This window comes from Candidatus Symbiopectobacterium sp. NZEC135, from assembly GCF_025962695.1.
This window is the reverse complement of sequence record NZ_JAGFPF010000028.1, coordinates 1-53,320: the sequence shown is the minus strand read 5'-3', so window position 1 is coordinate 53,320 and position 53,320 is coordinate 1. Positions and strand designations below refer to the sequence as shown.

Here is a 53,320-nt window from a genome sequence, read left to right as displayed (position 1 = left end):
GTCAACGAACTGCTGCCTTGGAGAGTAACGCTACCTGCGGAGTAATCCTGTCAACACGGTTCTCGCTGCACGCTTACGAGCCTCCTTATAATAACCTGACAGTTCATGCCCGCAGCGCTATCCAGAACGGCCCATCATTCGACAAAGATGTTTTGGCAACGTCCATTCTTGGCACAAAACCAACATTGTACTCCAATAAATGATTTACCGTCTGAAACGTTCAAAAAGTAGATTACCTGGCCTCAGGAAATATCCGCTGTCAATGTCCCCTTGCCAATTCATGGCATAAGATACCGAGTTGTTCCACAGCATTCAAAAGCTGGCTTGTGGGTTCATTCGCACCGTTCAACCGCAGATAGTTTTGCAGTTCTGCCGCCCCCGGAGAAAACAGAGGTCCCGGACTGACACCAATACCAAGGGCAAGTGCGCGACGATGGATCTCCAGCGCATCAATCCCGAGCGGGAGTTTTACCCAGATCAGAAAACCGGCTTCTGGCGCGGCTACGCACGTGCCCTGTGGGAAACTGGTTTCAATCTTTGCGATGATAGCCCGGATACCTTCCGCAATCCGAAGCTTCAGGTACCGCAAATGCCTGTCATAATCACCGCTTGCCAGGATCTCGTTCGCTGCGGCTTCAATCAGCGGCGCGCCTGCCCACTCCCCAGCCATACGGGCCTGCAATACCGTTGAGTGATAGCGTCCGGCAGCAATCCAGCCTATTCTCCAGCCCGGTGCCAGAGTTTTAGACAGTGAGCTGCAATAAATAACATTTCCGCACCTGTCGAAAGCTTTACACGCTGGCGGACGCTGCACGCCACCGGCCAGGTCGCCATATACATCGTCCTCAATTAACGGAATGTTCTTACTGGCAAGCAGGGTCACCAGATCCCGCTTACGCCCAACGGGCATGCTGGCACCCAACGGATTTTGCACCGTAGGTGAGGCCAGAACGGCGGCAGGACGGTGGCGCAAAATGGCATCTTCAAGCGGTGCCAGCAGTAAGCCTTCAACAGGATCCGTGGGGATCTGTAATGCCTTCAGACCCAGGTCCTCTAACAGCAGGAGCGTGCCGAAGTAGGCGGGCTGTTCAATCGCCACGGCATCGCCAGGCTGGCATACGGCGCGGAGCGCCAGACGTAGCGCCTGAGTTGCACCTGCGGTAATGATAAGGTCATCCGCACCAAAAAGAGCCCCCCACTGTGCAGCGCGTGCGGCAATCTTTCTGCGTAGGTCTGCTCTCCCCGGGGGCAGGCTGTAGCTCTGCCCGTGTGCATCAAGCCGACGACCTGCCGTCTGCAACGCCCGCTGTAGTAAATCTACGGGAAGCCAGGTGGGATCGGGTAGTGCAGCACCAAGCGGGACCAGACGTGCTTCCGCGCTACCGAACAGCGATCGGGCTATGGCGGACATGGTCACCGGCACGGGCCCAGATGAAGAAGCAGTGCTTTGTGCCTCCCCACTGGGGGGGATCTGGTGGACAAAGTAGCCTGAACGCGGTCGCGCGATAATCAGGCCCTCCGTCTCAAGATAACGCAGGGCTTCCAGCGCCGTAGGGAGACTGACCTGCTCGCGCTCGGCCAGTTTACGCGCGGAGATCATACGATCTCCTGTTCGTAAAGCGCCTGAAGCAAGTGTAAGCCGCAGCATCTCGGCGATTCGGCGGTAGTGGGGAGTCGACGGGAATGGGTCGGACATCGGAATCTGTACAGTCTGATTTTTGATAAATCTGACTATACAGGCGATGCGGGGCGCCATCTATAGTGTGTTCAACACAAACCAGCCTAGGAAGTCACATGCACAGCGACAATTTTGATCTTTCCCTCTACTTACGGCGCATCGGTTATAGCGGACATGCGGCTGCTGATACCGCTACACTCCACGCGCTCATGCGTCACCAGCTCTTTTCGATCCCCTTTGAAAATCTGGATGTACAGGCAGGTAACATCGTTTCGATGGTACCTGATGATATTGCCGATAAGCTATTACAGCAGGGACGGGGCGGCTACTGCTATGAACTCAACGGGCTGTTTACGATGGCGCTGGAAGCGCTGGGTATTACCTACCGTTTTGTTGCGGCACGGCCCATGTTTTACCCTGCACGCCGGCCTAAAACGCATATGGCGGTCATCGCCGAAGTCGATGGTCGTCAGTGGCTTTGCGACCTTGGGTTTGGAAGCTACGGTATCCGCGCGCCGCTGGCCTTAGACCAACTGGATACGGACATCACCCAGGATTTCGATACGTTCCGGCTTAGTCGTGATGCGAGCGGATACTATCTGCTACAGGCAAAGGTTGAAGGACGTTGGTCCGATCAATACGCTTTTGACCTGTCACCTCAGGAATGGATTGACTTTGTTCCGGCCAATTACCTTAACTCCACGCACCCCGATGCCGTCTTTGTACAAAAGCTGCTTGTTATACAGCACGGACCTGAGGGACGCGTTATCCTGCTTGGCAATACGCTTAAGACGATTACCGCAGACAGGATAGAGACACAATTGCTGGCAGAAGACGAAATTGTGGATGTACTTGAGAACCGCTTTGCATTGTCTGCACGGTAAAAAAGCCAAAGGCCAATGAGTCCACCGTTAAACGGACACGTTTAGAAAACGGCCCCATCGCGGAGGCCGTGGCTCGCAAGAGGCCTTAGCGCATTATGTCGGCGATGAGGTTGGGGCTGGGTTCGAATCCTGACACCTGATTTCAGGATCGGGTGTATTCAGTTTCAACCGTTTTGATTCTCCTCCGCCATTTCCCGTGTGCTGAATGAGAACAGCGCCTGCAACAATCAGTATCACCCCAGCGATTCGGGCAAGCGTGACGGGGCGCTGGGCGAGCCCCATCAAACCAAACTGATCAACAAGTATCGCCGTGATCATCTGACCAGCCACGACCAGAACAATGAAACTGGCGGCCCCGAGCCTGGGTGTTAAGGCGGTTGAACTGACAACATAAAGTGCACCAAATACTCCCCCAATCCATAGCCACCAAGGCCCCTCCAGGGCATTGCTCAGACGAGGGCTAGGCGCTTTGAAAAACCACAACAGGGGTAACAACACAAGCAAACTGACAATGAGAGAGACAAGCGCCCCCCAAAGCGGGTGTCCCAGCGCCTTACCTACCGCAGCATTACTCGATACCTGAAACGGCAACAACGCACCAGCAACCAGAGCGATTGCTGCCGGGAAAAGTGATAAGACGATGCCTTTAATAAACATGTAATACCTCCAGAGGGAGAATTATGCGATAGAGGTATCTTTCACTATCCTTTATATTTATTGAAATTCTTAATTTGCATACAGGATATGCATGAAATGGATACTTTAAGGAAAATCGATCTTAACCTGCTCCTGACTTTACACGCCCTGCTTGCTGAGAAACACGTTACGCGTGCGGCACTCAGGCTCCATCGCAGCCAGCCGGCGGTAAGTCACTCGCTGGCCCAACTGAGAGCTCACTTCCAGGATCCATTACTGGTGCGTAAGAACGGAAAAATGACGCTTTCGGCCAAAGCTCACGCACTTCTTCCTCCGCTTGAAACCTTGCTTCAGGGGTTGGATAGACTGTTAGCCCCGTCAGTATTTGATCCCTATACGGCAAAACGACGCTTCAGGATAGCCATGTCCGATTACGCAGCAAGGATAGTATTACCCTCCTTGATGATTCATCTGCGACAAAATGCACCGGGAATGGATCTGGCGATTATACAAGCCAGTAGAGAAATGATGCTGGCGCAACTTGAGGATGGTGAAGTGGACCTTGCGCTTGGCGTTTTCCCGAATGTTGTGGAAAGTGTTGAGAAGGAGACGCTGTTCACTGAAGCGTTTATTTGTCTTGCCGACAGACGTTTTCTACCTGCTAACCGTCATCTGACGCTTGAAGAGTGGTTGGCTAAGCCACACGTACAACTTGCGACGCTGCCGGATACGGTTGATGAAATTGAAAAAGCACTGATGTCCAAGGGACTAAAGCGACACATTTGTGTGGCACTTCCTCACTGGAGTGCCGCAGTAGACCTGCTTCCCGGAACCGACCTTGTATTAACCATCGCTAGCCGTACGGTGATACCAGGAGATTGTCATGATGCTATTTGTCGGTTTACACCACCCCTTGAACTTAATGGTTTCAAGTTTGAACAAGCCTGGCATTTCAGGAAAAATGCCGATCCGGCCCATCATTGGTTACGTTGCGCGATCATGGCGAGTTGTAAACGGTTCAGGTAGATTGTTTTTAGCGGTATTTACGGTCACCAGGCTCATCAATCTGCCGGAACAGTGCGTCTAATCGCCCTTTTTTCTCAGATCAAAGGCCGCACGAGCATGCCGAATCGTTGCAAGGTTTTCTTCAGCCCACACCCACACACCACAAAATGCAGCCCCCAGGCTCAGCCCTAAATCGGTCAGTTGGTATTCCACTTTTGGCGGCACGACAGGATAAACCGTACGAATAACCAGCCCTTCCCGTTCCATATCTCTTAGCGTCTGTGTGAGCATTTTCTGGCTGATGCCGGTCACGTGTCTCGCCAGTTGTGTAAAACGCAATTTGCCCTGTTCAGCCAAAGCCTCGAGTATCAGCATTGTCCACTTGTCTGCAACTCTGGCGATGACGTCATTAACCAGTGCTTCAACGTGAGGATCAGGTTTCTTAGCGTGCGATAGCTTTTCCTGCACGTCCTCGTGACTCAGTGCGTTGTCGTTCAAAGTCATACTCTCTTTTAGAATGTTATCGCCCATTTGGGCAGTCTATTTCAGAAAGTATGCTGGAGATCGAAATTTCTTACCAGAATGAAACGACTCACCGCCTCGCTATGCCTAAATCTTACCGCAAGGTAAGTAGGGTACTTTTCAGTGCCTACTTCCTAAAAGGCGTAAATACTCCTACTGTCTTAAGCACACGCGTTACTACTCCAACTTAAAAGGCAGGCTTCAGCATGAAAACAGCAGATAACACCATACTTATCACCGGGGGCGGCTCTGGCATTGGCCGGGAACTGGCCTTGCGCTTCCACGAATTGGGCAATACCGTTATTGTCAGCGGCAGACGCTTACAGTCCCTCAAGGAAACGATTGCAGGAAGAGCGAATATGCATGCAATTGAGCTTGATATCGATGACCCCGCGGCCATTAATGCGTTTGCACAACGGGTCGTGGATGACTATCCCGCCCTTAACGTCCTGATCAACAATGCAGGCATTATGCGCTACGACGATCTCAGTACAAGAGGCGATTTACTTGATGCTGAGGCGCATATTACCACCAATTTACTCGGACCTGTCCGTCTGACTAACGCCCTGCTTGACCATCTTAAAAGCCAGTCTGACGCTGTTATTGTCAATGTCTCTTCCGGTCTGGCATTTGTACCGCGTACTGACGCAGCAATTTATAGCGCAACCAAAGCGGCTATCCATTCCATGACCCAATCTTTACGCCATCGACTTTCCGGGCAGATAGAAGTCATCGAACTGGTTCCACCCGCGATCCAGACCGAACTGACGCCAGGCCAGGCCAACCGGGAAGGATACCTACCGCTCGAGGCATTTATCGATGAGGTGATGGCGCTGTTTTGTGAAACACCAACACCTGAAGAAATCATTGTTGAACGTGCCCGGTTGCAGCGACTGGCCGAACGAGAAGGACGTTTTGATCAGGTATTTGAACGGATCAACTCAGTAAATCCTACTACATTCAATCGGATAGAATGAGGTATATTTGCATTACAGTGTAAAAATTGAAGGATCAAACATGAACAATGATGAAATGGAAGCAACGCTGCTGGAAAATGGCTTCACGCCTAAAGACATTGCTCATATGCAAAAGCTCATCAGACGTGGGGTAGAAAAAGGTAATACTGAGACAACCTTACTTTCGTTCGTACCTCTTTTAAAGCATCGTTTTTATAACGTATTTTCGATATTTTTGCTGATAATTGCCGTGTTTTTTCTAAACATTTATTTTAAATATCCCATGAGCACGGCGTCTTTTATCAGCAATATTATTGTGACCCTCGTGGGTCTGTGCTGTACCTATCATATTGGCGCTTTACCCCTGAGTTACAAATCTTATCGCTATTGTCAGAAAAAACGGAGCTAACACGCCCGGTAACTTATCGATGTAGTTGTCTGATGATGTTTTTGAGGCGCTCCAGTGGCTTCCGTCTTCGTCTGCAGCCCCTCCAGCGCTTAATCACCATAAGCAACAACACCTGTTTTGCACATAGGTGCAAGACACTCGACAAACTGTAACATTGCCTCGCTATATTCCTGCCTGTCGTCAACAGTCAGGGATAAATCCGTGTCTTACCAAGCCGAGATTCGCCACCGAAAAACCACGTGGTCAATGCTGCGCCACACGCTGTCTATCGCCAGCCACGAACCCGCCAATTGGCTTGGCGCACTGCTGCTGATGCTGTTTAGCGGGATCATTCTGGCACCGGTGCTTTCCGTTTTACTGAATGCGGGACTGGTGCAAAGCGGCGATGAAGGTCGCACCGATGCCGCTGAGGGCGCATTGACTGCCTATTATCTGCTGCGCACGTTAGCCTCAAGAATGTCCGATCTGCTGCTGTGGACACCGTTACTGAACACCTTGGCGGTGGCAGTGAGTACCGTCGTCGGCGCACTGGTGGTGGGCATCACGCTTGCCTGGCTTATTCACCGCACCGATATTGCCGGGCGTAAGGGTTTCGCCACCCTGCTCATTGTGCCGTTTATGCTCCCTTCCTGGACCTTCGCGCTGGCCTGGACCACCCTGTTCAAGAACCATGCAATTGGCGGCCAACCTGGTTGGCTGGAAGCCATGGGGATCCAGACACCCAATTGGATGGCCTACGGCTATTTTCCCATTGTGGTCATCATGGCCTTGCACTACACGCCATTGGTTATCCTGATCGTCGGGAATGCTCTGAGGCGTATCGACAGTCAGATGGAAGAGTGCGCCCGTGTACTGGGTGCCTCACGCAATGTCATTGCGTTCAAAATCATTATCCCACTGGTGCGTCCCGCGTTGCTATCGGCATCGTTGCTGATTTTTGCCGACTGCATCGGCGAGTTTGCCCTGCCCTATATTCTCGGTCTGCCGGTCCATTTTGATACGTTATCGACCAGCCTATACCGGGCCATCAGCACCCGCCAATCCGGTGTGGCTGCGGTTATTGCCACCGTGATTATGCTGATGGGCATGATCACCTTGCTGCTGGACATGAAAATGCTGCGCGAGGCGAAACGCTTTGTCACGGTAGGCGGCAAAGGGGTCATGGAGCGTCGCCGCTCACTCGGGCGTTGGCGTATTTTGGCCGCCGCCGTGCCGCTTACTTTTATTGTGCTAGGGGTCGCCATCCCTCTGCTGACGCTGTTTCTTTCTACGGTGATGCTGCTGCCCGGTCGCTTCACGGCGGATAATTTCACCCTGGCCTACTGGGTTGGTCACAACCTCGATACGGTAGCGCTGCATAACGGCATACTGCTGACGCCCGAATTTTGGCGCACGGTGGGAAATACCTTGCTTATCGTCGGCTCCGCGTCTGTCACCTGTGGCGTACTCGGTCTGCTGGTGGGCTATGCCGTGATGCGCTGCCATTTCCGTTGGATTGCCAACTGCCTGCGTCAATTGACGTTTCTGCCCTATCTGGTGCCTGGCATTGCCTTTGCCACAGCGTTTCTCTCTCTCTTTGCAGTAGCAAGAGGCCCCATTCCTGCTCTCTATGGCACGCCGCTGATCTTAATTCTGGCGCTGATTGCAGAAAAAATGCCTTATGCCAGCCGTTCTGGTATTGCCGCCATGACCCAGCTAGGCAAAGAAGCTGAAGAAGCCGCGCAGATTGCCGGTGCCGGTTGGTTGGCGCGCTTGCGCCGCATCGTGATTCCGATTCAAGCTGGTCCGCTGGCGACCGGCATCCTGCTGCCATTTATCTCGGGCATCAAGGGAGTGAGTCTGTTTGTCATTCTCGCCACCCCCGCAACCGATGTGCTGACAACCTATTCCCTGCGTTTGATTGACTACAACTACCAGCAGGCGGCCAACGCCGTGGTACTGATGATTGCGCTGATTTCATGGGCAGGTACGGTGATGATCCAGAAGATCACCGGTACTGGCCTGGCTGACGCGCTGGAGAACTAACATGCCTTCCATCCAGTTGTCCCATCTCACCAAAACATACGCCGGCAGTGATAGCCCGGCAGTAAACAACATCAGTCTGACCGTCAACGACGGTGAATTCATGTGCTTGCTCGGGCCGTCTGGCTGCGGAAAAACCACCATTTTGCGCATGATTGCCGGGATTGAGCACGCCAGCGACGGGGAGATTGTCATCGGTGACAAGGTGGTCGACTCCGTTACGCAGGGTATTTATGTTCCGCCCGAGAAACGCGGCATCGGTCTGGTGTTTCAAAGCTATGCGCTCTGGCCCCATATGACGGTCGAACAGAATGTCGATTTTGGTCTGCGTCTACAAAAAGTCCCGACGCCGGCGCGTATCGCACGCACACAGGACGTGATGGAAAAATTGCGCATTGCGGATTATGCCAAACGTTATCCGGCGCAACTCTCCGGTGGACAGCAGCAACGCGTCGCGCTGGCGCGCATGCTGGCGGTGAATCCCGGCGTGCTGTTGCTTGATGAGCCACTCTCAAATCTGGACGCCACATTGCGTCTGGAAATGCGGGCTGAGTTACGCCGCCTGCACGAAACCTTCGGTACCACCATCGTGTTTGTCAGTCACGATCAGTGGGAGGCGATGACTCTGGCGACCACCATCGCGGTGATGAGCGCCGGGCAGATGCAACAGGTCGGCACGCCGGATCAAATCTATGCCGCACCCGCCAACCGCTTTGTCGCCGAATTTATTGGCACGCCCAAGCTCAATATGATCCCGCTGCACCCGCCATTGAGCCATTTGGCGCAACATCTGCACCAGCGTTTTTCCCTGCACAGCAGCGAATACACCGAGCTGTGCGGTATCCGACCCGAAGAGATTGTTCTCAGCGCTGACGCAGGCAACAACGGCGTTGCCATGACCATCGATAACATTATGCCTACCGGCGGCAGTTGGATCATTGAACTGGTCGCCGGCAACGATCGGCTGTTCCATTCAACGCAACTGCGACCGCGCTGGCAGCCCCATCAGCAAGTGTTCTGCCAGCTGCCGACCCACTCGCTGCACTTTTTCAATCGCCATGGGCTACGCCACGAAATAGCCGCCCAGTAATCCCCTTACTTATTATCAGGAGTCACGATGAAGCGCACATTCACCGCACTGTTGGTCACCAGTACTTTGCTAATCAGCCCGTTAACCCATGCTGAAACCGCCGAACTGCAAGCCCTGATCGCCGCCGCACAGCAAGAAAACCCGTTAACCGTTTATGCGTCAACCGGTAAAATCGTGCAGCAGGCCAAAGCCTTTAGCGAAAAGTACGGGCTTAAGGCCACTGGCGTAAAAGCCGATGCGCCGCAGATCATCGAAATTATCAGCCGTGAAGCGCAAGCCAAAAACGTCAGGGCCGATGTCGCTATCGTGGAAGATACCCCGGCGGCAATCACGCAGTTGCTCAGTAAGGGCTACGTGCAAAGCTGGGTTCCGGATGACCTGAAAGGCCACATCGCCGCCCGTTATCAAAACCCGTTAACCGTGGTGCTGGCACCCAACGTGTTTGCCTACAATACCACACGTCACACCACCTGCCCCGTCACCAATATCTGGCAGCTCACCCAACCCGAATGGCGTGGCAAGGTGGCGATGCAGGACCCGACCGGCAAACCCGCCTACACGGATTGGTTCAGCCAGATGGAAACTCACTACGACCAGCAAATCCGCGACGCGTACCAACAACAATTCGGTAAGCCGCTGCAAACCAACGAGAAATCAGCCACAGCGGCGTTTGTCAAAGCGCTGGCAGGCAACGGTGTGTTGCTCACCCACTCCGATAATGACGCGGCCTCTGCCATTGGCGCACCGGACGGCAACGCCGATTTTGTCGGTCTGGTATCAACCGCAAAATTCCGTGATAACCAACAAGGGATGAAGCTGGGGTTGTGTAACGGGCTCAAACCGTTTATCGGCTGGAATTATCCCAGTCTGGGGGTTATCGCCACTGGCAGCCACAGCCCTAACGCCGCCAAGCTGTTTATCCACTATTTGCTGAGCGCAGAAGGGATTGAGCCGCAGAGCGTCGATGGCAAAATGTCCACCAACCAGACAGTCTCACTGCCCGCCAACGAAGCGTCCGGGATTGAAAAATACCGCGCAGAATTGATGGAATATCTGACGGACACGGCTAAAGAAGATTGGAAAAGTCGGCAGGACTGGCAAGATATCTGGAGCCTGAGCTACAAGAAATAACCGGTCATTCAGACCATGACATCCCCCCTCTTCATTTTAAAACAGGCAGATTACGTTGACGAACATCGATATTGAGCAGCGCGAAGCGGCATTAAAACGCATCATTCTGGACGCTGGCGATACCGCCCTGCGCTATTTTCATTCGCGCAAAGCGGGGGAATATGAACTCAAGGGCCATCAGGATATCCTGACCGAAGCAGACACGTTGGTTGAAGCCCTGATTTTACGGGAACTTGGCGACGCCTTTCCCGACGATCTGATTCTGGGTGAAGAGTCCGCGCGGCAACCCGCCAACACAGCAAGTTTATGGGTTGTCGATCCGATCGATGGGACCGCCAACTTTGCGCGCGGAATCGCCCATTTCTGCGTGTGTATCGCCTGGGTTCATCAAGGGACGACGGAACTGGGTGCCATCTATAACCCGGTCAGTCAGGAGCTCTATCTGGCACGCCGTGGACACTATGCGCTGAAAAATGGTCAAACGCTGCGCTGCACCACTATCGCGGACACGCAGTTGGCCTCTTTTGAACTGGGGTGGTCGGCGCGCCATAGCCAGCGACGCTATCTGGATGTGATGGCAGCCCTGCTCAATCTGGGAGCCAGCATCCGCCGTGGCGGTTCAGGGGCGCTGGCGCTGGCGTGGGTTGCGGAAGGTCGCACTGATGGCTATGTGGAAATCCACATGAACGCCTGGGACTGTCTGGCTGGATTACTGCTGGTACGCGAAGCGGGAGGGCAAACCGGGATCGTTCCTCAGGATGCCGCAGGCCTGTATAACGGCCTGCCAGTGCTGGCGGCGGCACCGGGTGTCGCCACAGCGTTAGCGCGCGCCGCCAGCATTCCGCTGGCAAGCGAGGCGGTAGCGCCGGTGCCCGTTTCTCCTTCCACGCCGGTATACCCGCGCCCCCCCATCAGCCTGATTAGCGAAAACTTTCCCGGCTGGGGCATGGATATCTATATCGGCGGTGCCAGCGGCGTATGCGACGCCGCGCTGCTGGCCGAACACGATATCGGCATCGTGATTAATTGCGCGGTGAATCTCGATATCGATTGGGTGACCACCCAAGAAGCAACACCGGATACCCATCTGCTTTCCCACGGGGCCGGCCCGGTGCGCTATTACAAACTCGGGCTGATTGATGGCGAAGGCAATGCGCCGGAGATGCTGCACGCAGGCTATCACTTGATGCGCAGCGCGTTGTTACAGCAAATTCCCGATAAACCCTCTTACCGCAACCACAGGCGAGGCAATATTCTGGTCAACTGTCGCGGCGGGCGTAGCCGTTCTGTGGCGCTGGTCGCCCTGTTTATGCACCTCGAATGCCCGGAACGTTATCCGACGCTTGACGCTGCCATCGCGCTGATTCGAGAGAAGCGCCAGCTACACCCGGAGGAATGGTTTGAAACGCCGAAGCCGTCGCTGACGCGTCTGGCTGAACATGCCATCCTGCGTGAAAAGGCATTGATTGCAACGGAATCGCGCGATGAGTGAGAGCAGTTACAGCAAAAATAGCGGGTTTGCCAGCGCCGCCGAAGTTGCACAATTGGCGGGCGTATCGCGTTCTGCGGTATCGCGCACCTTCACACCGGGCAGCAGCGTCTCCGCGGAGACGCGGCGCAAAGTGCTTGCCGCCGCACAAACGCTCAACTACCACGTCAATCACCTGGCACGCGGCCTCTCCAAAGAGGCTTGTCGCCCAGTGTGTATTCTGGGCGGTAATCTGGCGGCACCTTATCAGGCCAGCCTGCTGGAGCACCTCACCCGCCGTCTGAACCATGCTGGACGCGCGGTAATGGTGATCAATACCGACGACGGTGAGGAGAATGTCAGGGAGGCTCTACAACAAACCCTGAATTACCGTTCGACAGCGACGATTGTGTTGTCAGGCAAACCACCGGGTGCGCTGATTGAAACCTGCCTGCAAAGCGGACAACAGGTAATTTTGATTAACCGTATGGGACAGTTTGAAGGAGCGGACAATATCGAGATTGACTACCGTTCGACAATGACCGATGCGTTAGCCTTGTTGCTCGGTGCCGGCTGTCAGCAGATTGCGTTGGTGTCGTCATCGGCGCGTTCTCCCAGCATGGTGCTGCGCGAGACACGCTTTCTCGATGCGGCGGCCGAACGGGGGGTTAACGTCACGCTGACCCAACCGGGCAGCGCCAGTTACCTGACGGGCGTTACCGCCGCGCGCGCGTTGTTAAGCGCAGAAACGCGCCCGGACGGGGTGTTTTGCGTCACCGATCTGATTGCCTGCGGTTTTATCGACGCCGCTCGGCACGAGTTCGGCCTGCGCATTCCAGAAGATATCAGTATCATCGGCTTCGATGATATCGAGCAGGCCAGTTGGCTGGGCTATGACCTGACCACCTTCGCTCAGCCGTTGGCTGAGATGGCGGAAGCCGCATGCCAGCTGGTGATCGCGCCGACCACCGGAACACCATCCCGACGCGTGTTCAACGCCCTTCCCGTGCGACGCAGCACCTTGGGCTAGATTTTCCCGGTTAAGGGGCCTACTCGTTTTCCAGCAGTCGCATCAGGGTGGAAAGCGCCTCGTTCAACTGCTGGCGCTGCGCCGCAGACAGCCCAGACAGCAGTTGTCGCTCGTTTTCAATATGGGTTTCGACGGCGCAGTCGATAACCTCGCGTCCTTGCGGCGTCAGCGCCACCAACATGCTGCGTGCATCCTCCGGGTTAGGCAAGCGCGAAATAAACGCGCGTTTTTCCAACGCTTTCAGCCGGTGCGTGATGGTGCCAGAGGTGATCATCAGGGTAGAAAACAGCTGTGTGGGAGAGAGAACAAACGGCGCGCCAGCACGCCGCAGCGTGGCAAGCATATCAAATTCCCAACGTACCAGCCCGTGCTCTACGAAGGCCTCGTCAACACGCGGCTCCAGCAGCAATGCACAGCGTTTCAGTCGTCCGATCGGTCCCATCGGACTGCAATCCAGATCCGGGCGCTCACGTTTCCACTGTTCTAAAATTCGATCGACGGCATCCGCCTGCGTTTTTTTTGTCATCACTCGCTCATTTATCTTGATATCAAGATAATTATCATTGCATACTTTGCTTACTAATTTAGCTTGAAGCAAAGATAAAATCATGGCCTTTTTGTCACGTTATCCCCTTTTCGATCTGTTGCTTACCGCGCTGGCACCCACGATTTGGGGCACAACCTATATCGTTACCACGCAGTTTCTGCCGCCTGACCGCCCCTTTATCGCAGCGCTGCTGCGTGTCCTGCCTGCGGGATGTGCGCTGCTGTTATGGTGTCGTCATTTCCCGTTACGCAATGAGTGGTGGAAACTCATCGTCACCGGCATCCTCAATATCGGCGCGTTTCAGGCGCTGTTATTTATCGCCGCCTACCGTTTACCCGGCGGTTTGGCCGCCGTTATCGGTGCGATACAACCGCTGCTGGTCATGCTGTTGGCCTGGGGAATTGATCGACAGCGCTCCCCCCTCACCGCCGTTCTGTCTGCCTTTATCGGCGTTATCGGCATGGGGATGTTGCTGCTTTCACCACAGACCGTCGTCGACACCATCGGGATTGGCGCGGCGTTTCTGGGTGCTGTCTGCATGGCATTGGGCACCTGGCTGTCGCGGCGTTGGTCGCTCTCGATGCCAGTGATGGCGTTGACCGGATGGCAGTTACTGCTCGGCGGGATGTTTTTATTGCCGGTAGCACTGCTGGTCGATCCGCCGCTACCCACGCTAACAGCCACGCAAGTTGCCGGTTATCTGTGGCTGTGCGTGGCAGGTGCGATGCTGGCCTACGCACTGTGGTTTCGCGGCATTCGCCGTCTTTCACCGGTCGCAGTGTCGGCAATGAGCCTGCTGAGCCCGGTCACGGCCGTGGTGCTGGGGTGGGTATTTCTCGGGCAGCGCATTCAGGGAATGGCATTGCCCGGGCTGATTATCGTGATGCTGAGCGTATTGTCGATCCAATGGGCGCTAATCAAAAAACCAAAGATCTGACGCTCTGACGTTATAAACCGCGCGTTTGCAGATACAACACGGTCGCTGCCACGCGCGAACTCACGTTCAACTTGCGCAAGATATTGCGGATATGCACTTTCACCGTCTCTTCCGAAATGAACAGCGCAGAAGCAATCTGCTTATTGGACAGCCCCGATGCCACTTCCTGAAGCACGTCCAGTTCACGCTCGGTGAGTACGGTAAACGGTGAGGGGATCTCTTGCAGCGCCATGCGGTTTTGTAAAACCGCTTTCACCTGCTCGCTGAAGGCATCGCCGTTACGGATCGCTGCCAACAGGTTCTCCGGCGCGCTGTCTTTCAGCAGATACCCATCGGCTCCCGCATCCACCAGCGCGTAAATATCCCCCGGTGAATCCGACACGGTCAGCACGATAATGCGCGCACTGATGCCATCACGCCGCAGCGCGTGCAGCGTATCCAATCCGCTCAACCCTTTCATATTCAGGTCGAGCAAAATAATATCGGGTGAATCACGATTGGCGAGGCTGAGCGCCTCCATACCATTGCTGGCTTCCCCAATGACCTCAAAAATCGCATCGGTTTCCAATAATTGGCGGATACCCCGGCGCATAAGCGGATGATCGTCGACAATCAACACGCGGTGGCTCAATGTTTCTGACATTACTCACTCCCAAAGGACAGATCTTATTCTTCTTTATCATTGATATTGTTATTACTGCTGTGCCCGGTCGCAGGCGCTGAAAAACACACGCTGACCCGCGTTCCCCCCTCAGGATGGGAACCGATAGAGAGCGTGCCGCCCAAGCGCTCGGCGCGTTCGTGCATAATATTCAGGCCGTAGTGCCCCACGGGCTCCTCCTGACTGCCAATACCGCGTCCATCATCACGGATATCAACACAGTGACCGCCATCGGGTTGCGTACGGCAACTGATCTCAATGGTCGTCGCCTGCGCATGCTTGATGGCGTTCAACACCGCTTCACGGATGATTTGCAGCAAATGCACTTGCTGCGCCGCATCCAGCGCCTGAGTCGGAATGCGGCAATCGATCTGGATGTTGGCGCTGGTTTGCGCACGCAGCGGTTCAATCATCTCTTGTAATGCAGCCGGTAAATCCGCTTGCTGCAACGTCAAACGAAACGTCACCAACAGCTCGCGCAGTTGACGATAAGCATCACTCAGCGCCTGCTCAAAATCTGTGATGATGTGCCTGGCCTGCACATTTTCTTCCGCTACCGCGCGCTTGAGCAGCGTCAGTTGGATATTCAAGTAGGCAAGCACCTGCGCCAACGAGTCATGCAACTCTCGGGCAATCGTGGCGCGCTCTTCCATCAGCAACAGCTGTTGGTAGTGCTTCTGCGCCTGATTAAAATAGAGGCCGCGCCCCAGCATGTTGGCGACGCTCTCCATCAGTTGCGTCGATGGCTGTTGCGTGGAGGCCTGCCAGCGCAGTTGCCCAAATTCGACGTCTTGCAAACGGATGGGCAATGCCTGCCACGCCGCCCCCACATTTTCCTTCCCTTCGCTCAGCCGCCAGTTCTCACCGACACACATTTCCAGACAGCCAACCGTTTCATAGCGGTGAACTATCTGCAAGATGCGCTGGAAACAGTGCCGGTCGATCGTGCTGACATTCAGCGCCTGCGAACAGTTATACAGCACCTTCAACATGCGGTTCGCTTCTTGCAGGCGTAGCGTTTTTTGCCGAACCTTCTCCTCGAGCGAGCGGTAGAGTTTGTGCAGCTCATCCGTCATGCGGGTGAAGGTTTGCGCCAGCAACCCCAGTTCGTTTGGCAGCGACGTGTCCAGCCGAGTATGGGTGAAGTAGCCTTTTTCTACCGCCGCACAGGCCGCCATCAGCTTGCTGAGCGGCACCACCACCTGACGGCGAATGCGACGCAGCGTGAAAAAGATCAGTATATAAATGGTGACAGCCCCAATCATTGATGTCGCCACCACTATCTTCATTTTGCGCTCGGAATAGTGCTGCAATGCCAGTACAAAATGGTCAATCTGGGTGACATAGCGGGCAATATTCTGTTGATACCACTCGAGATCGCCCGCGCCCAGCCGCTCGTCCATCACCGTCCAGTTCATCAATAGCGTAGTATATTGCTCGTGCACCTCACGCGGCACGTACCAGCGCGCCAGCAGATGAAACACCGGCGAATCCAGCGTTTGCGCATAAAACTGGCGGTGCTGGGTTAATTCGGTGCGATCGCCCTGCAAGTCATAGCCCATGCGATAGCTCTGCATACGCATGGAGCCTGCGATGTTGATCGCTTCGGCATCGCGCAGGCCGCTCGCCAGGGTCAACAACGCGATACCGGTTGTCAGGAACGACAGCAAGGCGATGTAAAAGAAAGCACGAGCAAGGCTGGTAGAGACAGGACGTTTGACCATCACGACGATTAATCCCCTTTCACATCACATAAATCACCCAGAGCGCATCAAAAATGCGGCTGGCACCATTATCCCTTTCTGTCATCAATCAGGCGAGCAGGCCGCGTGGTAATCCGGCATAAGCTTGATCCTGCATCCGTATTTACCTCTAAAGGGTGATTATCCACTAAACGGTAAGAGGAATAGTGTAACCCCTACAAAAACAGTGTTTTTTCTGGGGGCATTTTCCCCTGCCGGAGCAACGTATTGCCATGACCGATCTCTCCCGTCGTTTCCTGTTTAGCGGTGGCCGCCAGCGTGCAGACAGCACGCTGCGTCCCCCGTGGATCGGGGAGGAAGCGGTTTTTATCGATGGCTGCAGGCGTTGCAACGCCTGCGTTGCCGCCTGCCACACCGGCATTGTGCAACGCGGGCCGGGGGGATTTCCGGTAATCGATTTCCTGCGTGGTGAATGCACGTTTTGCTATGCCTGTGCCAGCGCCTGCCCACAAGCGCTGTTTGCCGAGCAACACACCACACCCTGGGAATACGGCCTGTCAATCGGCGAACGCTGTCTGGCACAACAGCAGGTGGAATGTCGCAGTTGTCAGGACAGTTGCGAAGCGCAAGCCATCCTGTTTCGCCCAACGCTTGGCCGCGTTGCCACACCACGGCTTGATGAGGCGAATTGTACTGCCTGTGGTGCCTGTATCGCCGGGTGCCCCGCCCACGCGATATCAATAATAAAAACGGTGGTTACACCCACCCCCGCAGAGCGTCTCACGGCGCAACAGGAAAACCGATGAACACAGTCTGGCACGTTTGCAGTTTAGTGGTTCACGCCCACACGCAAAATACCGCGAGCGTGGCGGCGACATTGGGCGCACTCCCTAACGTGGAGGTTGCCGCCTGCGACAACAAGAGTGGGAAAATGGCCGTAGTGCTGGAGTCAGATTCAGAAGACACGCTGCTAAAACACATAGCGTCAATACGTGAAGTTGCAGGCGTACTGGCGGTTTCGCTGGTTTACCACCAGCTTGATGAACAACCTCAGGGTGAGGAAACACCATGAAACTCAGTCGACGACACTTTATGAAGGCTAACGCTGTCGCAGCGGCGGCAACGGTAGCAGGCATCAGTATACCGACGGCTGTCCGCGCCGTGACCGAGCAGCAGGACAGCATCCACTGGGATAAAGCGCCCTGTCGCTTTTGCGGCGTGGGATGTGGCGTGCTGGTCGGAACGCAAAATGGCCGTATCGTTGCCAGCCAGGGCGATCCTGATGCACCGGTCAACCGCGGCCTGAACTGTATCAAAGGCTATTTCCTGCCAAAAATCATGTACGGACAGGACCGCGTGACCCAACCGCTGCTGCGTATGCGCGATGGCGCGTTCGACAAAGACGGGGAATTTACCCCCATCTCTTGGGATCAGGCATTTGACATCATGGCGGAGAAATTCAAAACCGCACTGAAAGAGAAAGGCCCGAACGGTATCGGCATGTTCGGTTCCGGCCAGTGGACCATCTGGGAAGGCTACGCCGCCGCCAAATTGTTCAAGGCCGGGTTCCGCTCCAACAATATCGACCCGAATGCGCGTCACTGCATGGCCTCTGCCGTCGTCGGCTTCATGCGCACCTTCGGCATGGATGAACCCATGGGCTGCTACGATGACATCGAGCAAACCGATGCGTTCGTACTCTGGGGCTCCAACATGGCCGAGATGCACCCGATCCTGTGGTCACGCATCACCGATCGCCGCCTGTCCAACCCCAACGTCAACGTCGCGGTGCTCTCCACCTACCAACACCGCAGCTTCGAACTGGCGGATAACGGCATGGTGTTTACGCCGCAAACCGATCTCGCCATTCTCAACTACATCGCCAACTACATCATTCAGAACAATGCGGTTAACGAGAAATTCCTTAATCAGCATGTGAATATTCGCAAAGGCGCGACGGACATCGGCTATGGCCTGCGCCCGACGCATCCATTGGAAAAAGCAGCGAAAAATCCCGGTTCTGACGCCTCTGAGCCGATGACGTTTGAGGCGTATAAAGCCTTTGTCGCGGAATACACGTTGGAGAAAACCGCTGCGCTCAGCGGTGTTCCCGCCGATCAGTTGGAAGCGCTGGCAAAACTCTACGCCGATCCCAACAAGAAAGTGATCTCTTACTGGACCATGGGCTTTAACCAGCACACGCGCGGCGTATGGGCCAACAATCTGGTCTATAACATCCACCTGTTGACTGGCAAGATCTCCCAACCGGGCTGTGGTCCGTTCTCGTTAACGGGACAGCCTTCCGCCTGCGGCACCGCACGTGAAGTCGGCACCTTCGCCCATCGCCTGCCGGCAGACATGGTGGTCACCAACGAAAAACACCGTGACATCACGGAGAAACAGTGGCAACTGCCGTCTGGCACCATCCCCGATAAGATTGGTTTGCACGCTGTTGCCCAAGACCGTGCGCTGAAAGACGGCACGCTCAATGCCTATTGGGTGATGTGCAATAACAACATGCAGGGCGGCCCCAATATTAATGAGGAGCGTATGCCCGGCTGGCGCGATCCGCGCAACTTTATTGTGGTGTCCGACCCCTATCCCACCATCAGCGCACTAGCCGCTGACCTGATTTTACCTACCGCCATGTGGGTAGAAAAAGAGGGTGCCTACGGCAACGCCGAGCGCCGCACCCAGTTCTGGCGCCAGCAGGTTAAAGCGCCCGGTGAAGCCAAATCCGATCTGTGGCAGGTCGTCAGCTTTGCCAAGCGCTTCAAGGTAGAAGAAGTGTGGCCGGAAACGCTGCTGGCGCAAAAACCGAATTATCGCGGCAAAACGCTCTATGACGTACTGTTCGCCAACGATGCGGTTAAACGCTTCCCGCTCAGTGAACTGGCAGAAAACCAGCTCAACGATGAGTCGCGCGAGCTGGGTTTCTACTTGCAGAAAGGACTGTTTGAAGAATACGCCGCCTTTGGTCGGGGCCACGGCCACGATTTAGCGCCGTTTGACACCTATCATCAGGTGCGCGGCATGCGCTGGCCGGTAGTTGACGGCAAAGAAACCCAGTGGCGTTACAGCGAAGGGCACGATCCTTACGTCAAAGCGGGCGAGGCATATCGCTTCTACGGCAAACCGGATGGCAAAGCGGTGATCTTCGCCCTGCCCTATGAACCGGCGGCGGAAGCCCCTGACAGCGAATACGATCTCTGGCTCTCCACTGGTCGCGTTCTGGAACACTGGCACACCGGCAGCATGACGCGCCGCGTACCAGAGCTGCACCGCGCCTTTCCCGAGGCGGTGCTGTTTATCCACCCGCTGGATGCCAAAGAGCGCAATCTGCGCCGCGGTGAAAAAGTGAAGATCATCTCGCGCCGGGGAGAAATCGTCTCCGTGGTCGAGACGCGAGGCCGTAACAAACCGCCGCGCGGTCTGGTGTATATGCCGTTCTTCGATGCCGCTCAGTTGGTTAACGTCCTGACGCTGGACGCCACCGACCCGTTGTCAAAAGAGGCGGATTTCAAGAAGTGCGCCGTCAAGCTGGCTAAGGTGTAACGCAGATGGCTCGCCCGGAAAATTCATCGCCTGCCCGCCGTCGCTTTCTACGCGACGCGGCACGAACCGTTGCCGGATTATCGGCGGCGGTGGCGGTGCTCGGTATTCAGCAGCGGCGCAGCCAGGCCGATGTGCTGCGGCTGCGCCCGCCGGGTGCCGTGCCTGAAGCGGCATTCTCCGGTGCATGCATTCGCTGCGGTCAGTGTGTGCAGGCGTGCCCGTACCAGACGTTGAAACTGGCAACGCTGGTTTCTGGTCCGGCGGCGGGTACTCCCTATTTTACCGCGCGTGATATTCCCTGCGAAATGTGTGAAGACATCCCCTGTGTCGCGGCCTGCCCCAGTAGCGCCTTGCAACCGCTGGACGCCATTGATGATGCCCGCATGGGGTTAGCGGTGCTGTTGGACCAGGAAAACTGCCTGAATTATCAAGGGTTACGTTGCGATGTCTGTTATCGCGTCTGCCCCTTGATTGACAGTGCGATCACGCTGGAACCGGAACGCAACCCGCGTACCGGCAAACACGCCCGCTTCCTGCCGACGGTACACAGCAATACCTGTACCGGTTGCGGTAAATGCGAGAAAGCCTGCGTACTGGAACAACCAGCGATCAAGGTGTTGCCGCGTTCGCTGGCAAAAGGGGAACTTGGACATCACTACCGCTTTAGCTGGCTGGAGGCGCGCGATGGCAAATCGTAAGCAAGACGCCGGACGCGAGGCACAAATCCGGAAAGGGTGGTGGCGAAGTCACCGCTGGCTGGTGCTGCGGCGGCTGACACAATCGCTGGTGCTGCTGATGTTTCTCAGCGGCCCGCTGTTCGGTGTCTGGATCCTGCACGGTAACTACAGCGCCAGCCGGTTACTTGATACCGTGCCGTTCAGCGATCCGCTGATGGTGCTGCAAAGCCTCGCCAGCGGTCACCTGCCCGCCATGCTCGCGCTGGTCGGCGCGCTGGTTATCGCTATCGGCTATGCGCTGGCAGGCAAACGCCTGTTTTGTAGCTGGGTGTGCCCGGTCAATCCGCTGACCGATCTGGCAGCCTGGCTGCGGCGACGTCTCGGTATCACCGCATCCGCCACGCTATCCCGCAGCCTGCGCTACTGGCTGCTGGGGCTGATCCTGCTCGGCAGCGCCGTGACCGGCGGATTGCTGTGGGAGTGGGTCAACCCAGTGTCATTAACCGGCCGTGGATTGATTTTCGGCTTTGGCGCAGGCATCTGGCTGCTTATCGCCCTGTTCCTGTTTGATTTACTGGTGGTCGAACACGGCTGGTGTGGACACCTTTGCCCAACGGGTGCGCTGTATGGCGCGCTGGGTAGCAAAGGCGCACTGGCGGTGGAAGCCACCGAGCGCGCGCGCTGTACCCGCTGCATGGACTGCTTTCACGTCTGTCCAGAACCGCAGGTGCTGCGCGCGCCCTTACTCGATAAACACAGCCCGGTGCAGGTCACCGACCGGGACTGCATAACCTGCGGACGCTGTATTGATGTCTGCGCAGAAGACGTTTTTAAAATAACCCTTAGATGGAAATCGGGAGCAAAATCATGAAAAGCCAGAGCTTAAGAACGGGATGGTGTCGCTGGATACCCGCCCTGGCAATGATTGTCAGTACCTTCGCAACGGCGCAGGCCGATCTGTTAAGTCAGTCACCGGAAATTTCTACGGCCCAACCGGGCAACACGCGCATGCCCAAACAGCAAGAAAAAATGGCGCTCAACTACGTCAACCAACCTCCGATGATCCCGCACAGCGTCGATGGCTATCAGGTAACGCCAACATTTAACCGCTGTTTGCAATGCCACAGCGTAGAAAACTACCGCACCACCAATGCACCGCGCGTCAGCCCGACCCACTTTGTGGATCGTGACGGCAAGACGCTGGGCAATGTCGCACCTGCGCGTTACTTCTGTCTGCAATGCCACGTGCCGCAGACGGATGCCACCCCGATTACCGGCAACACCTTCACCCCTTCTAAAGGTTTTGGACAGTGAGGTTTTCAATGAAACAACCTGAAAAAGCGGGATGGCTACGCCGCGTGTGGCAGTGGTGGCGTCGACCGAGTCGCCTGGCATTAGGGACGCTGTTGATTGCCGGTTTTGCTGGCGGTATTTTCTTTCTGGCGACCTTTCAGAAAAGCATGGAAAACAGCAACAGCGAGGCGTTTTGTATCAGTTGCCATGAGATGAACAATACCGTTTATCAGGAATACATGACCACCGCCCACTACAACAACCGCAGTGGGGTGCGCGCCACCTGCCCGGACTGCCACGTTCCCCATGAGTTTGTGCCTAAGATGGTGCGTAAAATTCAGGCCAGCAAAGAGCTTTACGGTAAGATCATGGGCACCATTGATACGCCGCAAAAGTTTGAAGCACACCGGCTGACGATGGCGCAAAACGAGTGGCGACGGATGAAAAACAACAACTCGCAGGAGTGCCGCAACTGCCACAATTTTGACTATATGGACTACTCAGGGCAAAAAACGGTGGCGATGGAGAAACATACCGAAGCGATTAAAACCGGCCAAACCTGCATTGATTGCCATAAAGGCATCGCGCATCAGCTACCGGATATGCACGGTATCAAAAACGAGTTCTGACCCCTTCTAAGCCTGGTGGGACGGCTAAAACCGTCCCAATTCCCGATTCCCATCGCAATGCCAGATAATCCCCCAACAGCACATCAGAACTATTTGGTTTTAATGTTTTGATTTTTTGTATCGCATAAAGAATAGCGCTGAGGTGAGCGTGCTCGCCGGATGAGCGGCATGGATGCCGCGAAAGTCTGCGCCGTGCAGGGAGCACGTCGCAGACGGTCCGAATCGCGGGCACGAACGCCGAAGGCACCGCGTAGCTGCGCGATTCCCAGCGAACAGCCAGGGGCCACGGGGTGATGGCATTTGAACACCCCGTGTCGGGCGCGTGCGACACGCGTTGCAAATAAGGATAGGGGTTAACGCGCACGAAACCCTAACGGTAGAGACAAAAATACACGGTACCAACAACAACCGGCGTTACGGACGCTACGGAGCCGCCGCTAACGCGGCTTCCGCCTGCTGAATGCTACGCTCAATCACCCCACGACGCGTATCGTTTGGCGGCAACACGCGCAACATCCCTTTCCAGGCATCGATGGCTTCCTGATAACGCTGCCCCTCATAGGCATTGAACGCCAACAGGCTCAAGGCGCGCACATTGGCGGAACCCGCTTGCAGCAATTCACGGAGCATTTCACCGCCACGCTCGCTGTCGCGCGGATTGGTAGAGCGCGACAGGATATCCGCATAATCCAACGCCAACTCGCTATTGTGAGGATCGCGTCGATAGGCGTTGGCATAGGCCTGCACGGACATATCGTAGTTGTTGAGCAGACCGGCAATCCGCCCCAGTAACCACCAGTCCTGTGCATTATCCGGCTGTGCTTCCAACTGGCTGCGCAGCCCCAGGCCGAGGCGGGCGACCTCTTCAATGGTCAGCGGCTCCGCCTGCGGGTCGAGCGCGCGTTTTAACAGGTCGGGGGTCAATGCCACCACCTGCTGCCACTCCTGTACCCGGTTGATCGCAGCAGTGTGCCAAAACACACTCAGGCTCACCGCCGCCAACAGCACGATGCCGGGCAGCAATACCCAGCGGTTCAGCGGACGCTGCGACACGCCAGCGCTACCGGGAATGTCCTGCAACAGCGTATGTTGCAGGTCTTCTACCAATTGCGTGCGCTGGCCTTCATTGGCAATGTCCGCGTCAATTTCACGCAGTCGGTCGTGATACAGTGCCTGATTTATCGCGTCACGTGAGTAGTCGCTTTTCGAAGACCACGGCGCGAACAGCAATGCCACCAGCCCGGCCAAGGATACAATAATCACGGTTGTCAGTAACATCATGGTCGTTTCTCCGTGCGTCCTAACAACGCTTGCAGCCGTTTTTTCTCTTGTTCACTCATCGGCGGATCGGTGCGCGTGGTGCGACGCGCGCGCCGCACAATCATCCAGATGCCCGCAACCAGAAAGAGCGCAGGCAGCAGCCACAGTAAAACCGTGAATGGCGTTAACGGCGGTTCATACGTCACAAAATAGCCATAGCGGTTCACCATGTAGTCAACCACCTGCTGTTTGCTCTGCCCCTGCTGCATCAGCTCATACACTTTTTGCCGCATATCCGAGGCAATCATCGAATTCGAGTCGGCAATGCTGTTGTTTTGGCATTTGGGGCAGCGCAATTGCGTGGTTAATTCACGAAACTGTTGTTCTTGCGCCTCGTTGTCAAAATGCCATGCGTCAGCCGAGGAGGCCAGTACGCCAAACGACAGCAGCAGAGCGCCTAACATAGCGATCAGTCTCATGCGCCCCCCTCACGACTGTATTTTTCCCACAGCGGCTTGAGCGTCTCCTGCCACACCTGCATGTTAAGGTCGCCGGCATGACGGTAGCGAATAATGCCACGGCCATCGATCAGAAAGGTTTCCGGCGCACCGTACACGCCAAGATCCAGCCCCAACATGCCGTTGCCATCAAACAGGCTCATGGCATACGGGTTGCCCAGCTCTTTGAGCCAGTCAACCGCTTTGGCGCGATCGTCCTTGTAGTTCATCCCCACAATGCGCACGCCCTGCGCCGCCAGCATATTCAGGAAGCGGTGCTCCGCCCGGCAGGTTGGGCACCATGTCGCCCAGACGTTGAGCAGCAGCGGCTTTCCATCTTGCAGTTCAGATTGCTGGTAGACTTTTCCCGGCACATCCAGAGATTCAAGACGGAATGCCGGGATGGGTTTGCCGATCAGTGCAGATTCAAGCCGCATCGGATCGTCACCGTCGCTGTTGCGCACCAGTTGCCACAGCAGCGCCACGGCCAGCAGTAAAAACAGCGCCAACGGAATAAACAACACTCTACGGCTCATGATTGACTCTCCCGAACGGCGCGGCGCAGGCGATAACGCGGATCGAACATGCACAGGATACCGCCCAACGCCATCAACCCACCGCCGTACCAGATCCAGCGCATAAAGGGTTTGTAATAGAGCCGTACCGCCCAACTGCCGTCATCCAGCTCTTCCCCCAGCGCGGCGTAGAGATCGCGGGTGATGCCCGCGTCAATCGCCGCTTCCGTCATGATCATGCCGCTGGTGGTGTAGAAGCGCTTTTCCGCTTTCAGCGTCGCTTCATGTTTGTCATTGCGGGTGATAACAATGGTTCCTTTGGCGCTGTGCCAGTTGGGGCCAGCCACATCGCGCACACCTTCAAAGGTAAAGCGGTAATCATGGATAAGCGCACTGTCACCCGCCTTCATGCGTACATCCCGCTCAACGCTGTAATTTTGGCTGAATGCGATGCCCACCACAGTGACCGCAACGCCAAGATGAGCGAGGGTCATTCCCCATTGGCTACGGGACAGCGAGGTTAATCCACGCAGCAGACCGTGACGCCGGGTTGCATTGCTGTGCAGTTCGTAAAACGTCAGGAAGAACACCCAGAGCGCCATCGACAACCCAACTACCGTCATGGCAATAAGGGTGTCTTGCAATAGCCAGGGCAGCAGCAGTGACAGCAGTGCCGTCACCCCCATGGCAATCAGCAGCAGTTTGCGCAATTTTTGTGGCTCATCGCGCCGCCAACGTACCAGCGGCCCTACCCCCAACAACAGGGCAAACGGGGCCATCAGCACGGTAAACATGATGTTGAAGAACGGCGCACCAATCGAAATACTGCCGAGCCCGAGCTGCTTGTGCACCAACGGTAACAGCGTACCCAATAGCACCACCAACGTTGCCGCGACCAGAATCAGGTTATTACCCAGCAGGAAGGTTTCACGCGACCACAGTGAGTGGGTGACCCGAGAACGCACCCGGTTACCTTTGATAGCAAACAGCAGCAGCGAACCACCAATCACCATCACCAGAAATCCCAGGATAAACATCCCGCGCGAGGGGTCAGACGCAAACGCGTGCACCGAGACCAACACGCCCGACCGTACCAGGAAAGTGCCGAGCAGGCAGAGCGAGAACGCGCCGATGGCTAACAGCACCGTCCAGGCTTTAAAGCTGCCGCGTTTTTCGGTGACTGACAGTGAGTGCATCAGCGCCGTCCCCACCAGCCACGGCATCAGCGACGCATTCTCTACCGGATCCCAAAACCACCAGCCGCCCCAGCCTAACTCATAGTAGGCCCAACCAGAACCCAGCACGATCCCCAACGTCAAGAATGACCAGGCTGCCTGCGTCCACGGGCGTGACCAGCGCGCCCAGGCGCTGTCCAAACGTCCCGCCAGCAGCGACGCCACCGCAAAGGCAAACGCCACCGAAAACCCGACATACCCCATGTAAAGCAGCGGCGGATGGAAGATTAAACCAATGTCCTGTAGCAACGGATTCAAGTCGCGCCCTTCAATCGGGTAATCTGGCAGTGTGCGGGTAAACGGGTTCGACGTCAGTACGATGAACAGTAAAAAGCCGGCGTTAATCATCCCCATCACCGCCAGCACGCGCGCCACGGCATCGCTCGACATACTGCGGCTCAGCACGGCAACGGCGAACGTCCAGCCACTCATCAGGAGCACCCAGAGCAGGAGCGAGCCTTCATGCGCTCCCCAGGCCGCGGCGACCCGATACCACACGGGCAATGCGCGGTTCGAGTTGTTCACGACGTACAGCACGGTGAAATCGTTAATGACCAGCGCGTAGACCAGCAGCAGGAACGATGCCAACACCAAGGCAAATAGCGCACAGGCCAGCGGACGAGCCAGCGCCATCAAGCGTGCATCCTGACGCGTGGCCCCCCACAGCGGATAAATACTGAGCAATAACGCCACGCCCAGCGCCAGACAGAGCAGATAATTCCCGACCTCCGGCATCATAAGCGGGCACCCTCTTTAGCCGCAGGCGCTGGCTGGTGTTGATGTTGTCCGTCCATGGCCGCTTTCACTTCCGGCGGCGTGTATTTTTCATCATGCCGCGCCAGCACTTCTTTTGCCGCAATGCGATTTTCAGATTCCAACACCCCTTGCGCCACCACACCTTGCCCTTCGCGGAACAGGTCCGGCAAGATGCCTTGATAGGTCACTTCTACCGAGCCCTGTGCGTCATACACGGTAAAATGCACGTTCAGGTTTTGGCTATCACGCCGCACGCTGCCCGGCATCACCATGCCGCCCACGCGTAAACGTTGCCCGATAACCGGTATTTCCTGCGTCTCATTTTTTCCGTACAGGATTTCGCTGGGGGTATAGAAGAGATCGATATTCGAGCGTAACGCATAAAGCGTCAGACCAATCGTCAGCGCCAGCCCGCAAACAACGGCCGCTATGGCATAAAGTCGGGTTTTGCGCGCTACACTCACGGCATCACCTCCCCGGTATTCTGGCGTGCCTGATGCTTACGCTGTTCACGCGCCTGCTGACGCCCAATATCCCGCAACAATACGCGACGGCACCACAGGGTGTGCCCTAGCAGGGCACAAAGCGGCAGCAGCGTTAGCGCTGCGGCTAACCAGACATAAAAGGCGTAACCGCCCATTGCAAAGAACGCTTGCCAACTGGTAAAGGCGATATTCATCGTGCGGCTCCTTTTGGGTTAACCAGCGCAGCCACCCAGGAAGAACGGCGCTGTTGCATCAGGATCAGGTTACGTAAGCGCATCAATGACAACGTCACAAACAGGCTCATAAACCCTAACATCATCAGTCGCAGTGGAAGACGCATCGCAGGGTCGATGGTTTTTTGCATTTTCGTTGACCCCTGATGCAGGGTGTTCCACCACTCCACGGAAAAATGGATGATTGGCAGGTTCACCACGCCAACCAGCACCATGATAGCCATGGCACGCCCGGCCAGCCGACGATCGTCAAACGCGTTATAGAGCGCAATCACGCCAATATAGATAAACAGCAACACCAACTCAGACGTCAGACGCGCATCCCAGACCCACCAGGTGCCCCACATCGGTTTCCCCCAGGTAGAGCCGGTGGTCAGCGCAATAAAGGTGAACACCGCGCCGACGGGTGCCATCGCCGCGATCGCCAGCTCCGCCGTTTGCGAGCGTTTACTCAACGCCCACACGGCAAAAATGGCCATGGTGGCATACACCCCCATGGACCAGACGGCAGCAGGCACATGCAGGTACATGATACGGTAGCCTTGCCCCTGCTGGTAATCTGCGGGTGCAAATCCAAATCCCCACACCAAACCGCCGATCAGTATCACCCCACTGATCAGCGCAAAGAGGGGAACAAGCGCGCCACAGCGGTGATAAAGCCGCTCTGGCGGGGTATGCTGATGGTTTTTTTTCAACATAATCGTGTGCTCACTTTGCGTAAACCGCATCCCTGCGGGACGATAAAATCCGAAAATCGATAATCAATTCAGGCCGACCCGTAACGCCGCGGCGGTGGCGAACGGACACAGCGTTGCGCTACCCGCCAGAAAGGCACCGAGGATCGCCAGATAGCCACCAACGGGCAGTTGCATCATGGCGGCCTCAATGGCGGCCGTGGCAAAAATCAATAACGGGACGGTGAGCGGCAGCACCAGCAGACTCAACAGCACACCGCTGCGGCGCAACCCCACCGTTAGCCCCGCACCGATAGCGCCCAAAAAACTGAGCGTTGGCGTACTCAATAACAGCGTCAGTGCCATCACTGACCACTCACGGAAACTCAGACCAAACAGCAGTGCGGCCAGCGGAGAAAGCAGTAACAGCGGCAACCCACTGACCATCCAATGCACCACCACTTTCGCCAGCACCACTAACGGCAAGGGCAAAGGCAGCAGCGTTAACTGTTCCAACGAACCATCCTGATAGTCGTCACGAAACAGGCGATCCATCGCCAGCAATGATGCCAGCAAGGCGGCAACCCACACCACGCCCGAAGCAATACGCAGCAACAGCTGCGGCTCAGGCCCAATGGCTAACGGGAACAGAATGAGCACCACCAGAAAAAACCACATCGGGTTAAGGATTTCGGCGTTATTGCGTAACGCGACGCGCAGTTCACGTACCATCAGTCGCCGCATTATCGGTCTCCCTCATCGGGTACTAATTGGATGCAGCGTATGTTCTGCACGCGCGGCCGCAGCGGCTGATGCGTGGTAAGGATAATGATGCCGCCCTGCGCGACATGGTGTTCCATGCGTTGCGTCAGCATGTCGACACCGGCAACATCGAGCGCGGTCAACGGTTCATCCAAAATCCACAGCGGGACATCCGTCAACCACAACCGCGCCAGCGCCACGCGCCGCTGCTGTCCTGCTGACAAGCGCGCGACCGGCACATCTTCATAACCGGCTAATCCAACAGAGGCCAACGCCTGCCACAGAGACGACTGGCTGTGCTGCGGATAGAAAAAACGCAGATTCTCTTCCCCGGTTAACACACCCTTGATGCCCGGCTGGTGCCCCAACCACAGAAGCTGCTGGTTAAAATGCGCCCGCACCCGATCCGTGCGTTGTCCTTGCCAGTACACTTCACCCGCACCTGGCGTTGCCAGACCGCTTAATAGGCGCAATAATGAGGTTTTTCCAACGCCATTCGCACCGGCAATCTGCACCATGTCCCCCGCACTGGCCGTGAACGATAAGGCGCTAAACAACACATGTTCATCACGAATGCAGACCACATCGCGCACGTCGAGCATCAGGCGTTAACTCCTTACCTTATTGAGGTTTTAGCATACCATGACGCCCTTGTTTCCCCCCGTCAGCGGCCTACTCATAAAGAGTTAATCTGTTTTATCGAGATCAATAAAACCGGCGATTGGGGGCAGTAGCGTGTTTATTGTTGGCTCTGCTGCAACAGCCTTGCCGTGTTAATGGCTTCTATCAGTTGAACCCGGTTAATGCGCGGGCTGTAGCTATCGAGCAAACGCTGCCAAAGGGTCACGGCAGCCGCGTAATCCGCACGCAAGAACGCGTCCGATGCCAACAACATCAATGCGGTCACTTCATTGGCATCCAACGCCAGCGCGCTATCGATCATCTGCCGCGCCGCTGGCGTCATTATCTGGCCGGACTGGTAATACAGCACGGTGGCTAATGCCGAATAAAGCTCGGCATTCTCGCCTTTCAACGCCATCGCTCTCTGGTAGGCGCGCAGTGCGTTGTCATAGGCGTTACGATAGAGGTAATACTCCCCCAGTTCGGCCCACAGCACGCTGTTATCCGGTGTGGCACGAATCGCGCGTTGCAGGGCAGCAAGCTGTTTTTCCTGCTGCTGCGCATCGCTAAAATCACGCAGCGGATCGGCAAGCCGCTGGCGTTCGACCCGTAGCGCTTCAGTGCGGTGACTCAGAGAATAACCGGTGAATGCGCTCACCACGATAACGGCAACGGCGATAACCAGCGGCAGTATCGGCATCGTCCTTTGTACCGCCGCTGCGTGCTCGGCAACGGGCAAGTCCCTCTTCAGTTCTTCGCTCAACGCCTGCGCGTCACGGGCCGGGAGTTGCGTTTTCGCCTGTCGGCACTGCCATTGCCAAATACGCACGGGTAAACCGGATAACCGGTTGTCTGCTTTGATTTTTTTAACGGGAAGCAGCGGCCACAGCAGGCCGCTGACGATAGCCATCAGCACAGCGGCAGCAGCGATTATCATGACCGCTTCCTGGCTTGTTGGCGTACCACGCGCCACAAGATGGCAACAATAACCAGCAGCAACAGCAGCGGCGTGAACCACAGCAGGCCGGTATGCATTTTTAACGGCGGGTTATACTGCACAAAATCGCCATAGCGCTCAGTCATGAACGCCATGATGTCGGATTTCGTTTTCCCTTGTTCGACCATGGAGAACACTTCATGGCGCATACTGACCGCCACGGGTGAAGTCGACTCCAGCAAGCTTTGGTTTTGGCACTGCGGACAGCGTAACTCGCCGGCGATGTTCAGCGCCGTTTGACGCTGTTCCGGGTTGGAAAAGGCCCAGGTATCCACCACTTGCGCCTGAGCCACCGTGCTCAGTAACAGCAAAAGCAGCATTGCAGGTTTACACATACGCCCGCCTCCCGCGCAGCCACCCGAGCAGCGCACCACCGATCATCAGCAGGCCGCCCGCCCAAATCCAACGAATACCGGTTTGCACATAGAAACGCATGGCGTAGCGGTTTTCACCGGTTTTTTCGCCCATCACGGCGTACCACTCGCGGAGCGGCCCCCAGGCGATGCCCGGCTCCATCATCTGCTGCTGGCGTACATTGTAGTGACGGCGCTCCGGTGTGACAGTGGCGATGGGCTCGTCACCGCGAGAGATAGCAATCACCGCTTGTTCAGCGGTGTAATTTTGCCCGACCAGCAAATTAAGCTGGCGAAAATGGAAACGGTAATCCCCCAACGCAATTTGTTCACCCTGCGCGACATTGGCGCTGATCTCCTGTTTGCTGCCCGCAGAGAAGATAATCCCCAGCGCCAGCAGCGCAACGCCGCTATGAGCCAACAGGGCTGGAAGTTGCTGGCGTAGCGCCGTTATCGGCTGTAGCCACTGAGCTGCCAACATCCACGCTACCAGCCCAGCGCCGAGTGCAACGTTTACGCCCTGCGGCCACAGCATCAGCATCGTCAGAACAGCTAATGCCACCGTGCTACCAACACGTCGCCTTGACCAACGCGCACTGCGTTTCCAATACCCCCCCGCCGACAGCCCGATCAGCAGCAGCATCACACCTGCGAAAGGCAGTAGCACGGTATTGAAATAGGGAGCGCCCACAGACATTTTGCCCCACCCTGCCAGCCCATAGACCATCGGGTAGAGCGTGCCCAATAGCACCACCAGCGCGACGGCCGCGAATAACAACAGTGCCAGCAAAATAGCAATTTCCCGAGACCAGCCGCAAAAGCGCGCCGCTGGACGGTAGGTTGTGGCACGCCAGCCATAAATCAGCAGCGCGGCCATGCTTAACGCGGCAAACAGGATAAACAGCGGCACGGCTCTGTCATGTTCAAGCGCAAAAGCGTGAACGGACACCAGAATGCCTGAACGCACGATCAAGGTACCGAGCAGGCTGAGGATAAATGTCAATATCGCCAGCATCATCGACCAATGGCGGAAGATCCCACGCATTCGGGTCACGTATAAACTGTGCAACAGCGCGCTGGCGGTGATCCAGGGAAGCAAAGAGGCGTTTTCTACCGGGTCCCAAAACCACCAGCCGCCCCACCCCAGTTCGTTATACGCCCACCACGACCCCAGCATGATGCCCAGCGTTAACGCACACCAGGCCGGCAGCGCCCAGCGCCAGCACACCCAGGCTGCGCGGGCATCAAACTCTCCGTTGAGCAGCGCCGCCAGCGCCAGCGCGGCGCTTACCGTCAGTCCGCCATAGCCCAGATAGAGCAGCGGCGGATGCAGAATCAGGCCGATATGTTGCAGCATCGGATTAAGATCGCGACCCGCCACCGCAGGCGGCAGCAGGCGAGTAAAGGGGTCGGAAAAACACACGATAAAAATCAGCAGTGCACTGGTGATGGCGGCCAGCACCGCTAACGTCAGCGGGAACAGGTCACCCTGCGCGTGGCGATAACGAAAGGCAAACAAAGCGCTCCATCCTGATACACAGAGCAGCCACAACAGCAGTGAACCTTCATGCCCCCCCCACACGGCGGCGATTTTTAGCCCAAACGGTAAATCGCGGTGCCCGTGCTGTGCGACATAATTAACCGAGAAATCATTCAGCATGAAGCTCAATGTCAGTATGGCAAAGGCGAACAGCACCAAAGCAAACTGCACCCCTGTCCAACAGCGAGCCAGTCGATACACCCTGTGCCAATGGTGATAGCAGCCTATTGCGGTAAGCAGCGCCGTCGCCACACCCACGGCGCTTGCAAGCAACAACGCAACATAGCCAAACTCTGGCAATAACAACATCAACATGCCTCTTGTCGGGGGCTACACAACGGTTAACTGTCCCGCATACAGAATAAAGAAACGCAGCAGCAGCACGCCGGTCAGGCTCATGCCACTGACGGCCAACGCGCCATAGGGTGAGTGCCACCGATTGGCCCAGGGTTTGAGCAGCAAAGGCGCGACTAGCCCAATCCCCACCACGCCACACCAGAACCATGTGGCCCAAAATCCTCCCGCCAGTGCGTTGACCAGTGCGCGGTGTTTCCCCTCATCGCCCAATGCCAGACCGATAAAAAAGGCAAACAGCACAAAGATTTCCAGCCAAACAATGGGGGTTTCCAGCCGGTGAATAAAGTGCGCCTCTTCACTGTGCGGATTGCGGCGCGCGCGCAACGTCATGGCGATCAACGCCACCGCAGCGCCTGAGGAGATACCCGAGAACAGAAACAGGATCGGCAGGATGGGATTATTGAGCAGCGGATAGGTCTTCAGCGCCGAAAGCAGGAAACCGGTGTAGGCTCCGAGCATCACTGCCAGCACCAGCATCACGATATCCAGCGTTTTCATCAGCGGCGTCAACCGTGCCAGCACCGCCGGAAGCACGCGAAGTTTCGGCAACCAGCGCTGTTGCAGTTCAATCAGTTGCCGATCGAAAATCTTTGCCAGCCAGACGATCAGCACCGCCATGTAGACCTGAAACAGCATCACCCCCACCGACATCACGGAGGTAAAGCTGTAGTGGAACATCAGTTTCCAAAACGTCCAGGGGCGCGTCAGGTGGAACACCAAAATCAGTAATCCCAAGATAATCACGCCGGGTGCCAGCAACAGCGTGGTGCGCATCAAGGTGCTTTCTGAGGTTGCCAGCGTCGGGCGATAGCAACGCAACAGCACCGACAGCGTGACCAATCCGGCGGAGATTCCGATCAGAAACAGATATATCGCGATCGGCCAGTCCCACACTAAGGAATCAAAGTGGAACGGGCTTGAAGAGACGGGCGTCATTGATGAACCTCCCCAAATTTAAACGGTACGCGATACATCTTGGGCCGCGTGCCCAGCGCGATTTTGTAGCGATAGGTCGCTTTTTGATTCAGCAGACGGGCGACGTCGCTGTCCGGATCGTCAAGGTTGCCAAACGTCAACGCCTTCGTCGGGCACACCGCCACGCAGGCCGGCTGTTTACCCTGTTTCAGGTTGGTTTTGCGGCAAAAATCGCACTTGTCCGCGGTCTTGTTCTCAGGATGAATAAAGCGCACCTGATAAGGACAAGCGGCAATACAGTACTGACAACCGACGCACAGTGAAGGATCGACATCGACGATGCCGCTTGCCGCATCGCGGTATGACGCCCCTGTCGGGCAGACATCCACGCAGGGTGGGTTATCGCAATGCTGGCAGGAGTGACGGAAGAACCGGTACTTCACATCCGGGAACACACCGATGGGCTCGCTGCGCCTGATTGTCAGGCGCGACACCCCCGCCGGCACCTTATTGACCTCCCGGCAGGCTGCCATACAGGCATTGCAACCAATGCACAGGGATTCATCATGAACCATGCCGTAGCGCACGCCGTTGATGTTCAGCGTCTGCGCCACCACCTGCCCGGTGGTGCTCGTGATGGCAATCAGCCCGCCCATACGAGCGATAAATTGACGACGAGAACAACTCATGGCTGCCTCTGACCCAAATGCACGGAGGAAGGATTGAAATCCGGGTTGTTGCGCTGATCGCTATGGCAATCGACGCACAGCTTGATACGGCCTTTGTCATCCAGCGCCTGCATTTTATCCTGTGTTGGATGCAACTGATGGCAGCTGGCACAGGCGACTTTTGCCATGTGCACATCGTGCGGCCAGAAAGCTTTCTGCAACTGTTTCGGGGTATGGCATGACATACAGACACCGTTTTGCTGTTCTACCGTATACATCGGTTCGTTAAAGCGCATCACGTCTTTCACCCCCTCTCGGTGGTGCAGTGACGGTTTACCGTGACAACTGGTGCAGGTTATCGGTTGCCGGTTCTGCGGATTCATCGCCTTTGCGTGTTTGCCCTTCATGCCCTCTTCTTCCGGCTTATGGCACTGTAAACACGCCTCATCGGGGTTGCGCTGCGGCATCACCGTCCACCGTTTTCCTGTCGCTGCCTGAGATGCGGGTTCTGTCTGCCCCGGCACTGTCCAAAACATGCCCAGCACCAACACCCCGGCAGTTAATAACGAACGTAATACGCTCATATCCACTCCACGTAATGACCGCCCGCACACGGGCGGTGAGGGGTTATTGGCTCAATCGTCCGGCTTTGCGCGCTTGCTCATCCCACTGCGGCACCACCGTATTGAGGAAATCCTGTTTCTCCGCCGTGATTTGCTGCATGTTGAGGCCTATCGCCTGCTGCGCTTTTTCTTTGGTGGAAATATCCGGCAGTTTGACCTCTTGCGTGATCCCTTTGGTCGCCAGCAAGCGCACCAGTTTGGTTCGCGCATCGGCCGCTTTATCCAGAGAGGTGCCAAGCATCCTCAACCCTTCGTCCGGCGCATGCATATGAATGCCGTGGGAGGCGATAGCCAGATCCCAACGCCACTGCGCGTGGCGGATGTCGGTCAGAATCGGCTGCATTTCTGCTTCGGTCGCACCGGCATCCCAAGCGGCTTTAGCTTCAAAATGCGCGTGAACCAGTTGCTCTTCCGCTTTGAGTTTCAGCGACTGAATCGCCGCTTTGCGCTCCGCGACAATGCCCTGCATGGACGCTTTGTCTTGTGTATGACAGTTGGTACAGGTTTGTTCGTAGCTGTCGAACGGGTTGCCAATCTTGTGATCGGTATACAATTTGCCTTTCGCGTTTTTCACCTTCGGCATATGGCAATCGATACAGGTCACGTTGTTTTTGCCGTGGATGCCCGCGCTCCAGGTTTCATATTCCGGGTGCTGCGCTTTGATCATCGGCGCACGAGAGAGCGAGTTGGTCCAGTCAGAGAAGGCAATAGCGTCATAGTATTTTTCCATGTCCTCCACTTTGGTGCCGTTGTCCCACGGCAGTTTGACCGCTTTGTCTTTACCGGAAAAATAGTACTCCACGTGGCACTGCCCGCAGACCATCGCTTGCTGATCGAAACGTCCGGCTTTTTCAAACGGCTTACCGATCGATGCCATCCCTCTGGCGGCATAGGGCCGGGAAAGCGTTAGAGCAGGTTTCCCCTGCGCGAACTCTGGCGAAGCGGTGTTGTGGCAGTCAGCACAGCCAAGGTCGTTAACGATCTCCGGCCCGCCACGCGCCCATTTGCCTTTGAAATACCCGTCCTCCCCTTCCTGCTGAATCAGGCGGGCGACATCCGGGCTTTTACAGCTCCAACACGCCATGGGTAGTGGACCGTCTTCCGCATTTTTGGGTGCCCCAGTACGCAAGGTTTCGCGCACATCGGTGAGTGCGAAAGCGTGACCACGCGGCTTGTTGTAATCCCGAGAAAACGGATAACCCGCCCACAGGATCACCATCCTCGGGTCTTCGGCCAGTGCATCGTGGCGCTCAGACTGTTCGCTGGTCGCTTTCCACGAGTTGTACTGGTCGGGGTGTTTTTGCGTGAAGGTATCGTTACGTGCTTCAACAGTGGCAGGCGCTTTCGCAGGCGCTGCCTCCTCCGCGTGCGCGGAAAAAAGAATAAAAAGGCTGGCTACCATGCCCCAAAGAGAGGGGATTAACATGCTGATCCTGACCATGCGTATATGTCCGAATTGGGCCACCCTCTGGCGGCCATTTTACGAATCTTGATGACAGCAATACGACATAACCCCAAAAACTGTCATGACATTACCCGCGTCTATGAGTAACAAAAAGATGCATCCAAAATATTGCTTTTGATCAAAAGTAAGAAGAAGTGATGAAATGTATCTGCGTATTTATGAAGCCCGCCGCATATCCACACTCATTTTGTGGTTTTTTAGGCCGATAGCGCTCTGTTCGCCTTGCCAACGGCGTGCGAAACCGCTATGGGTACGACTGGCTAACGATGAGATTCAGGTGCCGACGGGCACCTGATGGACGCAGGGGCATCAACAGGGAGAAAGGTTAAAAATTCTCCAATAGCTTAAGCTGATTAAGCGTCAAAGGACGGTAAAAAATATAACCTTGAATAAAAATGGGTAAATAACGTTTCAACTGGTTTAAATCCGCCGCTTTTTCGACACCTTCACAGATAATATTAACACCGAGAGGGATTAACACATGCAATAATTTTTGCATCCTTTCCAACTTACTCGGATCCGCGCCAATACCATTCACAATCGAGCGATCGATTTTTATCGTATCGAAATTAAACAAGGAAAGGCTGTCTGTCTTCAAACAACCAGCACCAAAATCATCGAGTGAAATCATGAAGCCATACGCTTTCGCTTTTTTTAAAAACGTGGCTCCTTCCATCAATTGTTTTTGCGTAATCTTTTCACTCAATTCTATTTCGATATTGCTCGGATTAACCTCATATAATAAGCATATTTGATGCAACTTATCGAGATAGTCAATATTGTTGAAAATAAGCGGTGAGAGGTTGAAAGAGATTGATAACGTTTTCTTACAATATATTAATCGGCAAACCAGATCAAAGATGAAATCGGTGACCTGGCTAATCAATCCGCACGCTTCGATCTCTTCTATCATTAATTGCGTTGGGATTAACTCGCCGTTTGAAGTGTAAAACCGGGCCAGGGTTTCATACCTGAAGATTCTATTTTCAGGAAGATGAATGATAGGTTGGTACTCGGCTTTTAGCCAAATCCGCTTCCCATTAACGTATAACAGAGTCGTGTTCATCTTACCGTTTTGCTCCCTTTCCATAGGAATTAGGCGTTTTAATTTTGCCCTTATAAATTCTAAACATTTATTCAAAGCATTTGAAAATTGTTTAGAATGATCAATAATCTCCTTTTGATAGATTCAGCCTATTACAAACAATTTAATGATCGCTATAATCTATATCACAAAACAGAATTAAAAACCATTAAAAACGAATTCAATAAGGATTAGTTTCAGAATTTACAATATAATAAGAAAATTATATCGTTTTATCCAAAAATACCTCAAATTAGCCCAATAATAGAGTCATTGTAACCGCGTATAAACCTTGTTAGGATGAAAAAAAACGCTGAGTTTATTGGCTTATTGACAGGATTGACGTTTGCTTTTAACAAATAAATCATTAGATTTTTTTGATTATTATCATCCTTAATCCATCAAATAATTTGCTTGCAATTCGACTAAGAAAACGGATACGTCGCCAAACACCAGGGCTTATCTACACCTAGAGGGATATCGTATGATGGAGCATTACGCCCCCCCGCCAAATAATGTTATTCGCTCGCTGATTCAACACCCGCACGCGATGTCAATTTATGCCAAAAATATGCCTTATCCCCTAAAAGCCGATGTCAGGGAGCTCAGTCTCGATACCAGCAGTATGATATTGGAAGTCGAATACTCAGGTTCGGATATTGAGCATTACCTCGATGAAGGGGGACTCAATTTTGATCTGGAAGCACTCAAAGGCATCGATAACAGTGAGCGAGAAACCTACAGCTTGTGTAATATCCCGACCAAGCTGTTCAAGGTAGATAGCATGCTGTACCGACTTGAATGCCAACTGCCAGAGTCGGTGTTTATCAATGAAAATCGTGGCGCCATTCGTATTCCTTTTATTCTCGGCATGCAGGCACGTGTGCGCGTTGAAATCTATCGCCATGTGCTTACCGTAACCGGGAAATTGCGCAATCTTTCAACCGGTGGATGCCTGGTCGAAATCGATCTTGTTGAAAGTATTGCCGTGGAGGTGGATCAGGAGATTCCGGGAATAACGATAGAATTTCCTAATGGAACCACGCTGTTTGCCGAGGGCAAAATCAGGCATATGCGTCCCTTTGGCAATAACGGTTATGCCGCGGTGGGTATTCAATTCATTAATTTATCTTCATCGCAATCGGAAGCACTGTTTCATTGTACGAATGAAGTGGAAAGAGAAGCAGCATTTCGCACCGGTATCACCGGCAGTATGATCTATCAATCTCCACTGTTCATTCCGAGCGCCAAGGAGAAAAGCATTCTGTTACGGGAAAATCAGGAACGCGAGAAACGTACTCGCCAAACCCCAATGGAACGCGGCGTACTGGAAGTCGCTCATCGCCTCCAAATTGGGCTGATGTACGTAAAAACCCGCAACCAGCTGCCGCTGGAAATTTTTTATGACTGCGTCGACACCTTGCTGTATCTGGTCAAAAACGATCGCAAAGCCTTCTTGTATGCGCTTTCTTTCCTGCGCGACGAAGCCGACTGGGTGCGGCATGCGGTTCAGGTCTCTGGAAAATTGGCTGACGTGATGCTGCTTCACGATCCTCACGATGCACAAATCCGCGAAGCCGTTCTCGGTACGCTGCTGCACACCATGGGTAAACCGCTGTTAGTTAATGCCAACCTTCCTTCCCTGAAGGTCAATATGAACCCGGCGCAGAAAGCCATACTGCGCGGCCACGTTACCGTGCTGTGTCACACATTGAGCGAATTTGGCTGGGAAATGAGTCCGGTGTGCCGTGAAGTGATCGAAAATGCCAATGAGCGTCTCGATGGTAGCGGTTATCCTGCGGGTAAATCGGGCACACAACTGTCGCCGCTCGTCAGGTTGGTATCGGTCATTAAAGCGATCAACACATTGCGACACGCGCGCAACAGTATCTCGCCCCGCACGCCACTGGAGGCTTATCGCAAAATCCATGAAGCACATGGCGCTTACGATAAGTCGATGTTGGTAAAATATATCCAGATTTATGGCCCTTATCCCATCGGTAGCCTGGCGAAATTCTCGGCCGGATTCCTGGGTTGGATCCTTGATATTGATAATAAAGGTCGGCCTACGGTGGTGCATTTGGTGAAAAACCTGCGCTTTCCCGACACCAATATCAGCAGCGTGGTATCCCAAGGGGATTTAGCGCAGGTTGGCAAACTGGTTAACATCGCCAACCCGCAAGAGTACGGACTCAAGGTGCAGAAGCTATAGCGTGGGGCTCAGGCGTTAACAATGCTAACGCCTGCGCTCGCCAGTGCCGCTCGCAATGCAGCATCGGTGTCGTCTTCGACCACCAGCGTATTCATCAACGACAAATCACCGATAACGAACGGTGAAGCCGCGTTTATTTTTTCTGCCGAGGCCAGCACGATGGTCTCAGCAGCACGTTTTGATAGCGCACGTTTGATGCAGGCTTCTTCATAGTCGCCGGTGGTAAGCCCCGCCTCTGGGTGCACGCCAGTGACACCCATAAAGAAAATATCCGCGTGATACTGCGTAATCCCTTCTAAAGCGGCGGCTCCCACGGTCACGATAGAGTGTTTGTAAAGTTTGCCACCAATCAGAATCACCTCAATCAGCGGGTGCTCAACCAAACCCAGCGCAATGCTTGGGCTATGGGTTACCACGGTAATACGTAAATCGATGGGCAGAAATTTGATCAATTCAGCCGTAGTGGTACCGCCGTCAATAATCACCACCTGACCCGGAGCAATCAGTTCAGCCCCTTTTTTCGCCACCCTCATCTTTGAATCCATGCGTAGCGACTGACGTTCAGAAAAGGTCACCTTGGCATCGGCGGCAGGCACAGCTCCACCGTGTACCCGTTGCAGCAGCCCTTGTGCGGACAATTCCCGTAAATCGCGGCGCACCGTATCTTCCGAAACGTCAAGCCACTCACTGAGTGCTTTAGATAACACCTGCCCGTCAGTGGCAAGCTTTTCGAGAATGGCTTTTTTACGTTGTGGCGTGAGCATCGTTCCCCCGAATGCGTGAAATTAATTGACCTTGCGTGTTTTTGCTGTTTATGATGCCCAAAAATACACCATGAGGCCACAAAATGCCATTTAAACATGCAGAAATACGCATACAAAACTGCCAGATCCTCTCTGACGATTGGTATACGCTAAAAAAATACACCTTTGATTTTCAGCGCCGCGACGGCGAATGGCAGCGGCAGAACCGTGAAGTTTACGATCGCGGCAACGGTGCCACCATCCTGCTGTACAACCGGCAACAGCGCACGGTAGTGCTCACGCGCCAGTTTCGTTTTCCAACCTATGTGAATGGCTATCACGGTTTTCTGATCGAAACCGCAGCTGGTCTGCTCGATAACCTGGATCCGGAAAGCCGTATAAAAGCGGAAGCAGAAGAAGAGACGGGATACCGCATCAGCAACGTGCAAAAAGTGTTCGAGGCGTTTATGAGCCCCGGCTCGGTCACCGAAAAACTGTTTTTCTTTATTGCGGAATACCGCGCGCTCGATCGTGCAAGTTCAGGAGGGGGGATTAAAGCAGAAGGAGAAGATATCGAAGTGCTGGAAATGCCTCTGGAGCAGGCCCTGGAGGCGATTGACGACGGCCTGATCGCTGATGGCAAAACCATCATGTTGTTACAATACATCGCACTGAAAGGCATTCTTTGAGGTCTCTATGTCAACACCCTCTACAGCAGCACAACTGATTTTAATCGCCGGCCCCTATCGTAGCGGCACCGGGGGCGACCCAGCGCGTATCGCCAGCAATCTGGCACGACTGGAAGCCGCTGCGCTCGCCGTGTATCAGAAAGGGCATGTTCCGGTGATTGGCGAATGGCTGGCCTTACCGTTAGCTCACGCCGCGGGCTCGCAACAGGTCGGCGACGCCATCAGCGAGGCGTTTCTCTACCCCGTGGCCCACCGGCTGATCGTGCAATGTGATGCCATCTACCGCATTTCCGGTGAGTCCAACGGTGCGGATAAAGATATTGAGGTAGCGCAGCGTGCAAGACTGAACGTTTATTATTCGCTGGACACTATCCCACAGGTCAGCGCGTAACGCCTCGCATTCCCTACTCCGCCACCACCAGGTGCACGCCGGTTTGCAGCAATGCACTTTTTGCGCTTTCCGGCAAATTGCTGTCGGTGATAACGATATCCATCTCTTCCAGTGATACCGCGTTAAACGTGCCGACCTTGCCGTACTTGCTGGAATCACAAATCAGGATACGTTTATTCGCCGCTGCCACCGCCGCTTTCTTGATGGCGACTTTGGCCTCGGTCGGCGTAGAGATCCAACGCGCATTCCACGATGAGGAGGAAATAAAGCTGATATCCACGTTCAGGTTATGCAGAAAATGGGTGGAGCTGTCACCAACGCAGGAACGGTTCTCCCGCAGCACCAACCCACCGGTGTGGTAGAGCTTGCATTCAGAATGTTCGATGAGGTAATTGATCACCATCAGATCGTTACTGACGATCAGCAAATCGTCCAGGGATTCCAACGCCTGCGCCAGCGCCAGGGAGGTGGTGCCCGCATCCAGATAGAGCGACATGCCCGGCTGAACGTACTGCGCCGCCGCATGGGCGATCAGCGTTTTTTCGGCAAATTGCAGCGCACGTTTGGTCAGGTGTGACGGTTCAGAGGTGATTTTCTCCGACAGCTGCACGCCGCCCGATACGGAAAGCACGCGACCCTCCTGCTCCAGCTTTTGAATGTCCCGGCGCACGGTCATGTGTGACACGCCCAACAGTTCAGTCAATTCGGTAATCGAGATCAGCTCGCGTTCAACCAGTGCTGTGAGTATCAATTGCTGTCTTTTAGCTGGGATCATCTATCGCCTTTTTATGCTGTTTTTCACCGGCCGTGTGCCGGTAACCGCCTGATGGAATACGCTTATTGCCAGGACGTATTGTTCAATTCTGTTTATGGTTCGTCAAACGCTTTCCGCCAGATGAGCCCTGCATGCGTACCGGATTCGGGATGATACTCACAGCCTATCCAGTCACGGTATCCCGCCTTTTCCAGTTCCCGGAAGAGAGGGGCATAATTAATTTCCCCCGATACCGGTTCATGCCGGTCCGGCACCGACGCAATCTGTACGTGACCAATGCGCCCTGCCAGCGAACGGATCAGCATGCTGAGATCGCCATGGGTAATCTGAGCATGGTAGAGATCCAACTGTACGCGCGCATTAGGTCGGTCAATCATACTCACCAGCCGATCGGTAAAATGCTGGTCGTGCAGGAAATAACCTGGCGCATCGCGCGGATTGAGCGCTTCACACAGCAGTGTTATCTGTTGCTGCGCTAGCCTCTCTGCCGCCAGCCGCATGTTGGCAAGCCATAACGCCGTGGCCTCGTCCATTGACAGCGAGTCGGGGGTATTGCCCGACATCACGTGCAGCTTCCTGCATCCCAGGTGCCCTGCATAGTGTAAGGCCTGCTCCAGCGTTTCTTTAAATTCACCCTCGCGGCCGGGCAGCACCGCCAAACCGCGTTCACCACCCGCATAATCACCGGGATTGACGTTAAACAGGGCTAGTTGCAATCCATTGCGACGCAGTTCATGACCAATGTCCTCCGCCGGATAGGCGTAAGGAAACAAAAACTCTACCGCACTGAACCCGGCTCTGGCAGCGGCTTCAAACCGCGCCAGAAACGGCACTTCGGTAAACAACATCGAGAGATTAGCGGCAAATTTGGGCATCATGTCTCCTTTTCGCCCTCAGGGACGCAACTCACTGACTTCGGCCTCAGTGAGATAACGCACGTTGCTATCTTTGAGCAAAAACATCAGCTTTGCGGTCTCTTCCAGTTCATCCATGGCGTTGACAGCCTCCGTCAGCGAGGTGCCCAACACCACCGGACCATGATTCGCCAATAAAAAGGCATTAGCCTCGTGTGCGTGCTGCGCCAGCGTTTCCGCAATCCTGATACTGCCCGGCTTAAAATAAGGCAGCAGCGGCATCTTGCCTACTTTCATTACATAGTAGGGGGTGAAAGGGCGAATGATATTTTCTGGATCGAGACCGTCCAGACACGACAGCGCGGTCAGATAGGTCGAGTGCAGATGCACAATGGCGTTGCAGTCCGGGCGCTGGCGGTAAATCGCCAAATGGAACGCAATCTCTTTAGACATGCGATCGCCCGTCACTTGCTCTCCAGCCATCGTCACTTTGGATAATCGCTCGGCCTGCAACGATCCCAGGCACGAGTTGGTGGGCGTCGCCAGAATATGACCATCCGGCAGGCGCAACGACAGGTTTCCGGCTGAACCGACGGAATACCCGCGCTGATAGTATGACGCACCGCAGGAAACCATCTGTTCACGCAGTTCACGTTCCATTATTTATTATCCTTCTGATAGAAATCCTGTGCGGTAAAAAAGAAGCGTTCATCGCCAAAATTGCCGGATTTAAGCGCGAAAAAGCGCGCGGCATTGGCTGCCCGCACCCAGGGAACGCCGGGCGCAATCTGTGGGCCGATATACAGCGCGCCCACCTGCAAGCGCTGCATCACGGCACCCGACGTTTCTCCGCCAGCAACGATAAAATGATCGAATCCGCGCTGAGCCAGCGCCAACGCCAACGCAGCGAAGAACGCCTCCACCGCCGCACTGGCCTGCTTCGCACCGTAACGCGCCTGAATGCGTGCCACCGCATCACCCGCCGTTGAGTAGACGAGCGGCGCGAGTGCACGTTGCTGTTGGCAGACCCACTCCGCCACCTCCGCCACATAATCCCCAAGGCCCTCCATACAACGGGCAACATCGAGCGGTAGCGCGGGTGCCTCAGCCGCATAAGCGGCGACCTGCGCATTGGTCATCACGGAGCAGGAACCCGATAAAATCACCGTCTTGCCGCCGTCAGCGGGTTTGCCCGCCCCACTGGCATCAACGTTGCGCGACGATGAACCGCGCGTCAGCACAGTGGCCAGCCCGCCAGCCAGACCCGAGCCGCCGGTAAGCAGAGGCAGCGTTTGGCTCGCTTCGGCAATGGTTTCCAGGTGTGTTGACGTCAACGCATCGGGCACCAGATAGCGGTAGCCCGCCTGACGCAAATCAGCAATAGCCTGCTTCACCGCCTGCACGCCCGCATCAATCACAGAAAAGGGAATGTTCGCCACGCGCCCAACTGACTGCGCTGCCATTAAACGCATTACGTTGGCATCGCGCATCGGCGTCACGGGGTGGTCACGCATGCCGGATTCATTTAACGGCACACCGTTCACAAACAGGTAGCCGTGGTAGACGGTACGCCCGTTTACCGGCAATGCCGGACATAACAGCGTGATGTCCTGTGCCAACGCTGCTAACAGACTATCCGTTACCGGGCCAATGTTACCTTGCGCGGTGCTGTCGAAGGTTGAGCAATATTTAAAGTAGATCTGCTCGCACCCTTGCTGTTGCAGCCAACGCAGCGCCTCAAGGCTCAGCGCGACCGCCTCTTCTGCCGGACAGGAACGGCTCTTCAGGCTGACAACGATGGCATCTACATCGGTTGTGATTTTTTGTTCATCCAGTTGCGTCACCTGAATGGCGGACAAACCGCCGTTAACCAAAAAGCTGGCGATATCGGTGCCACCGGTAAAATCATCGGCGATAACACCTATTTTTGGCGGCACGGCGCGGGGCCGCAGTGTGTTGGTTGACATAGAAATACCCCTGCTCCGTCGTCGAGGAAAGTGCCTCATTATTATCGTTGGTTGTGAAAAAATATTAAATACGGGTCACACTATCGCCGATTAGCGCACTTTTTTGTGATTTATTTTTAAAATATGTCGAGAAGTTATACAAAAGTCACAAATTGGACGTTAGGTCATTGTGGTTTATTTCGATTAACGCATACTGACTCTGGACACAAAACGCGCTAGCACTCAGGTAACCCGATTTATAAATCATAATAAAAACGTGATAAATAAGCACGTTATAGAAATAAAAACGAGAACGCGCCAGCGGTCGATGCTCGTAAACCCGCCCGACGCAAAATTTAACAAAAAACAACAAGGCAGTTTCAGAACTGAACGAGAGATAAGCCAACCGGCCGATCCAGCGGTTCTATACCCAAAATAATTCGCGTTGCAGGAAGGCGGCAACGTGAAGAATGACGGGTATACCCGGTCAATATTCTCTGTACCTAACCAGAATGATTGAGAGAGGACATCATGTCGAACATCACACGACGCACATTTCTAAAAGCCGCCGCCGTTGTCGCGCCGGCCACTGCGGTTATGGGATTCCCTTTTATTGCTCACGCCGCGCAGCCTGAATTCCATTTCAAATACGGCACTAATTTGCAGCAAGAGCACCCGTTCAGCATCTGGACACAGAAAACCGCCGATCTGATCAAAGAGCGTACCCAAGGGCGCGTGGTGATTGATGTCTTCCCGAACAATCAGTTAGGCGGCGATACCGACATGCTGGCTCAGGTAAGGCGCGGCGGTATCGATATGTTTAACCCCTCTTCGCTGGTGATTGCCACACTGGCCCCGGTGGCGGCGATCAATGCCGTTGGCTTTGCCTTCGCCGATTACGATCAAGTGTGGAAAACCATGGATGGCCCGCTCGGCGCACTGGTACGCCAGGGGTTTGACCGCGTGGGCCTGCACGCGATGGAAAACATGTGGGACAACGGTTTCCGCCAGATAACCAGCAATGCCGGGCCGGTGAACACCGTGGCCGATATGCAGGGGCTGAAAATTCGCGTACCGGTCAGCCCGATCATCGTGGATATGTTCAGAGGCATGGGTGCCGCGCCAGTCGGCATGCAGTATTCCGAAGTGTACTCCTCATTGCAGACCCGCGTGATCGACGCGCAGGAAAACCCGCTGGTGGTGCTGAAAACCGGCAAGCTGTTTGAAGTGCAGAAGTATTGCTCGTTGACCAACCATATTTGGGACGGCTACTGGTGCATCATGAACAAAAAATCCTGGCAGAGTTTGCCGCCTGATTTACAGCAGATTGTCGCCACGGCGTTCAAAGAAGGCGCGATGAACCAGCGAGCGGAAATCAGCCGCCTGAACGCCAGCCTGCTTGACGATCTGAAAGCGACCGGCCTGATCTTCAACACCACTGACCCCACCAGTTTCCGTCAAAAACTCAAAGAAAGCGGTTATTACGCCACCTGGCACAAGAAATTTGGTGATGAGGCTTGGGCCCTGCTGGAAGGCGCGGTGGGCAAACTCTCCTAAAGGCGTTCAGAGCGATTGCTGCGGTGCCGAGGCAAACGCTTCGGGTACCGCGGCGAACGTTGAGGTCATTGTCTGTTCTGAACGATCCGGTTTATCAAAAATTCACAAGAGTAAAGCGAATGGAAGTTTCACATCAAATCAAGCCGCTCCTGCCACCGGGGAGACTGGCCAATGGTCTGGAAATTTTTTATGACTATATGGGTCGCGGCATCGAGGCACTGGCGGGGCTTCTGGTGCTGGCGGAAATTATCGTCCTGCTCTCCGGCGTTATCTCCCGCTACGTGTTTCACGCACCGCTGGTCTGGTCAGACGAAGTCGCCACCATTGGCTTTGTCTGGCTGACCATGCTGGGCGCGGTGATTGCACTGCGACGCGGACAGCACATGCGCATGACGGCACTGGTGTCACATTTGTCCGAGGGGAAACGCGCCTTTGTTGAAGCGTTAGCGATGGGCGTATCGCTGGCCTTCCTGATTCTGATTTTTGAACCGGCCTGGGAATACGCGCTGGAAGAGTTGATTGTGGTGACGCCGGCTCTGGAGATCAGCGTATTCTGGCGCGCGGCGTCGATCCCGGTTGGCATCACGCTGATGCTGATCACCATGCTACTGCGTCTGGTGTTATCCGCGCCGCGTTCACAAGCCACCTATCTCGGCTTGCTGGTGGTGGCGATCGCAGTGGTGGCGTTCTCCTTCTCCGGTTCGATTCTGATGCCGCTCGGTAAACTGAATCTGATCCTGTTCTTCGTGGTGATTGTCGCCATCGGCGTGCTGTCCGGCGTGCCTATCGCGTTTTCATTTGCGCTCGCCACCTTCGGTTATCTGGCGCTGACCACGCGAACGCCAATGCCGACGATGGTCGGTCGGTTGGAAGAAGGCATGTCGCACATGATGCTGCTGGCGGTGCCGCTGTTTGTGTTCCTCGGCGGATTAATCGAGATGACCGGCATGGCGAAAGCCATGGTGCAATGCCTTTCCAGTCTGCTCGGCCACGTGCGCGGCGGACTCTCCTATGTGCTGGTGGGTGCCATGTATTTGGTCTCCGGCATCTCCGGTTCTAAAACTGCCGATCAGGCGGCGATCGCGCCAGTGCTGCTGCCGGAAATGACTTCGCGCGGTGCCAAGCGCGGGGATTTGGTCGCCCTGCTCTCCGTCACCGGTGCGCAAACCGAAACGGTTCCGCCCAGCATCGTGCTGATCACCATCGGCTCCGTCACCGGGGTTTCCATCGCCGCGCTGTTTGTCGGTGGGCTGCTGCCTTCCGCCGTGCTCGGTGCCATGCTGTGCCTGGTTATCTGGTGGCGTAACCGCCGCGAAGATTTGAGCCAGGTTAAACGCTATCAGAAAAAAGAGATTGCCAAGCTGTTTGTGATTGCGCTGCCGGCACTGATCCTGCCGTTTATCATCCGCGCCGCCGTCATCGAAGGCGTCGCTACCGCCACCGAAGTCTCCACCATCGGCGTGGCCTATACCGCGTTGGTCGGTGCTGTGTATTACCGCCATTTTGATATGAAGCGCGCCTGGTCGATGCTGATCGATACCGCATCTCTGTCTGGGGCCATTATTTTCATTATCGGTGCGGCAACGGCCATGGCGTGGGGCTTAACCCAATCGGGCTTCTCCAAAGATCTGGCTACGCTGATGGCGTCGCTGGGCGGTGGGATGACCTTCGTGGCGATCTCGGTGGTGGCGTTCATCATCCTGGGCAGCGTGCTGGAAGGCATCCCCTCTATTGTGCTGTTCGGGCCACTGCTGTTCCCCATCGCTCGCGATTTGGGCGTACACGAAGTGCATTACGCCATGGTCGTGGTGCTGGCAATGGGCATTGGGCTGTTCGCACCGCCGTTTGGCGTTGGCTACTACGGCTGCTGTGCGGTCAGTAAAACCGACCCGAATGAGCCACTGCCCTATATCTGGGCTTATCTGGGGGCTGCGACCATCGGGCTGATTATTGTTGCCATGTTCCCGTGGATCTCCATTGGGTTCCTATAACGACAGCCGCTAACACCATTAGATCCTGCTGCTGACAGCGGATAAGGAAATAGCATGGAAAATCTGACGTTTGAACAAGCGCAGCGCGCCGTGAATGTCGCGCTGGCGCTGTCACAAGACAAATACGCAGGCCGCCCGTTGACCGTGGCGGTGTGCGATCGCAGTGGCGTGCTGCTGGCCTACGCGCGCATGGATGGCACCAAGGCCTTCACGGCAACGCTGACACAGCGCAAAGCTTACACCGCCGCGCAGTTTGGTATTCCCACGGCGAAACTGCTGGAACGGCTGCAAAGGGAGAATCTCGCGCTCTCCTATTTTGCTGACGACAACTTTTCACCGCTGCCGGGCGGTATCCCGGTACTGCGTGGTCAGGCGGTGGTGGGTGCCGTCGCCGTGGGTGGAATCAGCGTAGCGGAAGATGTTGAAGCGGCTGAACTGATCGTTTCCGCACTCTCAGAATAATAAGGGGTTAATAATGAAAAAAGCGGCCATATTTCACACCAGTAAAGGGACGCTCGCCATGGTGGACGAGTTGGCAAAACGTATCATGCCGGACGTCACACTCATGCACATCGTGGAAGATTCCATGATTGCCGATGTCATGGCACAAGGCGGCGTCACACCGGCCATCAACGCGCGCATCGCCGCCTATGTCACCAGCGCCAATCTGGCCGGTTGTGACCTTTTCTTTACCGCTTGCTCCTCGATTGGCGCAAGCGTAGAGCGCTGCCAGTTTATCAGCCCAATCCCAGTGATGCGTATTGACGAGGCCATGGCGCTAGAGGCGGTTGAACGCTACCACACCATTGCCGTACTAGCGACAGTTGGCACGACCCTGGCCCCCACTCTCGAACTGATTCAACGCAAAGCGGCCGAACTCGGTAAACAGACGGTCATTCACTCACAGTTGATGGCCGAGGCGTTCACCGCGTTTCTGGCCGGTGAGTTGGATAAACACGATGCCATCGTGGCGGCGGGTATTCATGAAGCACTCGGGAAAAACTGTGATGCTATCGTGCTGGCTCAGGCGTCAATGTCGCGCGTATTGGCATCCGTCGGTGAGTTGCCGGTGCCGGTGCTGACCTCACCAGAGCGCGGCATTCAGTTGTTGAAACAGCGGCTGGATGCCCAGCACTAACCGTAGAGGCAAAGTATGAGAAAAATTGTTATTTCTGTCGCGCCAGTCGCGGGAGACACCACATCCGCCAATCCTGAAGATGTCGCCCGAGAAGCGATCGAATCCTACCATGCCGGTGCAGCAATGGTGCATCTGCATGTACGGGAGCGCAACGGGCAATTGACGCGCGATCCGACGCAATTTCAGGAAACGCTGCGTTTGATTCGCCAACACACCGATATGGTGATTCAAGGTTCAACGGGTGGCGTTTCGGATATGACCATCGAAGAGCGCTGCTCACCGCTGGACTGCTCGCTGGTGGAAATGTCGTCACTGAATGCCGGTTCCGTGAACCTGGGCGATGTGGTGTATCGCAACCCGATGCCGGAGATCAAGTACGTCACCGAGCGCTGTGTGCAGACCGGCATTGTGCCGGAAATTGAAGTGTTCGAGCTGGGCATGATCCATAACATGCAGCTTATCGCACAGGAAATGCCGCTGCCGACGCCGGTTATCTATGCCATGGTGTTAGGCCATAAAGGTGGCTGCCCGGCAACGCCCGCCACGCTGGCACTGTTTAGCCAATATATCCCACGCGATGCGCTGTGGAGCATTACCCACTACGGGCGGCGTGATGATTTTTCGATATTAACAGCGGCGTTAGGGTTGGGGGCCTGTATGGTCCGCGTCGGTTTTGAAGACAGCGCCTACCTGTCACCCACGCAGCGCGTGGAGCGCAACGCGATATTGATTGAGCGCATGAGCACCATCATCAGGAATATCGGTTTCGAGGTCGCCACACCGGAGGATGCGCGGCAGATGTTTGGTTTAAGGCCACTGGCCTGACGGAATGGTGATACCAAGCAGACGTCAATGGGCGTCTGCTACGTTATGTGCACTACCAACCGCAGACGTTATGTTCCTCTTCCGTGTCATAGGCACGCACGGTATTGATTAACTCCCTGACCACCTCGGCTGCCACATCTGGCGCTAATAAGGTAATGGGGGTTTCAGTCTCATAATCGGCCGACACACCGTTGCTGTTATTAGTGACTGTCACCGTGTACGTTATCTTGCTCATGCTATACCTCGCTCTACGTTCAACACTTTATTCAACCCAAACCCTTGCAGCTTCACCTCAGGATCGGCGAAGAAATCAATCATAAAATAGGTATCTTCCGTCAACGGCTCGATACGCTGCCATTGCTCCGGGGTAATAACCAAAAACGCCCCCGCTTTAGTGCACGTTTCGCTTTCAGGCTTTAATCCGTCTGCCGCAGAAAATACCTGATAGCTGACGGCACCTTGCATTACCGATAAACGACCATAAACGCCCGGCTTATTCGCATGGACACCACGAACGGGCTCCGGTAATGAAGCATGGCTCCAGAACGTCGAGGCATATTTATGAATATAATTTTCAGGAATTGATATCATCATTATTCCTTGATATTACTGACCATGGCTGGTGCAGATTTTAATACGTCGGGTTCAACGAAAAATTCGATATTAAAATAGGTATCTTCCGTCATGACTTCGATGCAGTGCCATCTCTCTGGCGGAAATACGCCAAAGTGCCCGGCAGTGATCAGCAACTCACGCTCAGGCTCGGGCGAGGTTGCATCAGCAAAACCTAAATATTTCACGGCACCGCGCATCACGGATAAGCGCGGGTAAACGCCGGGCTGGGTGCCCGCATCCAGATGGCGTTTAAAAATGCCGGCAGGCGCGGTGTTTTTATTCCAAAAAGGCGTTGACCGCGTATGAATACATTGCTGCGGAATAGGTAGCATGTTTATCCCCCTTTATGGGTACAGCGTGCGTTTGAACCCTTTCAAACGACCTCATGCGTTTCCGACAATACAAAAGATCCATAAAAAATACAACTTCAAAAATAACACAGCATTTCATATAAAAATAATTAATCAACGCGGCAAGGTTAACACGGGAAATACCGATAAATGTTAAATTAAAATTCATCATTCCCACGCCTTTATTTTTATTCTCTGCTGGAATAAAGATTTACCTTATGGGGTGTATTCATTATTAAAAAGGAAGGAATTCACCTAGCCATATGAAAAAGCTAGAGATTTAAAATAACTTTTACTACAATCCTCACGATATTGATAGAAACCAGCGTGGCTAAAGGAATAGGTTGCTGGCGCAATAGCGTGTAGCGCTAATTTTGTGATAAACCGACGCTCGGTTTCTGCTTTACGTTAAATACAGGAAGGAACCTGATGAAATCGAAAACACTGCTTGCTTCACTGATATTCACCACTTTGTTGGTGGGTTGCGATCAATCCACACCACAGACAACGGCCTCTGCCGTAGACAAACCCCAAACACCGGTACAACGGCGTGGAGACATTGCCAGCGATTATCGTTATTCGTTACAAGCGGACGGCCCTGATATCTGCCTGCGCCGCGTGATCGAGACGCTGGGCAAAGAGACCAAAGTAACATCGGTAAAATCCTTTTTTGGCACTGGCAAAGCATTGAGCAGTAGCCCTGCCTTTGTGACGCCGGAAGGTGTATTGAAAACCTGCTCGGTAGAATATCAGGATCCGCAGGATGGCAAAAAACTGCTCAGCCTGGACATGGATGCGTTTTCTGGCGAATTCAAAGCACCGGTTCCGGTGAAAATCACCGTTACGGGCAATGCGGACAGCTTTAAACTGGACGATTATTTGATCGCACTCGGCAAGGTTGATGCCTCATCGATCAAAACGTTCCTTGACGGTAAAAAAGGCTGGTTAGATTCCTATTTCTCCGAACACGCGCTCAGCGCCTTAACGCTGAATGAACCGGGCCCGTTTAATGACAAACACGTATTGTCAATCAGGATGGATGGGCTATTGACCAGCAACGGCATTAATAAATATGTCACGGCATCCTTCTCAATGGACGGAAAGCGCGTGATAAAAGACAGCTTTAAAGCCGGAAAATAATACCGCCCTGACAAAGACCGCCATCGGAACAAAGGGTGAAAAATGCGCTGACTGTCGGCGCAATGCTGACTTTGCCGCACATCAGCGCTATAACTGGACCGTTACCTTTCGTGTGTGCAGTCGCGTTTAAGACGCTGTTGCACACTACGTCAACCATCAATGGAGGTTTTTCATGGCCAGTTCTTCGACTTATGTGCCGCCCAACGTATGGCAGCCAGCCC

General features: G+C 54.8%; 59 protein-coding genes. 27 read left to right on the top strand and 32 right to left on the bottom strand.

Annotated features, from left to right (window positions below; genetic code table 11):
• On the top strand, positions 1–203 hold a 203-nt coding region (locus tag J5224_RS14595), incomplete at its 5' end, for a hypothetical protein (RefSeq protein WP_264626064.1).
• A gap of 56 nt (positions 204–259) precedes the next feature.
• Here J5224_RS14595 and J5224_RS14590 read toward each other — a convergent pair.
• Complete coding sequence (locus J5224_RS14590; protein ID WP_264626063.1) at positions 260–1,756, bottom strand: PLP-dependent aminotransferase family protein; 1,497 nt, start codon at positions 1,754–1,756, stop codon at positions 260–262.
• A 38-nt stretch (positions 1,757–1,794) separates the two neighbouring features.
• On the opposite strand from J5224_RS14590, the gene J5224_RS14585 reads away from it, so the two are divergent.
• Positions 1,795–2,562, top strand: a complete 768-nt coding sequence (locus tag J5224_RS14585; protein ID WP_264626062.1) for an arylamine N-acetyltransferase family protein — start codon at positions 1,795–1,797, stop codon at positions 2,560–2,562.
• 93 nt (positions 2,563–2,655) lie between these two features.
• On the opposite strand, the gene J5224_RS14580 is transcribed toward J5224_RS14585, so the two are convergent.
• A complete protein-coding gene (locus J5224_RS14580; RefSeq protein ID WP_264626061.1) occupies positions 2,656–3,219 on the bottom strand; it encodes a DMT family transporter in 564 nt (187 codons plus the stop codon).
• A gap of 96 nt (positions 3,220–3,315) precedes the next feature.
• Between J5224_RS14580 and J5224_RS14575 the strand changes: the two genes are divergently transcribed.
• Positions 3,316–4,224, top strand: a complete 909-nt coding sequence (locus tag J5224_RS14575; RefSeq protein ID WP_264626060.1) for a LysR family transcriptional regulator — start codon at positions 3,316–3,318, stop codon at positions 4,222–4,224.
• 57 nt (positions 4,225–4,281) lie between these two features.
• On the opposite strand, the gene J5224_RS14570 is transcribed toward J5224_RS14575, so the two are convergent.
• Entirely contained in the window at positions 4,282–4,734 is a 453-nt protein-coding gene (locus tag J5224_RS14570; RefSeq protein WP_264626059.1) for a winged helix-turn-helix transcriptional regulator, read from the bottom strand.
• 197 nt (positions 4,735–4,931) lie between these two features.
• On the opposite strand from J5224_RS14570, the gene J5224_RS14565 reads away from it, so the two are divergent.
• The 7 genes from J5224_RS14565 (at position 4,932) to J5224_RS14535 (ending at position 12,831) form a co-directional block, all read left to right on the top strand.
• Positions 4,932–5,702 (top strand): SDR family oxidoreductase, encoded by a 771-nt coding sequence (locus tag J5224_RS14565; protein ID WP_264626058.1) that lies wholly within the window; start codon positions 4,932–4,934, stop codon positions 5,700–5,702.
• Positions 5,703–5,742: 40 nt separating this feature from the next.
• Entirely contained in the window at positions 5,743–6,090 is a 348-nt protein-coding gene (locus tag J5224_RS14560; protein ID WP_264626057.1) for a hypothetical protein, read from the top strand.
• Between the two features lie 201 nt (positions 6,091–6,291).
• Positions 6,292–8,115 carry an ABC transporter permease gene (locus J5224_RS14555; protein WP_264626056.1) on the top strand — a complete coding sequence of 608 codons (1,824 nt, stop codon included), beginning with the start codon at positions 6,292–6,294 and terminating at the stop codon, positions 8,113–8,115.
• Between the two features lies 1 nt (position 8,116).
• Entirely contained in the window at positions 8,117–9,202 is a 1,086-nt protein-coding gene (locus J5224_RS14550; RefSeq protein ID WP_264626055.1) for an ABC transporter ATP-binding protein, read from the top strand.
• A gap of 27 nt (positions 9,203–9,229) precedes the next feature.
• On the top strand, positions 9,230–10,333 hold the full coding sequence (locus tag J5224_RS14545) for an ABC transporter substrate-binding protein (protein WP_264626054.1): 1,104 nt from the start codon (positions 9,230–9,232) through the stop codon (positions 10,331–10,333).
• Positions 10,334–10,388: 55 nt separating this feature from the next.
• Positions 10,389–11,825, top strand: a complete 1,437-nt coding sequence (locus J5224_RS14540; RefSeq protein ID WP_264626053.1) for an inositol monophosphatase family protein — start codon at positions 10,389–10,391, stop codon at positions 11,823–11,825.
• Entirely contained in the window at positions 11,818–12,831 is a 1,014-nt protein-coding gene (locus J5224_RS14535) for a substrate-binding domain-containing protein (RefSeq protein ID WP_264626052.1), read from the top strand. The genes J5224_RS14540 and J5224_RS14535 overlap by 8 nt, the downstream gene beginning before the upstream one ends.
• 19 nt (positions 12,832–12,850) lie before the next feature.
• On the opposite strand, the gene J5224_RS14530 is transcribed toward J5224_RS14535, so the two are convergent.
• Entirely contained in the window at positions 12,851–13,357 is a 507-nt protein-coding gene (locus tag J5224_RS14530) for a MarR family winged helix-turn-helix transcriptional regulator (RefSeq protein ID WP_264626051.1), read from the bottom strand.
• A gap of 82 nt (positions 13,358–13,439) precedes the next feature.
• Between J5224_RS14530 and J5224_RS14525 the strand changes: the two genes are divergently transcribed.
• Positions 13,440–14,315, top strand: a complete 876-nt coding sequence (locus J5224_RS14525; RefSeq protein WP_264626050.1) for an EamA family transporter — start codon at positions 13,440–13,442, stop codon at positions 14,313–14,315.
• A 10-nt stretch (positions 14,316–14,325) separates the two neighbouring features.
• On the opposite strand, the gene narP is transcribed toward J5224_RS14525, so the two are convergent.
• The gene (gene narP, locus J5224_RS14520) at positions 14,326–14,958 is read right to left on the bottom strand and encodes a nitrate/nitrite response regulator protein NarP (RefSeq protein WP_264626049.1); all 633 of its coding nucleotides are present in this window, start codon (positions 14,956–14,958) and stop codon (positions 14,326–14,328) included.
• 23 nt (positions 14,959–14,981) lie between these two features.
• Entirely contained in the window at positions 14,982–16,700 is a 1,719-nt protein-coding gene (narQ, locus tag J5224_RS14515) for a nitrate/nitrite two-component system sensor histidine kinase NarQ (protein ID WP_264626067.1), read from the bottom strand.
• A 251-nt stretch (positions 16,701–16,951) separates the two neighbouring features.
• Here narQ and napF point away from each other — a divergent pair, with 251 nt between their 5' ends.
• The 7 genes from napF to napC are packed head-to-tail and all read left to right on the top strand — an operon-like array spanning position 16,952 to position 22,833.
• The gene (gene napF / locus J5224_RS14510) at positions 16,952–17,485 is read left to right on the top strand and encodes a ferredoxin-type protein NapF (RefSeq protein WP_264626048.1); all 534 of its coding nucleotides are present in this window, start codon (positions 16,952–16,954) and stop codon (positions 17,483–17,485) included.
• Entirely contained in the window at positions 17,482–17,751 is a 270-nt protein-coding gene (gene napD / locus J5224_RS14505; protein WP_264626047.1) for a chaperone NapD, read from the top strand. Before napF ends, napD begins: the two co-directional genes overlap by 4 nt.
• A complete protein-coding gene (gene napA, locus J5224_RS14500) occupies positions 17,748–20,234 on the top strand; it encodes a nitrate reductase catalytic subunit NapA (RefSeq protein ID WP_264626046.1) in 2,487 nt (828 codons plus the stop codon). Before napD ends, napA begins: the two co-directional genes overlap by 4 nt.
• A gap of 5 nt (positions 20,235–20,239) precedes the next feature.
• Positions 20,240–20,932, top strand: a complete 693-nt coding sequence (gene napG / locus J5224_RS14495) for a ferredoxin-type protein NapG (RefSeq protein ID WP_264626045.1) — start codon at positions 20,240–20,242, stop codon at positions 20,930–20,932.
• Positions 20,919–21,782: a quinol dehydrogenase ferredoxin subunit NapH gene (gene napH / locus J5224_RS14490; protein ID WP_264626044.1), complete on the top strand. Its 864-nt coding sequence runs from the start codon at positions 20,919–20,921 to the stop codon at positions 21,780–21,782. Before napG ends, napH begins: the two co-directional genes overlap by 14 nt.
• Entirely contained in the window at positions 21,779–22,225 is a 447-nt protein-coding gene (napB, locus tag J5224_RS14485; protein WP_264626043.1) for a nitrate reductase cytochrome c-type subunit, read from the top strand. Before napH ends, napB begins: the two co-directional genes overlap by 4 nt.
• Before the next feature lie 8 nt (positions 22,226–22,233).
• On the top strand, positions 22,234–22,833 hold the full coding sequence (gene napC, locus J5224_RS14480; protein ID WP_264626042.1) for a cytochrome c-type protein NapC: 600 nt from the start codon (positions 22,234–22,236) through the stop codon (positions 22,831–22,833).
• A 423-nt stretch (positions 22,834–23,256) separates the two neighbouring features.
• On the opposite strand, the gene ccmI is transcribed toward napC, so the two are convergent.
• From ccmI to J5224_RS14395, 17 genes are all read right to left on the bottom strand, one after another.
• Positions 23,257–24,114 (bottom strand): c-type cytochrome biogenesis protein CcmI, encoded by an 858-nt coding sequence (gene ccmI, locus J5224_RS14475; protein WP_264626041.1) that lies wholly within the window; start codon positions 24,112–24,114, stop codon positions 23,257–23,259.
• Entirely contained in the window at positions 24,111–24,572 is a 462-nt protein-coding gene (locus J5224_RS14470) for a cytochrome c-type biogenesis protein CcmH (RefSeq protein WP_264626040.1), read from the bottom strand. Before J5224_RS14470 ends, ccmI begins: the two co-directional genes overlap by 4 nt.
• On the bottom strand, positions 24,569–25,126 hold the full coding sequence (locus J5224_RS14465) for a DsbE family thiol:disulfide interchange protein (RefSeq protein WP_264626039.1): 558 nt from the start codon (positions 25,124–25,126) through the stop codon (positions 24,569–24,571). The genes J5224_RS14470 and J5224_RS14465 overlap by 4 nt, the downstream gene beginning before the upstream one ends.
• On the bottom strand, positions 25,123–27,078 hold the full coding sequence (locus J5224_RS14460; RefSeq protein WP_264626038.1) for a heme lyase CcmF/NrfE family subunit: 1,956 nt from the start codon (positions 27,076–27,078) through the stop codon (positions 25,123–25,125). The genes J5224_RS14465 and J5224_RS14460 overlap by 4 nt, the downstream gene beginning before the upstream one ends.
• On the bottom strand, positions 27,075–27,560 hold the full coding sequence (ccmE, locus tag J5224_RS14455) for a cytochrome c maturation protein CcmE (RefSeq protein ID WP_264626037.1): 486 nt from the start codon (positions 27,558–27,560) through the stop codon (positions 27,075–27,077). The genes J5224_RS14460 and ccmE overlap by 4 nt, the downstream gene beginning before the upstream one ends.
• Complete coding sequence (ccmD, locus tag J5224_RS14450) at positions 27,557–27,775, bottom strand: heme exporter protein CcmD (RefSeq protein WP_264626036.1); 219 nt, start codon at positions 27,773–27,775, stop codon at positions 27,557–27,559. Before ccmD ends, ccmE begins: the two co-directional genes overlap by 4 nt.
• The gene (locus J5224_RS14445) at positions 27,772–28,512 is read right to left on the bottom strand and encodes a heme ABC transporter permease (protein WP_264626035.1); all 741 of its coding nucleotides are present in this window, start codon (positions 28,510–28,512) and stop codon (positions 27,772–27,774) included. The genes ccmD and J5224_RS14445 overlap by 4 nt, the downstream gene beginning before the upstream one ends.
• Before the next feature lie 63 nt (positions 28,513–28,575).
• Positions 28,576–29,232 (bottom strand): heme exporter protein CcmB, encoded by a 657-nt coding sequence (gene ccmB, locus J5224_RS14440; RefSeq protein WP_264626034.1) that lies wholly within the window; start codon positions 29,230–29,232, stop codon positions 28,576–28,578.
• Positions 29,232–29,852: a cytochrome c biogenesis heme-transporting ATPase CcmA gene (gene ccmA, locus J5224_RS14435; protein WP_264626033.1), complete on the bottom strand. Its 621-nt coding sequence runs from the start codon at positions 29,850–29,852 to the stop codon at positions 29,232–29,234. Before ccmA ends, ccmB begins: the two co-directional genes overlap by 1 nt.
• A gap of 137 nt (positions 29,853–29,989) precedes the next feature.
• The gene (nrfG, locus tag J5224_RS14430) at positions 29,990–30,808 is read right to left on the bottom strand and encodes a heme lyase NrfEFG subunit NrfG (protein WP_264626032.1); all 819 of its coding nucleotides are present in this window, start codon (positions 30,806–30,808) and stop codon (positions 29,990–29,992) included.
• Positions 30,805–31,203 (bottom strand): heme lyase NrfEFG subunit NrfF, encoded by a 399-nt coding sequence (nrfF, locus tag J5224_RS14425; protein WP_264626031.1) that lies wholly within the window; start codon positions 31,201–31,203, stop codon positions 30,805–30,807. The genes nrfG and nrfF overlap by 4 nt, the downstream gene beginning before the upstream one ends.
• Complete coding sequence (locus J5224_RS14420) at positions 31,196–33,070, bottom strand: heme lyase CcmF/NrfE family subunit (protein WP_264626030.1); 1,875 nt, start codon at positions 33,068–33,070, stop codon at positions 31,196–31,198. The genes nrfF and J5224_RS14420 overlap by 8 nt, the downstream gene beginning before the upstream one ends.
• Positions 33,071–33,091: 21 nt before the next feature.
• The gene (gene nrfD, locus J5224_RS14415) at positions 33,092–34,054 is read right to left on the bottom strand and encodes a cytochrome c nitrite reductase subunit NrfD (protein WP_264626029.1); all 963 of its coding nucleotides are present in this window, start codon (positions 34,052–34,054) and stop codon (positions 33,092–33,094) included.
• Positions 34,051–34,722 (bottom strand): cytochrome c nitrite reductase Fe-S protein, encoded by a 672-nt coding sequence (gene nrfC, locus J5224_RS14410; RefSeq protein ID WP_264626028.1) that lies wholly within the window; start codon positions 34,720–34,722, stop codon positions 34,051–34,053. The genes nrfD and nrfC overlap by 4 nt, the downstream gene beginning before the upstream one ends.
• A complete protein-coding gene (gene nrfB / locus J5224_RS14405) occupies positions 34,719–35,285 on the bottom strand; it encodes a cytochrome c nitrite reductase pentaheme subunit (protein ID WP_264626027.1) in 567 nt (188 codons plus the stop codon). Before nrfB ends, nrfC begins: the two co-directional genes overlap by 4 nt.
• 43 nt (positions 35,286–35,328) lie before the next feature.
• Positions 35,329–36,750: an ammonia-forming nitrite reductase cytochrome c552 subunit gene (nrfA, locus tag J5224_RS14400; RefSeq protein WP_264626026.1), complete on the bottom strand. Its 1,422-nt coding sequence runs from the start codon at positions 36,748–36,750 to the stop codon at positions 35,329–35,331.
• Between the two features lie 364 nt (positions 36,751–37,114).
• On the bottom strand, positions 37,115–37,855 hold the full coding sequence (locus J5224_RS14395) for an EAL domain-containing protein (RefSeq protein ID WP_264626025.1): 741 nt from the start codon (positions 37,853–37,855) through the stop codon (positions 37,115–37,117).
• Positions 37,856–38,357: 502 nt separating this feature from the next.
• Between J5224_RS14395 and J5224_RS14390 the strand changes: the two genes are divergently transcribed.
• Positions 38,358–40,085, top strand: a complete 1,728-nt coding sequence (locus J5224_RS14390) for an HD domain-containing phosphohydrolase (RefSeq protein ID WP_264626024.1) — start codon at positions 38,358–38,360, stop codon at positions 40,083–40,085.
• An 8-nt stretch (positions 40,086–40,093) separates the two neighbouring features.
• Here J5224_RS14390 and J5224_RS14385 read toward each other — a convergent pair whose 3' ends face one another.
• A complete protein-coding gene (locus J5224_RS14385; RefSeq protein WP_264626023.1) occupies positions 40,094–40,849 on the bottom strand; it encodes a DeoR/GlpR family DNA-binding transcription regulator in 756 nt (251 codons plus the stop codon).
• 83 nt (positions 40,850–40,932) lie between these two features.
• On the opposite strand from J5224_RS14385, the gene nudK reads away from it, so the two are divergent.
• A complete protein-coding gene (gene nudK, locus J5224_RS14380) occupies positions 40,933–41,517 on the top strand; it encodes a GDP-mannose pyrophosphatase NudK (protein ID WP_264626022.1) in 585 nt (194 codons plus the stop codon).
• 7 nt (positions 41,518–41,524) lie between these two features.
• On the top strand, positions 41,525–41,908 hold the full coding sequence (locus J5224_RS14375; RefSeq protein ID WP_264626021.1) for an NUDIX hydrolase: 384 nt from the start codon (positions 41,525–41,527) through the stop codon (positions 41,906–41,908).
• A 13-nt stretch (positions 41,909–41,921) separates the two neighbouring features.
• Here the strand turns inward: J5224_RS14375 and J5224_RS14370 are convergent, their stop codons facing one another.
• The 4 genes from J5224_RS14370 to otnK all read right to left on the bottom strand — a co-directional run bounded on the left by J5224_RS14370 (position 41,922) and on the right by otnK (position 45,504).
• Positions 41,922–42,683 carry a DeoR/GlpR family DNA-binding transcription regulator gene (locus tag J5224_RS14370; protein ID WP_264626020.1) on the bottom strand — a complete coding sequence of 254 codons (762 nt, stop codon included), beginning with the start codon at positions 42,681–42,683 and terminating at the stop codon, positions 41,922–41,924.
• A gap of 92 nt (positions 42,684–42,775) precedes the next feature.
• Positions 42,776–43,558 carry a 2-oxo-tetronate isomerase gene (gene otnI, locus J5224_RS14365; protein WP_264626066.1) on the bottom strand — a complete coding sequence of 261 codons (783 nt, stop codon included), beginning with the start codon at positions 43,556–43,558 and terminating at the stop codon, positions 42,776–42,778.
• Positions 43,559–43,576: 18 nt separating this feature from the next.
• Positions 43,577–44,197 (bottom strand): 3-oxo-tetronate 4-phosphate decarboxylase, encoded by a 621-nt coding sequence (gene otnC, locus J5224_RS14360; RefSeq protein WP_264626019.1) that lies wholly within the window; start codon positions 44,195–44,197, stop codon positions 43,577–43,579.
• A complete protein-coding gene (gene otnK / locus J5224_RS14355) occupies positions 44,197–45,504 on the bottom strand; it encodes a 3-oxo-tetronate kinase (RefSeq protein WP_264626018.1) in 1,308 nt (435 codons plus the stop codon). Before otnK ends, otnC begins: the two co-directional genes overlap by 1 nt.
• A gap of 510 nt (positions 45,505–46,014) precedes the next feature.
• Here otnK and J5224_RS14350 point away from each other — a divergent pair.
• From J5224_RS14350 to J5224_RS14330, 5 genes are all read left to right on the top strand, one after another.
• Positions 46,015–47,040, top strand: coding sequence for a TRAP transporter substrate-binding protein (locus tag J5224_RS14350; RefSeq protein WP_264626017.1), 1,026 nt, complete (start codon positions 46,015–46,017; stop codon positions 47,038–47,040).
• Positions 47,041–47,159: 119 nt separating this feature from the next.
• Positions 47,160–49,031 carry a TRAP transporter large permease subunit gene (locus J5224_RS14345; protein ID WP_264626016.1) on the top strand — a complete coding sequence of 624 codons (1,872 nt, stop codon included), beginning with the start codon at positions 47,160–47,162 and terminating at the stop codon, positions 49,029–49,031.
• Positions 49,032–49,085: 54 nt separating this feature from the next.
• Positions 49,086–49,493: a GlcG/HbpS family heme-binding protein gene (locus J5224_RS14340; protein WP_264626015.1), complete on the top strand. Its 408-nt coding sequence runs from the start codon at positions 49,086–49,088 to the stop codon at positions 49,491–49,493.
• A gap of 13 nt (positions 49,494–49,506) precedes the next feature.
• Positions 49,507–50,169 (top strand): aspartate/glutamate racemase family protein, encoded by a 663-nt coding sequence (locus J5224_RS14335; protein ID WP_264626014.1) that lies wholly within the window; start codon positions 49,507–49,509, stop codon positions 50,167–50,169.
• Between the two features lie 15 nt (positions 50,170–50,184).
• A complete protein-coding gene (locus J5224_RS14330; RefSeq protein WP_264626013.1) occupies positions 50,185–50,994 on the top strand; it encodes a 3-keto-5-aminohexanoate cleavage protein in 810 nt (269 codons plus the stop codon).
• 52 nt (positions 50,995–51,046) lie between these two features.
• Here J5224_RS14330 and J5224_RS14325 read toward each other — a convergent pair whose 3' ends face one another.
• From J5224_RS14325 to J5224_RS14315, 3 genes are read right to left on the bottom strand one after another with little or no spacing between them, the layout of a single operon-like run.
• On the bottom strand, positions 51,047–51,229 hold the full coding sequence (locus tag J5224_RS14325; RefSeq protein WP_264626012.1) for a DUF1869 domain-containing protein: 183 nt from the start codon (positions 51,227–51,229) through the stop codon (positions 51,047–51,049).
• Positions 51,226–51,588: a DUF1971 domain-containing protein gene (locus J5224_RS14320; RefSeq protein WP_319802443.1), complete on the bottom strand. Its 363-nt coding sequence runs from the start codon at positions 51,586–51,588 to the stop codon at positions 51,226–51,228. Before J5224_RS14320 ends, J5224_RS14325 begins: the two co-directional genes overlap by 4 nt.
• A complete protein-coding gene (locus tag J5224_RS14315; RefSeq protein WP_264626011.1) occupies positions 51,588–51,941 on the bottom strand; it encodes a DUF1971 domain-containing protein in 354 nt (117 codons plus the stop codon). The genes J5224_RS14320 and J5224_RS14315 overlap by 1 nt, the downstream gene beginning before the upstream one ends.
• Before the next feature lie 447 nt (positions 51,942–52,388).
• Here J5224_RS14315 and J5224_RS14310 point away from each other — a divergent pair, with 447 nt between their 5' ends.
• Positions 52,389–53,099, top strand: coding sequence for a hypothetical protein (locus J5224_RS14310; protein ID WP_264626010.1), 711 nt, complete (start codon positions 52,389–52,391; stop codon positions 53,097–53,099).
• On the opposite strand, the gene J5224_RS14305 is transcribed toward J5224_RS14310, so the two are convergent.
• Positions 53,083–53,320: hypothetical protein (locus J5224_RS14305; protein ID WP_264626009.1), on the bottom strand; the 238-nt coding region annotated here is incomplete at its 5' end. The two genes, J5224_RS14310 and J5224_RS14305, sit on opposite strands and share 17 nt — an antisense overlap.

Excerpts from the sequence above, each read along its gene's own strand:
- J5224_RS14325 (WP_264626012.1), bottom strand. The coding sequence starts at position 51,229 with ATGAGCAAGATAACGTACACGGTGACAGTCACTAATAACAGCAACGGT.
- ccmD (WP_264626036.1), bottom strand. The coding sequence starts at position 27,775 with ATGAATATCGCCTTTACCAGTTGGCAAGCGTTCTTTGCAATGGGCGGT.
- otnK (WP_264626018.1), bottom strand. The coding sequence starts at position 45,504 with ATGTCAACCAACACACTGCGGCCCCGCGCCGTGCCGCCAAAAATAGGT.
- ccmB (WP_264626034.1), bottom strand. The coding sequence starts at position 29,232 with ATGCGGCGACTGATGGTACGTGAACTGCGCGTCGCGTTACGCAATAAC.
- otnC (WP_264626019.1), bottom strand. The coding sequence starts at position 44,197 with ATGGAACGTGAACTGCGTGAACAGATGGTTTCCTGCGGTGCGTCATAC.
- J5224_RS14315 (WP_264626011.1), bottom strand. The coding sequence starts at position 51,941 with ATGCTACCTATTCCGCAGCAATGTATTCATACGCGGTCAACGCCTTTT.
- J5224_RS14340 (WP_264626015.1), top strand. The coding sequence starts at position 49,086 with ATGGAAAATCTGACGTTTGAACAAGCGCAGCGCGCCGTGAATGTCGCG.
- J5224_RS14375 (WP_264626021.1), top strand. The coding sequence starts at position 41,525 with ATGTCAACACCCTCTACAGCAGCACAACTGATTTTAATCGCCGGCCCC.
- napD (WP_264626047.1), top strand. The coding sequence starts at position 17,482 with ATGAACACAGTCTGGCACGTTTGCAGTTTAGTGGTTCACGCCCACACG.
- J5224_RS14530 (WP_264626051.1), bottom strand. The coding sequence starts at position 13,357 with ATGACAAAAAAAACGCAGGCGGATGCCGTCGATCGAATTTTAGAACAG.
- J5224_RS14575 (WP_264626060.1), top strand. The coding sequence starts at position 3,316 with ATGGATACTTTAAGGAAAATCGATCTTAACCTGCTCCTGACTTTACAC.
- napH (WP_264626044.1), top strand. The coding sequence starts at position 20,919 with ATGGCAAATCGTAAGCAAGACGCCGGACGCGAGGCACAAATCCGGAAA.
- J5224_RS14445 (WP_264626035.1), bottom strand. The coding sequence starts at position 28,512 with ATGTTGAAAAAAAACCATCAGCATACCCCGCCAGAGCGGCTTTATCAC.
- J5224_RS14560 (WP_264626057.1), top strand. The coding sequence starts at position 5,743 with ATGAACAATGATGAAATGGAAGCAACGCTGCTGGAAAATGGCTTCACG.
- nrfG (WP_264626032.1), bottom strand. The coding sequence starts at position 30,808 with ATGATAATCGCTGCTGCCGCTGTGCTGATGGCTATCGTCAGCGGCCTG.
- J5224_RS14525 (WP_264626050.1), top strand. The coding sequence starts at position 13,440 with ATGGCCTTTTTGTCACGTTATCCCCTTTTCGATCTGTTGCTTACCGCG.
- otnI (WP_264626066.1), bottom strand. The coding sequence starts at position 43,558 with ATGCCCAAATTTGCCGCTAATCTCTCGATGTTGTTTACCGAAGTGCCG.
- J5224_RS14580 (WP_264626061.1), bottom strand. The coding sequence starts at position 3,219 with ATGTTTATTAAAGGCATCGTCTTATCACTTTTCCCGGCAGCAATCGCT.
- J5224_RS14370 (WP_264626020.1), bottom strand. The coding sequence starts at position 42,683 with ATGATCCCAGCTAAAAGACAGCAATTGATACTCACAGCACTGGTTGAA.
- narQ (WP_264626067.1), bottom strand. The coding sequence starts at position 16,700 with ATGGTCAAACGTCCTGTCTCTACCAGCCTTGCTCGTGCTTTCTTTTAC.
- J5224_RS14535 (WP_264626052.1), top strand. The coding sequence starts at position 11,818 with ATGAGTGAGAGCAGTTACAGCAAAAATAGCGGGTTTGCCAGCGCCGCC.
- J5224_RS14335 (WP_264626014.1), top strand. The coding sequence starts at position 49,507 with ATGAAAAAAGCGGCCATATTTCACACCAGTAAAGGGACGCTCGCCATG.
- J5224_RS14385 (WP_264626023.1), bottom strand. The coding sequence starts at position 40,849 with ATGCTCACGCCACAACGTAAAAAAGCCATTCTCGAAAAGCTTGCCACT.
- J5224_RS14590 (WP_264626063.1), bottom strand. The coding sequence starts at position 1,756 with ATGGCGCCCCGCATCGCCTGTATAGTCAGATTTATCAAAAATCAGACT.
- J5224_RS14545 (WP_264626054.1), top strand. The coding sequence starts at position 9,230 with ATGAAGCGCACATTCACCGCACTGTTGGTCACCAGTACTTTGCTAATC.
- J5224_RS14395 (WP_264626025.1), bottom strand. The coding sequence starts at position 37,855 with ATGAACACGACTCTGTTATACGTTAATGGGAAGCGGATTTGGCTAAAA.
- J5224_RS14465 (WP_264626039.1), bottom strand. The coding sequence starts at position 25,126 with ATGAGCCGTAGAGTGTTGTTTATTCCGTTGGCGCTGTTTTTACTGCTG.
- napB (WP_264626043.1), top strand. The coding sequence starts at position 21,779 with ATGAAAAGCCAGAGCTTAAGAACGGGATGGTGTCGCTGGATACCCGCC.
- nrfA (WP_264626026.1), bottom strand. The coding sequence starts at position 36,750 with ATGTTAATCCCCTCTCTTTGGGGCATGGTAGCCAGCCTTTTTATTCTT.
- J5224_RS14320 (WP_319802443.1), bottom strand. The coding sequence starts at position 51,588 with ATGATGATATCAATTCCTGAAAATTATATTCATAAATATGCCTCGACG.
- J5224_RS14345 (WP_264626016.1), top strand. The coding sequence starts at position 47,160 with ATGGAAGTTTCACATCAAATCAAGCCGCTCCTGCCACCGGGGAGACTG.
- narP (WP_264626049.1), bottom strand. The coding sequence starts at position 14,958 with ATGTCAGAAACATTGAGCCACCGCGTGTTGATTGTCGACGATCATCCG.
- J5224_RS14550 (WP_264626055.1), top strand. The coding sequence starts at position 8,117 with ATGCCTTCCATCCAGTTGTCCCATCTCACCAAAACATACGCCGGCAGT.
- nrfC (WP_264626028.1), bottom strand. The coding sequence starts at position 34,722 with ATGAGTTGTTCTCGTCGTCAATTTATCGCTCGTATGGGCGGGCTGATT.
- J5224_RS14330 (WP_264626013.1), top strand. The coding sequence starts at position 50,185 with ATGAGAAAAATTGTTATTTCTGTCGCGCCAGTCGCGGGAGACACCACA.
- J5224_RS14420 (WP_264626030.1), bottom strand. The coding sequence starts at position 33,070 with ATGTTGTTATTGCCAGAGTTTGGCTATGTTGCGTTGTTGCTTGCAAGC.
- nrfB (WP_264626027.1), bottom strand. The coding sequence starts at position 35,285 with ATGAGCGTATTACGTTCGTTATTAACTGCCGGGGTGTTGGTGCTGGGC.
- J5224_RS14390 (WP_264626024.1), top strand. The coding sequence starts at position 38,358 with ATGATGGAGCATTACGCCCCCCCGCCAAATAATGTTATTCGCTCGCTG.
- J5224_RS14310 (WP_264626010.1), top strand. The coding sequence starts at position 52,389 with ATGAAATCGAAAACACTGCTTGCTTCACTGATATTCACCACTTTGTTG.
- J5224_RS14585 (WP_264626062.1), top strand. The coding sequence starts at position 1,795 with ATGCACAGCGACAATTTTGATCTTTCCCTCTACTTACGGCGCATCGGT.
- napG (WP_264626045.1), top strand. The coding sequence starts at position 20,240 with ATGGCTCGCCCGGAAAATTCATCGCCTGCCCGCCGTCGCTTTCTACGC.
- nrfF (WP_264626031.1), bottom strand. The coding sequence starts at position 31,203 with ATGTGTAAACCTGCAATGCTGCTTTTGCTGTTACTGAGCACGGTGGCT.
- napF (WP_264626048.1), top strand. The coding sequence starts at position 16,952 with ATGACCGATCTCTCCCGTCGTTTCCTGTTTAGCGGTGGCCGCCAGCGT.
- napA (WP_264626046.1), top strand. The coding sequence starts at position 17,748 with ATGAAACTCAGTCGACGACACTTTATGAAGGCTAACGCTGTCGCAGCG.
- J5224_RS14350 (WP_264626017.1), top strand. The coding sequence starts at position 46,015 with ATGTCGAACATCACACGACGCACATTTCTAAAAGCCGCCGCCGTTGTC.
- napC (WP_264626042.1), top strand. The coding sequence starts at position 22,234 with ATGAAACAACCTGAAAAAGCGGGATGGCTACGCCGCGTGTGGCAGTGG.
- ccmI (WP_264626041.1), bottom strand. The coding sequence starts at position 24,114 with ATGATGTTACTGACAACCGTGATTATTGTATCCTTGGCCGGGCTGGTG.
- J5224_RS14470 (WP_264626040.1), bottom strand. The coding sequence starts at position 24,572 with ATGAGACTGATCGCTATGTTAGGCGCTCTGCTGCTGTCGTTTGGCGTA.
- J5224_RS14460 (WP_264626038.1), bottom strand. The coding sequence starts at position 27,078 with ATGATGCCGGAGGTCGGGAATTATCTGCTCTGTCTGGCGCTGGGCGTG.
- nudK (WP_264626022.1), top strand. The coding sequence starts at position 40,933 with ATGCCATTTAAACATGCAGAAATACGCATACAAAACTGCCAGATCCTC.
- J5224_RS14570 (WP_264626059.1), bottom strand. The coding sequence starts at position 4,734 with ATGGGCGATAACATTCTAAAAGAGAGTATGACTTTGAACGACAACGCA.
- ccmA (WP_264626033.1), bottom strand. The coding sequence starts at position 29,852 with ATGCTCGACGTGCGCGATGTGGTCTGCATTCGTGATGAACATGTGTTG.
- J5224_RS14565 (WP_264626058.1), top strand. The coding sequence starts at position 4,932 with ATGAAAACAGCAGATAACACCATACTTATCACCGGGGGCGGCTCTGGC.
- nrfD (WP_264626029.1), bottom strand. The coding sequence starts at position 34,054 with ATGACGCCCGTCTCTTCAAGCCCGTTCCACTTTGATTCCTTAGTGTGG.